This is a genomic window from Cryptosporangium minutisporangium (genome assembly GCF_039536245.1).
Lineage (GTDB): Bacteria > Actinomycetota > Actinomycetes > Mycobacteriales > Cryptosporangiaceae > Cryptosporangium > Cryptosporangium minutisporangium.
Genome location: NZ_BAAAYN010000003.1, coordinates 19,961 through 74,479, shown reverse-complemented (window position 1 = coordinate 74,479; position 54,519 = coordinate 19,961). Strand labels below are relative to the sequence as shown.

47 protein-coding genes and 1 pseudogene are annotated in these 54,519 nt (G+C 72.3%); 13 read left to right on the top strand and 35 right to left on the bottom strand.

Annotated features, from left to right (window positions below):
- Positions 1-1,313 precede the first annotated feature (1,313 nt).
- The 7 genes from ABEB28_RS02535 to ABEB28_RS02505 all read right to left on the bottom strand — a co-directional run bounded on the left by ABEB28_RS02535 (position 1,314) and on the right by ABEB28_RS02505 (position 8,104).
- Entirely contained in the window at positions 1,314-2,843 is a 1,530-nt protein-coding gene (locus ABEB28_RS02535) for a sensor histidine kinase (RefSeq protein WP_345726301.1), read from the bottom strand.
- Complete coding sequence (locus ABEB28_RS02530; protein ID WP_345726300.1) at positions 2,840-3,529, bottom strand: ABC transporter ATP-binding protein; 690 nt, start codon at positions 3,527-3,529, stop codon at positions 2,840-2,842. Before ABEB28_RS02530 ends, ABEB28_RS02535 begins: the two co-directional genes overlap by 4 nt.
- A gap of 79 nt (positions 3,530-3,608) precedes the next feature.
- Positions 3,609-5,234 carry a GMC family oxidoreductase gene (locus ABEB28_RS02525; RefSeq protein ID WP_345726299.1) on the bottom strand — a complete coding sequence of 542 codons (1,626 nt, stop codon included), beginning with the start codon at positions 5,232-5,234 and terminating at the stop codon, positions 3,609-3,611.
- A 30-nt stretch (positions 5,235-5,264) separates the two neighbouring features.
- On the bottom strand, positions 5,265-5,708 hold the full coding sequence (locus tag ABEB28_RS02520) for a nuclear transport factor 2 family protein (RefSeq protein ID WP_345726298.1): 444 nt from the start codon (positions 5,706-5,708) through the stop codon (positions 5,265-5,267).
- A gap of 22 nt (positions 5,709-5,730) precedes the next feature.
- Positions 5,731-6,033, bottom strand: coding sequence for a hypothetical protein (locus tag ABEB28_RS02515; protein ID WP_345726297.1), 303 nt, complete (start codon positions 6,031-6,033; stop codon positions 5,731-5,733).
- A gap of 5 nt (positions 6,034-6,038) precedes the next feature.
- Complete coding sequence (locus ABEB28_RS02510; RefSeq protein WP_345726296.1) at positions 6,039-7,226, bottom strand: amidohydrolase family protein; 1,188 nt, start codon at positions 7,224-7,226, stop codon at positions 6,039-6,041.
- A 17-nt stretch (positions 7,227-7,243) separates the two neighbouring features.
- On the bottom strand, positions 7,244-8,104 hold the full coding sequence (locus ABEB28_RS02505; RefSeq protein WP_345726295.1) for an amidohydrolase family protein: 861 nt from the start codon (positions 8,102-8,104) through the stop codon (positions 7,244-7,246).
- Positions 8,105-8,289: 185 nt separating this feature from the next.
- Between ABEB28_RS02505 and ABEB28_RS02500 the strand changes: the two genes are divergently transcribed.
- The gene (locus tag ABEB28_RS02500) at positions 8,290-9,378 is read left to right on the top strand and encodes a TIGR03857 family LLM class F420-dependent oxidoreductase (protein WP_345726294.1); all 1,089 of its coding nucleotides are present in this window, start codon (positions 8,290-8,292) and stop codon (positions 9,376-9,378) included.
- Positions 9,375-10,475, top strand: a complete 1,101-nt coding sequence (locus ABEB28_RS02495) for a phosphotransferase family protein (protein WP_345726293.1) — start codon at positions 9,375-9,377, stop codon at positions 10,473-10,475. The genes ABEB28_RS02500 and ABEB28_RS02495 overlap by 4 nt, the downstream gene beginning before the upstream one ends.
- Here the strand turns inward: ABEB28_RS02495 and ABEB28_RS02490 are convergent.
- The gene (locus tag ABEB28_RS02490) at positions 10,472-11,503 is read right to left on the bottom strand and encodes an alcohol dehydrogenase catalytic domain-containing protein (protein ID WP_345726292.1); all 1,032 of its coding nucleotides are present in this window, start codon (positions 11,501-11,503) and stop codon (positions 10,472-10,474) included. The two genes, ABEB28_RS02495 and ABEB28_RS02490, sit on opposite strands and share 4 nt — an antisense overlap.
- A 158-nt stretch (positions 11,504-11,661) precedes the next feature.
- Here ABEB28_RS02490 and ABEB28_RS02485 point away from each other — a divergent pair, with 158 nt between their 5' ends.
- Entirely contained in the window at positions 11,662-12,645 is a 984-nt protein-coding gene (locus ABEB28_RS02485; protein WP_345726291.1) for a helix-turn-helix domain-containing protein, read from the top strand.
- Between the two features lie 72 nt (positions 12,646-12,717).
- Entirely contained in the window at positions 12,718-14,013 is a 1,296-nt protein-coding gene (locus ABEB28_RS02480) for an LLM class flavin-dependent oxidoreductase (protein WP_345726290.1), read from the top strand.
- 13 nt (positions 14,014-14,026) lie between these two features.
- On the opposite strand, the gene ABEB28_RS02475 is transcribed toward ABEB28_RS02480, so the two are convergent.
- Both ABEB28_RS02475 and ABEB28_RS02470 read right to left on the bottom strand, forming a co-directional pair.
- The gene (locus ABEB28_RS02475) at positions 14,027-15,982 is read right to left on the bottom strand and encodes an APC family permease (protein WP_345726289.1); all 1,956 of its coding nucleotides are present in this window, start codon (positions 15,980-15,982) and stop codon (positions 14,027-14,029) included.
- Positions 15,983-17,345: 1,363 nt separating this feature from the next.
- Positions 17,346-17,798, bottom strand: coding sequence for a hypothetical protein (locus tag ABEB28_RS02470; protein ID WP_345726288.1), 453 nt, complete (start codon positions 17,796-17,798; stop codon positions 17,346-17,348).
- A 52-nt stretch (positions 17,799-17,850) separates the two neighbouring features.
- Here ABEB28_RS02470 and ABEB28_RS02465 point away from each other — a divergent pair, with 52 nt between their 5' ends.
- On the top strand, positions 17,851-19,095 hold the full coding sequence (locus ABEB28_RS02465; protein WP_345726287.1) for a hypothetical protein: 1,245 nt from the start codon (positions 17,851-17,853) through the stop codon (positions 19,093-19,095).
- Positions 19,096-19,103: 8 nt separating this feature from the next.
- Here the strand turns inward: ABEB28_RS02465 and ABEB28_RS02460 are convergent, their stop codons facing one another.
- From ABEB28_RS02460 to ABEB28_RS02430, 7 genes are all read right to left on the bottom strand, one after another.
- Positions 19,104-19,715, bottom strand: a complete 612-nt coding sequence (locus ABEB28_RS02460; RefSeq protein WP_345726286.1) for a TetR/AcrR family transcriptional regulator — start codon at positions 19,713-19,715, stop codon at positions 19,104-19,106.
- Between the two features lie 67 nt (positions 19,716-19,782).
- Positions 19,783-20,475: a class I SAM-dependent methyltransferase gene (locus tag ABEB28_RS02455; protein WP_345726285.1), complete on the bottom strand. Its 693-nt coding sequence runs from the start codon at positions 20,473-20,475 to the stop codon at positions 19,783-19,785.
- Positions 20,457-21,578 (bottom strand): glucosidase family protein, encoded by a 1,122-nt coding sequence (locus tag ABEB28_RS02450; protein WP_345726284.1) that lies wholly within the window; start codon positions 21,576-21,578, stop codon positions 20,457-20,459. Before ABEB28_RS02450 ends, ABEB28_RS02455 begins: the two co-directional genes overlap by 19 nt.
- Positions 21,575-22,294, bottom strand: coding sequence for a class I SAM-dependent methyltransferase (locus ABEB28_RS02445; RefSeq protein WP_345726283.1), 720 nt, complete (start codon positions 22,292-22,294; stop codon positions 21,575-21,577). Before ABEB28_RS02445 ends, ABEB28_RS02450 begins: the two co-directional genes overlap by 4 nt.
- A gap of 1 nt (position 22,295) precedes the next feature.
- Positions 22,296-23,579 carry a glycosyltransferase family 4 protein gene (locus ABEB28_RS02440; protein WP_345726282.1) on the bottom strand — a complete coding sequence of 428 codons (1,284 nt, stop codon included), beginning with the start codon at positions 23,577-23,579 and terminating at the stop codon, positions 22,296-22,298.
- Between the two features lie 185 nt (positions 23,580-23,764).
- Complete coding sequence (locus ABEB28_RS02435; protein WP_345726281.1) at positions 23,765-24,994, bottom strand: acetyl-CoA C-acetyltransferase; 1,230 nt, start codon at positions 24,992-24,994, stop codon at positions 23,765-23,767.
- Positions 24,991-25,440: a MaoC family dehydratase gene (locus tag ABEB28_RS02430; RefSeq protein ID WP_345726280.1), complete on the bottom strand. Its 450-nt coding sequence runs from the start codon at positions 25,438-25,440 to the stop codon at positions 24,991-24,993. The genes ABEB28_RS02435 and ABEB28_RS02430 overlap by 4 nt, the downstream gene beginning before the upstream one ends.
- Before the next feature lie 96 nt (positions 25,441-25,536).
- On the opposite strand from ABEB28_RS02430, the gene ABEB28_RS02425 reads away from it, so the two are divergent.
- Positions 25,537-26,115, top strand: a complete 579-nt coding sequence (locus ABEB28_RS02425) for a TetR/AcrR family transcriptional regulator (protein WP_345726279.1) — start codon at positions 25,537-25,539, stop codon at positions 26,113-26,115.
- A gap of 28 nt (positions 26,116-26,143) precedes the next feature.
- Here ABEB28_RS02425 and pgfA read toward each other — a convergent pair whose 3' ends face one another.
- Positions 26,144-27,208 (bottom strand): cell envelope lipid trafficking protein PgfA, encoded by a 1,065-nt coding sequence (gene pgfA, locus ABEB28_RS02420; protein WP_345726278.1) that lies wholly within the window; start codon positions 27,206-27,208, stop codon positions 26,144-26,146.
- Between the two features lie 309 nt (positions 27,209-27,517).
- Between pgfA and ABEB28_RS02415 the strand changes: the two genes are divergently transcribed.
- Complete coding sequence (locus ABEB28_RS02415) at positions 27,518-28,735, top strand: CaiB/BaiF CoA transferase family protein (protein WP_345726277.1); 1,218 nt, start codon at positions 27,518-27,520, stop codon at positions 28,733-28,735.
- Here ABEB28_RS02415 and ABEB28_RS02410 read toward each other — a convergent pair.
- Positions 28,724-29,410 carry a GntR family transcriptional regulator gene (locus ABEB28_RS02410; protein WP_345726276.1) on the bottom strand — a complete coding sequence of 229 codons (687 nt, stop codon included), beginning with the start codon at positions 29,408-29,410 and terminating at the stop codon, positions 28,724-28,726. The genes ABEB28_RS02415 and ABEB28_RS02410 overlap by 12 nt on opposite strands.
- 169 nt (positions 29,411-29,579) lie before the next feature.
- Here ABEB28_RS02410 and ABEB28_RS02405 point away from each other — a divergent pair, with 169 nt between their 5' ends.
- Both ABEB28_RS02405 and ABEB28_RS02400 read left to right on the top strand, forming a co-directional pair.
- Positions 29,580-30,350 carry an enoyl-CoA hydratase-related protein gene (locus ABEB28_RS02405; protein WP_345726275.1) on the top strand — a complete coding sequence of 257 codons (771 nt, stop codon included), beginning with the start codon at positions 29,580-29,582 and terminating at the stop codon, positions 30,348-30,350.
- Between the two features lie 18 nt (positions 30,351-30,368).
- On the top strand, positions 30,369-31,598 hold the full coding sequence (locus tag ABEB28_RS02400; RefSeq protein ID WP_345726274.1) for a CaiB/BaiF CoA transferase family protein: 1,230 nt from the start codon (positions 30,369-30,371) through the stop codon (positions 31,596-31,598).
- A 65-nt stretch (positions 31,599-31,663) separates the two neighbouring features.
- Here ABEB28_RS02400 and ABEB28_RS02395 read toward each other — a convergent pair whose 3' ends face one another.
- The 9 genes and pseudogenes from ABEB28_RS02395 to ABEB28_RS02355 form a co-directional block, all read right to left on the bottom strand.
- The gene (locus ABEB28_RS02395; protein WP_345726273.1) at positions 31,664-32,881 is read right to left on the bottom strand and encodes an amidohydrolase family protein; all 1,218 of its coding nucleotides are present in this window, start codon (positions 32,879-32,881) and stop codon (positions 31,664-31,666) included.
- Between the two features lie 12 nt (positions 32,882-32,893).
- The gene (locus tag ABEB28_RS02390; protein ID WP_345726272.1) at positions 32,894-33,631 is read right to left on the bottom strand and encodes an NIPSNAP family containing protein; all 738 of its coding nucleotides are present in this window, start codon (positions 33,629-33,631) and stop codon (positions 32,894-32,896) included.
- Positions 33,628-35,202, bottom strand: a complete 1,575-nt coding sequence (locus tag ABEB28_RS02385; RefSeq protein ID WP_345726271.1) for a FadD3 family acyl-CoA ligase — start codon at positions 35,200-35,202, stop codon at positions 33,628-33,630. The genes ABEB28_RS02390 and ABEB28_RS02385 overlap by 4 nt, the downstream gene beginning before the upstream one ends.
- Before the next feature lie 549 nt (positions 35,203-35,751).
- Positions 35,752-36,588 carry an enoyl-CoA hydratase/isomerase family protein gene (locus ABEB28_RS02380; protein WP_345726347.1) on the bottom strand — a complete coding sequence of 279 codons (837 nt, stop codon included), beginning with the start codon at positions 36,586-36,588 and terminating at the stop codon, positions 35,752-35,754.
- A gap of 183 nt (positions 36,589-36,771) precedes the next feature.
- Positions 36,772-37,461, bottom strand: a pseudogene (locus ABEB28_RS02375) (enoyl-CoA hydratase/isomerase family protein); the annotation flags it as partial.
- The gene (locus ABEB28_RS02370; protein ID WP_345726270.1) at positions 37,458-38,258 is read right to left on the bottom strand and encodes an enoyl-CoA hydratase/isomerase family protein; all 801 of its coding nucleotides are present in this window, start codon (positions 38,256-38,258) and stop codon (positions 37,458-37,460) included. The pseudogene ABEB28_RS02375 and the gene ABEB28_RS02370, both read right to left, overlap by 4 nt.
- On the bottom strand, positions 38,255-39,517 hold the full coding sequence (locus ABEB28_RS02365; RefSeq protein ID WP_345726269.1) for a hotdog family protein: 1,263 nt from the start codon (positions 39,515-39,517) through the stop codon (positions 38,255-38,257). Before ABEB28_RS02365 ends, ABEB28_RS02370 begins: the two co-directional genes overlap by 4 nt.
- Complete coding sequence (locus ABEB28_RS02360; protein ID WP_345726268.1) at positions 39,514-41,109, bottom strand: hypothetical protein; 1,596 nt, start codon at positions 41,107-41,109, stop codon at positions 39,514-39,516. Before ABEB28_RS02360 ends, ABEB28_RS02365 begins: the two co-directional genes overlap by 4 nt.
- Positions 41,102-42,400, bottom strand: coding sequence for an acyl-CoA dehydrogenase family protein (locus tag ABEB28_RS02355; RefSeq protein WP_345726267.1), 1,299 nt, complete (start codon positions 42,398-42,400; stop codon positions 41,102-41,104). Before ABEB28_RS02355 ends, ABEB28_RS02360 begins: the two co-directional genes overlap by 8 nt.
- Before the next feature lie 87 nt (positions 42,401-42,487).
- Between ABEB28_RS02355 and ABEB28_RS02350 the strand changes: the two genes are divergently transcribed.
- The 3 genes from ABEB28_RS02350 to ABEB28_RS02340 are packed head-to-tail and all read left to right on the top strand — an operon-like array spanning position 42,488 to position 46,007.
- Positions 42,488-43,576 carry an acyl-CoA dehydrogenase family protein gene (locus ABEB28_RS02350; RefSeq protein ID WP_345726266.1) on the top strand — a complete coding sequence of 363 codons (1,089 nt, stop codon included), beginning with the start codon at positions 42,488-42,490 and terminating at the stop codon, positions 43,574-43,576.
- On the top strand, positions 43,566-44,846 hold the full coding sequence (locus tag ABEB28_RS02345; RefSeq protein ID WP_345726265.1) for a CaiB/BaiF CoA transferase family protein: 1,281 nt from the start codon (positions 43,566-43,568) through the stop codon (positions 44,844-44,846). Before ABEB28_RS02350 ends, ABEB28_RS02345 begins: the two co-directional genes overlap by 11 nt.
- A gap of 3 nt (positions 44,847-44,849) precedes the next feature.
- On the top strand, positions 44,850-46,007 hold the full coding sequence (locus tag ABEB28_RS02340; RefSeq protein ID WP_345726264.1) for an acyl-CoA dehydrogenase family protein: 1,158 nt from the start codon (positions 44,850-44,852) through the stop codon (positions 46,005-46,007).
- Positions 46,008-46,020: 13 nt separating this feature from the next.
- On the opposite strand, the gene ABEB28_RS02335 is transcribed toward ABEB28_RS02340, so the two are convergent.
- From ABEB28_RS02335 to ABEB28_RS02325, 3 genes are all read right to left on the bottom strand, one after another.
- Positions 46,021-46,557 (bottom strand): early set domain-containing protein, encoded by a 537-nt coding sequence (locus ABEB28_RS02335; RefSeq protein ID WP_345726263.1) that lies wholly within the window; start codon positions 46,555-46,557, stop codon positions 46,021-46,023.
- A 221-nt stretch (positions 46,558-46,778) separates the two neighbouring features.
- Positions 46,779-49,178, bottom strand: coding sequence for an ATP-binding cassette domain-containing protein (locus ABEB28_RS02330; protein WP_345726262.1), 2,400 nt, complete (start codon positions 49,176-49,178; stop codon positions 46,779-46,781).
- A 140-nt stretch (positions 49,179-49,318) separates the two neighbouring features.
- The gene (locus ABEB28_RS02325) at positions 49,319-50,914 is read right to left on the bottom strand and encodes a class I adenylate-forming enzyme family protein (protein WP_345726261.1); all 1,596 of its coding nucleotides are present in this window, start codon (positions 50,912-50,914) and stop codon (positions 49,319-49,321) included.
- 67 nt (positions 50,915-50,981) lie between these two features.
- On the opposite strand from ABEB28_RS02325, the gene fabG reads away from it, so the two are divergent.
- Positions 50,982-51,743, top strand: a complete 762-nt coding sequence (gene fabG, locus ABEB28_RS02320) for a 3-oxoacyl-ACP reductase FabG (RefSeq protein WP_345726260.1) — start codon at positions 50,982-50,984, stop codon at positions 51,741-51,743.
- Between the two features lie 38 nt (positions 51,744-51,781).
- Here the strand turns inward: fabG and ABEB28_RS02315 are convergent, their stop codons facing one another.
- The 4 genes from ABEB28_RS02315 to ABEB28_RS02300 form a co-directional block, all read right to left on the bottom strand.
- A complete protein-coding gene (locus ABEB28_RS02315; protein WP_345726259.1) occupies positions 51,782-52,582 on the bottom strand; it encodes a TauD/TfdA dioxygenase family protein in 801 nt (266 codons plus the stop codon).
- Between the two features lie 102 nt (positions 52,583-52,684).
- On the bottom strand, positions 52,685-53,896 hold the full coding sequence (locus ABEB28_RS02310; RefSeq protein ID WP_345726258.1) for a thiolase family protein: 1,212 nt from the start codon (positions 53,894-53,896) through the stop codon (positions 52,685-52,687).
- A gap of 5 nt (positions 53,897-53,901) precedes the next feature.
- Positions 53,902-54,306, bottom strand: a complete 405-nt coding sequence (locus ABEB28_RS02305; protein ID WP_345726257.1) for a Zn-ribbon domain-containing OB-fold protein — start codon at positions 54,304-54,306, stop codon at positions 53,902-53,904.
- Positions 54,303-54,519, bottom strand: a 217-nt coding sequence (locus tag ABEB28_RS02300) for an acyl-CoA dehydrogenase family protein (protein WP_345726256.1), incomplete at its 5' end; no start/stop codon positions are given. The genes ABEB28_RS02305 and ABEB28_RS02300, both read right to left, overlap by 4 nt.

The following is a 54,519-nucleotide window of genomic DNA, read 5'->3' as shown; positions in this document are numbered from 1 at the left end:
CTCCGCCGTGAGCCCGGCCATCGCCCGACCCCGCCCCGCCGCGCCGAGTCGCAGGCCGGCCAGCACCGTGGCACCGCNGGGCTCGACGAACTCGAACCGCAGCCGGGCTTCCGCGCCGACTGGGTGACCGCCGGTCTGAGCGCCGCCGCTCCGGCAGCCAGAACGATCGTGGCCAGGCCGGTGACGGCGGCGCCCAGACCGGCGGTCACCCAGTCGGCGCGGAAGCCCGGCTGCGGTTCGAGTTCGTCGAGCCCTCCCACCGGCTCGACGAGGCCCGCCGCGACACCGCAGGCCAGCGCCGCTCCGGTGGCGACCACCACGGTCGCGCCGACCGGAGCGAGCCTCGCCAGAACGCGCTCCGGAAAGGTCAGGCCGAGCATCGCCTCGACGCGCTGCGCCCGGGCCGAGCCGGCGTGGTGCCGCGTCAACGCCTGGGCGACGACGAGCAGCACGTCGGCGGCGGCCGCGGCGTCGGCGAGTAGCAACCCCGCCCTGGTCGCCCGGCGCGCCGGCCGGACCACGGCGTCCTCGGACTCGGCCGGGTACACCGCCTCGGCGGCGGCCTGGCCGGGGCGCTCCGGCTGGCTGCGGAGGAGCCGATCGACCGCGGCCGCGAACGCCTGCCGGTCGGTGGTCGACGGACCGAGCCGGACGTAGGAGATCCGGCTCAGCTCCGCCTCGCCGTAGCGCGCCGCGAACGCCGGGGTGGTGAGGACGTGCGAGGTGTACGTCCCCCAGGTCGGCATCCGGGCGATGCCGACGACGCGCAGCGGCACCGCCGGGCCGGCCGGTTCGCCGAACCCGGTGGCGAACCGGTTGAACTGGTCGAGCGTCAGCATCCGGAGCGTGAACCCGGTCCCCACCGAGGCGTGCAGGAACTCGGCGTACCGCTCGGAGAGCAGCACCTCGCCGATCGCCGCCGGGTCCGGCGCGCGGCCGCGCACGACCACCGGCGTCACCAGGCCCGGCGACGGGGTCCCCATCGGGCCGGTGACCGTCGAGTAGGTGAGGTTCTGCCCGGCCATCACGATCTCGCCGACCCACATCCGCGCCGTCCACGACGTGCGGACGCCGGGCAGTGCGCCGACGGCCGTGCTCAGCTCTTTCCGGTCGGCGGGGACGAACACCCGGGCGTCGTCGCGGTGAACGGCCTCGACCAGCCGGGGGTACGCGGAGGTGGTCCGCTCGGTCACCACCGCGCCGGCCACGACCAGCCCGCCGGCGAGCCCGATCAGCAGTCCCAGCGCGAGCAGGGCCGCCCGGCGGCGACGCCACTCCGCGCGCGCCACCAGCGCGATCGCCGCCCAGGACACTCAGCCCGCCTCGCCGACCGGGACCCGGGCCGCCACGGTGGTACCGGCGCCGGGGCCCGACCGGACCTCCACCTCGCCCCCGACCGCGCCGACCCGGTCGGTCATGTTCTGCAGTCCGGACCCCGGGGGAACCGCGGCCGGGTCGAATCCCGGGCCGTCGTCGGACACCTCCAGGACCAGTACTCCCCCCGGCTCACGCCGCAGCCGGATCGTGACCGCCGCACCGGACGCGTGCTTGGTGACGTTCTGCAGCGCCTCCAGGCAGCAGAAGTAGAGCGCCGCCTCGATCTCCAGCGGGAACCGGTCCGGAACACAGTCCAGGTCGGCGCGGAGCCCGCTGCGCTCGACGGCGCCCGGCAGGGCCTGCGCGAGGCCGGCGTCCCGGAGCAGCGCCGGGTAGACGCCGTGGGCGAGGTCGCGCAGGTCCTCCAAGGCCCGTACCGCCAGCTGGTCGAGCTGGTCGAGCAGCGAATCCGGGCCGTCTGTCGTCCCGACCTCGCGGAGCAGTCCGAGCCCGACGGCGAGCGACACCAGGTGCTGCTGGGCGCCGTCGTGCAGGTCGCGTTCGATCCGCCGCCGTTCGGCGTCGGCGGTCGAGACCAGGCGCGACCGGGACGCGCGCAGTTCGGCGTTGGAGCGGCGCAGGTCGCGCAGCGTCTGCTGGAGCCGGCTGTCGACCTGATGGTTGTGGAGCGCGGCGCCGAGCCGCCGGGCCGTCTCGGCCAGCGCGCGGTCGTCGGCGGGCGAGAACCGCTCCTGGTCGCGGGCGCGCCGCAGCACCACCAGCGCGAGCAGGTGCTCACCGTGCCGAGCGGGCGCCACCCGCACCTGCGCGGCGGGCGCCCGGGCGAGCAGGTCCGGAACCCAGGTCCGCAGCCATCCGGGGCCGACCACGCCGACTCGCCGGAGGCGCTCGACCGCCTCGACCGCCAGCGTGTCCGGCGGCGCCGCTCCCGCGCCCGGAACGCGGACGAGGAGGTCCAGCGCACCACCGTCGCCGGTCCAGATCTCGACCTCGGACGCGCGCCACCGGCGGCGCACCGCGACGGCCAGCTCCCGCAGCAGGTGCTCCACCGCGACACCGGCCGAGGCCTGGGTCACGAATCGGTCGAGCACCGCGTCGGTGGTGTGCCTGCCGCCCCGGGCCAGACGCCCGGCGGCCCGCCGGGCCGAGCGGAGAAGAACCGGGGCGACCGCGGCGACGGCGAGCATCCCCACGCCGACCGCGGCACCGACCCGGCTCTCCCGTGCCTCCGGGAGTCGGCCCAGCACCAGCAGGGCGACCACGGGTCCGAGCGCCGCGGCCGCGCCGATCGCCGCGACCCACGCCGCGGCGGTGAGCGCCGCGTGCGCGTGCCGCCGCGCCAGCGGGACGAAGCCCGCCACCAGACCGGCGCCGACTCCGATCGCCAGGCAGAGCGGCGCCACCAGCGCGGGCAGCCACTCCGCCCAGCGGAGCACCACCGCACCGCCGCCCGCCACCGCACCCCACAGGGCTCCGGCCAGCAGGAGCGCGATCCGGGACCTCACGCGGGTGCACCGGCGGCGACCACGCAGCCGTCCCGCATCCGCACCACCCGGCCGGCGGCGGCCGCGACCGCCGGATCGTGGGTGACGACGAGAACCGTCTGTCCGGACTCGTTCAGCCGGGCGAGCAGCTCCAGCACCTCCGCGGCGCCTGCCGAGTCGAGCGCGCCGGTGGGCTCGTCCGCCAGGAGCACCGGCGGCTCGTTGGCGAGGGCACGGGCGATCGCCAGCCGCTGCCGCTGGCCGCCCGACAACTCCCCCGGTGCGGCGTCCGCCTTGTCCAGCAACCCCAGCAGGTCGAGCAGCTCCGCGGCCCGCTGCGCCGCACGTCTCCGGCCGACGCCGCCCAGCAACGCCGCCAGCCGCACGTTGTCGGCCGCGGACACACCGTCGAGCAGCTCGAAGAACTGGAACACCAGGCCGACGTGGCGCCGCCGGAACCGCGCCGCGGCGTCCGCGCCGAGCGTGTCGACCCGGACGCCGCCGACCTCGACGGCGCCGTCGTCCGGCCGGTCCAGGCCCGCGATGACGTTCACCAGCGTCGACTTGCCACAGCCGGACGGGCCGGTGACCGCGACGAACTCCCCCGGCTCGACGGTGAGGTCCACGCCGCGCAACGCCGGAACCGGTGCGGCGGAGTCCTGGTCGAACGTCTTCCGCACCCCTCGCACCACCAGGGCCGCACACACGTCGGTCACCGTAACCGGCGGTCCGGCCGTCCGGCACGGAGGTTGCCTGGCGAGCCGAGGGAGAGGTAGCACCCCCCGGTCAGAAGAGCGTCGCGCCGCGCTCGCCGAGCATCACCGCGGTGGCGTTGGTGCCGCGCCGGGGAACGACCGGGAGCACCGACGTGTCGACGACGCGCAGCCCTTCGACGCCGCGCACCGCGAGCGTCTGGTCGACGACCGCGCCGGGATCGGTGTCCGGCCCCATCCGGGCACTCCCGGAGAGGTGGAAGTTGGAGTTCAGCGACGTCCGCAGCCACCCGTCCAGCGCGGCGTCGTCGGCGAGCGTCCGCGCGTCCGGCGCGGTGATCGACGCGACCCGATCGGCGAGCGGCCGGGTCCGCAGCAGCTCCACCGCCGTCCGGACGCCGGTCCGCAGCCGGGCCCGGTCGGCCGCCGGCTCCAGGTAGTCGAAGTGCAGCTCCGGGCTGACCGCGGGGTCCGCGGAGACCAGCCGCAGGTGGCCGCGGCTCTCCGGACGCTGGAGCGCGACCATGAGGTTCACATCACCCTGCCGGATCAGCTGGGTGGCCAGGCGGCGCAGCGAGACGCCGCGCAGGGCGGAGAACGTCCGCCGCGGCCGGCGCAGCACGTCCGACGCTCCCTTGCGCAGCGACGTCCGGCCGCTGCCGGTGTCGGTCATCATCGCGCCGAGCGGGATGACGAACAGCAGCAGTTCCAGGTCACCGGCGGGATCGGTGCCCGAGTCGAGGTTCAGCGCGACCTGGGCGGTGAGCGTGTCCGGGTCGAACGGAACGTCGTCGGCCGGAGTGAAGCCGACGTACACGTCCGGGTGGTCCGACCAGTCCTGGCCGACCCCCGGTAGGTCCGCCACGACGTCGATCCCGGCCGCCCGGAGCGCGTCGGCCGGCCCGATTCCGGAGAGCATCAGCAGGTGCGGCGACTTCACCGCACCGGCCGAGAGCACGACCTCCCCCGCCCGGATCACTTCGGCCCCGACCTGGACGCCGACCGCCCGGCCGCCGGCGAGCACCACCCCGGTCACCTCGGTGCTTCCCCGCAGAACGAGGTTGGGCCGGTCGAGGTGCGGCAGGAGGTGCGAGATCGCGGTGTTCACCCGGACGCCGTCGAGGAAGTTGCCGGGCATCAGGCCGACGCCGGGCCTCTCGTCGCCGTTCTTGTCCTTCTCCTCCGCGAAGCCGGCCGCCAGACACGCGTCGAGGAACGCGGCCGACAGCGGGCTGAGCGCCTCGCCCTTCACCCGCTGCACCGGTAGCGGGCCGTCACTGCCGTGCAGGTCGCTGACGACGTCGAGGTCGTTCTCGGCGCGGCGGTAGAACGGCAGGCAGGCTTCGTACGACCAGGCAGTGTTGCCGAGCGCCACCCAGTCGTCGAAGTCCGCCCGGGTCGCGCGGACGAAGTTCGCGCCGTTCATCGCGCCGGAGCCGCCCAGCACCCGGCCCCGCGGGATCGTCCACGGCAGGTCCGGCGTCAGGTAGCCGGAGAGCGGCCAGTTGTACGGGTTGCCGGGCAGCACCGCCGAGAGCGACGAGACGCGCAGCAGCTCCTCCGGGAACGCACCCGGCGTGCCGAAGACCGGGCCCGCCTCGAGCAGCAGCACGCGGCGGTCCGGGTTCTCCGACAGCCGGGCAGCGAGGACGCACCCCGCCGTTCCGGCGCCCACCACGACGACGTCGAACTCGCTCATTCCCCCCATTGTGACGCGCCAGGGCGGACGTCAGGCCCAGGGAGCGCCTTCCGACTCCTTGATCACGTGCTCCATCCACCACTGCGGTGCGTTGTCGATGATGTTCTGGATGTTCGAGTAGTCGTGCCAGCGGCAGATCTTCCCGTCGCGCAGCTGCGTCACCGAGACGAACGGGTGGTCGAACTCCTCGCCGGTGCTGAAGACCCACCGCTCGACGTGCTCGGTCATGACCAGGTCGCCCTCGCCGATCATCCGGGCTCCGGGCTGGTGCCGGTACTCGGCCAGCGGCTCGAGCCCGGCGCGGAGCCGGCCGAGGACGGCGTCCGGGCCGGTACCGCCCGGGCCGGGGCCGCCCACGTCGGTGTAGTGCGCGTCGTCGGTGAGCAGAGCTTTCATGCCGTCCCAGTCGCGCACCGCCAGCGCGTCCCAGAACGCCTGCACGACCTGCTTGTTCGCCTCGACCTGGCTGCTCATCAACTCTCCTCGCGGTGTGGCGTCAGGATTCCGTGCGGGACGAACCGGTCCAGTCGGAGACGAGGTGCGCCCAGCGGTCGGAGATCGTCTGCTCCAGCTGTGCCATCTCGTCGGGCTCGATCTGCGGTCCGGCGTCGCCGGAACGTTCGAGCGTCGGGAGCAGGGCGTGGAGTTCGTCGCCGGTCAGACCGATCGCGGCGAGCGTGTCGGCGTCGCGCTCGACGTCGATCTCCTCCGGGAGAGAGGATCGGGCGACGAGGACCGCGAGGTCCTCGTCGCCCTCCTCGAGAAGGAGGTTGGCCAGGCTGGCTTTCGCGAGGCGCACGGTACTCAGGCCGGACGGCGGACGGACAGAAACCGGCCGTTGTCCCGCATGACGGCCTTGCAGTCCTCGTCGCTGTAGTCGTAGTTCTTGAGGTCCTTGATGTAGGACGCCGGCTCGGCCAGGCCCTCGACGTGCGGGTAGTCCGAGCCCATCAGGATGTGCTCGGCGCCCATCAGCCGCAGCAGGCTGGCCAGCTCGTCCTCGTAGAACGGCGAGACCCAGATGTGACGCTTGAACGTCTCCCGCGGGTCCTCCGGGTAGAGGTGCGGCACCTGGCCGAAGGACTTGGTGAGCTTCTCGAACAGGTGGAACACCCAGTCCGACCCGACCTCGATCGACGCCATCCGCAGGTTCGGGAACCGCGCGAACAGTCCGAGCGCCAGGTGCGAGGCGATCGTGTCCTGCAGCGCGTTGGCCGAGATCAGCCCGCGGAACGCGTTGGCGCGGAACGCCTCGGTGAAGTCGTTCTCACCCCAGTCCTTCAGGTACTTCGTGTAGGGCGACTCCCCACCGTGGTAGAGCACGGTGATGCCGGAGTCGTTGGCCAGCTGCCAGAACCCGTCGAACATCTTGTCGCCGGGCGCGCGGGAACCCAGCGCGGTCATCACCGGCCCGCCCACCATGACGACGAACCGCGCGTCGCGCTCGAGGGCCCACTCCAGCTCGCGCACCGCGTTGTCCGGGTCGGACAGCGTGATGTACGGAGCGGCGAAGATCCGGTTCTGGTAGGCGAAGCCCCAGTCGTCGTCCAGCCAGCGGTTGAACGCTCGGAACGCCGCGGTCATCGCCGGCAGGTCGTCGATGAGCGCCTGCTCCATGCCGACGCCGAGCGTCGGCAGCATGATGCAGCCCTCCATGCCCTGGCGGTCCATGCAGGCGATGCGCGCGTCCCGGTCCCGGTACTCCGCCCGGATCGGCTCCAGCTCACCGAAGAGCTGCTTCACGTCCGCGCTCTTCGGGTTCCGGCCGCGGAAGTACTCGTCCATCACGCCGGGCGCCGCGACCGGGTCGAACGTCGGGTTCGGGATGAACTTGTTGATCTTCCCGCCGACCAGCAGGCGGGTCTTCCCGTTGATCTGCGCCCACTGCATCGTGCGCTTCTTGTACTCCGGCTCGATGTGCCGGGTGAACGCGTCCAGCGCCTCGTAGTAGTGGTTGTCGCAGTCGAAGAACGTGAACGGCAGCTCGGTCATGATGTGTGTTCTCCTTCTCAAAGCCCGAGGAGGCGGGCGGCGTTGCCGTAGAGGAACTTCGGCCAGACCTCGTCCTTGAACGGCACGAGCGGCATGTCCCGGAAGATCCGCTCCAGCGACAGGCCCATCGGGAAGTAACCGGCGTAGAGGACCTTGTCCGCGCCCCGTGTGTTCGCGAAGTCGACGACGGCCTTCGGGTAGTACTTCGGAGCGAACGCCGACGTGGAGTAGTACAGGTTCGGCCACTTGAGCATCAGCTTCACCGCGAGCTGCTCCCACGGCTCGCACCCGTGCCGGGTGACGAACACCAGCTCCGGGAAGTCGAACATCACCGTGTCGATGCGGGAGACCTCCTGCGGCGCGAACTTCAGCCGCGGCCCCGGCACGCCCGCGCAGACGAAGATCGGGATACCCAGCTCCACACACGTGGCGTAGATCGGGTACATCTTCGGATCGTCGATCGGCACCTGGGGGAACGTCCCGGACGGGAACACCGACGTCGCCCGGATCCCGAACTCCTCGTACTCCCGCTTGATCGCCCGCACGCTCCCGACGACGTCGTTCGGGTCGTCGATCGAGCCGGACGGAACGAACCGGTCGGGGTGTTTCTTCAGCGCGAGCCTCGACGTGTCGTCGCCGACCCCCACCAGGCCCTTCTCGATGTTGAACCGGTCCATCTCGTGCAGCGTCACCGCCACCGGATCGGACGTCGGCAAGTCCTTCGGGACGTTCTTGAACATGTACTCCGCCGGGAACTCCATGCGCTCTTTGGAGTCGGCGTCCTTCGTCTGCTTCCGGATGAAGTCGTACTGCGCGAAACCCTCGTGCGGGAAACCGATCATCGTGTCGATGACCGGAGCGCCGGCCGGAAACGCCATGCGGGCCCTCGCTTTCGCGTGCGATATCGGCTCGGATGCGCCGCGCCGACGAACCGGCCCTACTCTGAAACAGAATTCTAGTTCTGTCAAGACGCTCGACGCCGCTCCCTCTTGACCGGTGCGCGCGGCGCGCACTAGCGTCGGTTGTATATTTCATACATTCTTAGACGCGGGAGCGCTCAACGGTGAGTAGCGATCCACACCTGACCGAGCTGGGCTTCTACACGCTCGCCGGGCACACGCGCAGCCCGCGGGATGTCGTCAGCGAGATGCCTGCCGCCGAAGCGCTCGGCCTCGGCGCGGCGTTCATCTCCGAGCGCTACAACTTCAAGGAAGCGGGTGCGATCGCCGGCGCGATGGGCGCGGTGTCCGAGACGCTCGGCCTCGCCACCGCCGCGACCAACCACAACACCCGGCATCCCCTGCTCACCGCCTCGCTCGCGACCACCCTGCACACGATGACCGGCGGGCGGTTCGCGCTCGGCCTCGGCCGCGGTGTCGACCTGCGGTTCCAGGCCATCGGGCTGAACAAGGTCACCTCGGCGCAGATCGAGGACTTCGCCGGCCTGATGCGCCGGCTCTGGAAGGGCGAGGCGATCTTCGGCCACGAGGGCCCGGCCGGCTCCTATCCCTATCTGCACCAGGAGTCGTACTTCGACTTCGACATCCCGATCCTGCTGGTGGCGATCGGCCCGAAGACGTTGGAGCTGGCCGGACGCGTCGCCGACGGCGTCGTCCTGCACACCTACTTCTCCGACCGGGCGCTGGAGACCGCGCTCGCCGCGATCGCCCGCGGCGCCGAGTCGGTCGGCCGCGACCCGGCGACGATCCGCGTCTGGTCGGTGCTGGCCACCATCGGCGACCACATCCCCGCCGAGGTCCGGCTGAAGAAGAGCGTCGGACGCCTCGCCACCTACCTCCAGGGCTACGGCGACGCGCTGGTCACGATCAACGACTGGGACCCGGCCGTCCTGGCCCGGTTCAGCGCCGACGAGATGGTGCAAAGCTTCCTCGGCGCCATCGACGACCGCGCCACCACCGAGCAGCTCGAGCACCTCGCGACGCTGCTCCCGGACGAGTGGCTCGCGGCGGCCGCCACCGGCACGCCCGACCAGTGCGCGGCCGAGGTCGCGCGTCAATTCTCCCTCGGTGTCTCCGGGGTGGTCCTGCACGGCGCGACCCCCACCGAGCTGGCGCCGGTGGTGAAGGCCTACCGCGCGGTCCGGCCGGCGTCGCTGCCCACCTACCCCGCCAACCCCGGGAGGGTCGCGTGAGCACACCCCCGCTGCCGCTGCCGGTCGAGGACGACCCGACGCTCGTCGCCGACGACCCCGCCGACCTGACCCCCGAGTGGCTGAGCCGGGTGCTCCGGCTCGGCAGTGATCTGGACGTCCGGGTGCGCGACGCCAGGGCGCAGCGGATCGGCACCGGGCAGATCGGCGCCAGTTACCGGGTCGTGCTGGAGGGGTCCGGCGAGGCGCCGTCGAGCGTCGTCGTCAAGATGGCCACCGGTACCGACCGCAGCATGGTCAGCCAGGGCTTCGCCTGGGAGGTCGGCTTCTACCGGCAGCTCGCCGAGCGCGTCCAGGCCCGGGTCCCGCGCTGCTGGTACGGGGCGATCAGTCCGGACCACACTCGGTTCACGCTCGTGCTGGAGGACCTGACGCCGTCCGTGCCCGGCAGTCAGGCCGCCGGCTGCTCCCCGGAGCGCGCGCGGCACGCGGTGGTCAACCTGGCCGGCCTGCACGCCCCGTTCTGGAACAGCACGTTCCTGGCCGGCGGGCTGCAGTGGCTGCAGCCGACCGACGCCGAGGGCGCCGCGTTCCTCGGCGCACTGCACCGGGACGCGACCGACACGTTCGTGAAGCGCTTCGGGGCCGACCTGCCCGCCGCCGACGCCGAGACGCTGCGCGCCGCCGCCGAGCTCACCGAGGGCTGGCTGCGCCGGCACCAGACGCCGTTCTCGCTCGTCCACGGCGACTACCGGCTCGACAACCTGATGTTCCACCCGGACCGGCCGGAGGTGGCCGCGCTGGACTGGCAGACGATCTCGGTCGGGCACCCCGGCCGCGACGTCGCGTACTTCCTCGCCAACTCGCTGAGCGCCGACGACCGGCGGGCCACCGAGAACGAGCTCGTCGCCGCGTACCACGCGGAGCTGGTCCGCCTCGGCGTCCGGGGCTACTCGCTCGAGGACTGCCTGGCCGGGTACCGGACCGGAGTACTGCACGCTCCGCTGATCACGGTGCTCGGCTGCGTCTACGCGACGGCGGAGCGGAGCCCGGCGGCCGACGCGATGTTCCTGTCGATGACCGCGCGGGCGTGCCAGGCCATCCGCGACCTCGGAACGCTGGACGCCGCGGCGGCTTAGAGCTGCACCAGCACCTTGAGCGCCGTGCCTGCCTCCAGCTCCGCGAACGCGTCCCCGACCGCCTCCAGCGGCACGGTCCGGACCAGGTCGGTGAGCGGGAACCGTCCGTCGCGCACCAGGTCGAGCACGGCCGGGAAGTCGTCGCGGTAGCCACAGGAGGCGACCAGGTCGACCTCCCCGAGGAAGGTGGTGAGTGGATGGAACGACACCGGCTCGAGGTAGACGGCGACCGTGACCACCCGGCCGCCCGGGCGCACCGCCGCGAGCGCCAGCGTGAACGCGGCCTGGACCCCGGCCGCGTCGAGGACGGCGTCCGTGCCCTCGCCGGCGGTCAGGGCCCGGACCGCGTCCGGCACGTCGTCGGCGCCCGGGTCGAGCACCAGGACGTCCGGCGCGCCGACCGCCGCGAACGCCCGTGCCGCCGCTACCCGCCGCACCGGCGACGGCTCCGAGACCACGATCCGCCGGACGCCCCGGGCCAGCAGATCCAGAGCGCACGCCACGCCGATCGGCCCGGCGCCGATCACCAGCGCGGAGCCACCGGGGGTCAGGTTCGCCCGCGCGACGGCGTGATGAGCCACCGCGATCGGCTCCACCAGCGCTCCCTGCCGAGCGTCGACGCCCTCGGGCAGCACGTGCACCATGCTCGCGCGGACCACCGTGCGATCGGCCAGCGCCCCGGTCCGCGCGGAGAGCCCGTGCCACTGCATGGCTCGGCACAGGTGGTAGTCGCCGCGGCGGCACGGCGCGCACCCGCCGCACGTCCACATCGGCTCGACGGTGACCAGGGTGCCGGGCCGGACGTCTCCGGCCGCCGGGCCGACCGAGACCACCTCGGCGGAGAACTCGTGTCCGAGCACCATCGGCGCACCGTCGGCAGCGCCCGCGCCGCCGTGCCACACGTGCAGGTCCGAGCCGCACAGGCCGGTGTAGAGCGGCCGCAGCAGCACCTCGTCGGGGCCCGGCACCGGGTCCGGCACGGTCTCCACCCGCAGGTCACGGGGGCCGTGCAGGCGGGCGGCGCGCATCAGCCGCGCCGGGCGTCGACGACGGCACCGCTCGCGGGGCCGGGAACCGTAGACGCCTGGTCCGCGAGCCGTCCGCCCGCCGCTCCTGTCATGCCGGGCAGCGTGGCATCGGGGCTGGGGCGAATCAAGAGTCGCAGTATGCGAACGGCCGGACGGCCGTGAGCAGGCCGTCGCCGCAGACCGAGCGGCTGATCGATCTGGTCGACCTGCTGGCGTCGGCGCCGACCGAGGAGTTCACGCTCGCCGACATCGCCCGGGCGGCCGGTCTCGGCAAACCCACCGTGCATCCGATGGTCGTCGCACTGGCCCGGCGCGGGTGGCTGCTGCGCGATCCCGGGACGCGCACGTACCGGCTCGGCCCAGCGCTGGTCGCGGCCGGCCGAGCCGCTGCCGAAGGCAACCCGGTGCTCACCGCGGCCCGTCCGGTGGTGCGCGATCTCGCCGCGGCGACCGGCCTGGTCTGCGTCGCGCTGGTCGCCGGTGGTGTGCCCGGCGAGGAGGACGACCTGGTGGTCGGCGAGATCGCCGACCCGGCCGACGACCGGCGACCGTCCGCTCCGACCGGCCAGCGGTGGCGGGGCCACCCGCGTGGACTGCGGCCCGGCGACCGGATCCCCCCGCGTCCGCCGCTGGGGGCGGTGCAGGTGGCGTGGTCGGATCCGGAGACGATCGACCGCTGGCTGGACCGGCTCGACGCCGAGCAGCGGGCCGACGCCGCCGGCGAGCTGGCCCCCGCGCTGGCGGCGATCCGGGAGCGGGGCTGGGCGCTGGAGGTCGGTGACCAGCTGCGCGAGCGGCTGGGGCGGCTGGTGGCCGACTTCGACGCCGACCAGCGCAACGCCGAGCACGCGGCGGCCCTCCGGCGGGTGCTGACCGAGATCGGCCGGGCATTCGGCGTCACGGAGACGCTGCCGACCGCGATCTCGCCGGACGGGCAGTACCGGGCCTCGGTCGTCAACGCGCCGGTGTTCGACGCCGCCGGCGGCGTCGCCGTGGTGCTGTGCCTGCTCTGCGTCCGGGAAGGGCACCGGGTGCCGCTGCGGACCGGCGCGGAGATCGTCGCGCTCGGCACCCGGCTACGCGCCTCGGCGGAGTCCCTGACGCACGGCCTCGGCGGCCGTTGGCCCCCACCGTTCGCATAGTGCGACTCTTGCTTCGCACTAGAACACGATGCAATTCTGCGGGCCCGTCGCCGCTCGCTGAGGAGCAACTCGATGACGCTTCCCCGCACGATCGCCACCGAGGTCGCGGCCGGCCGGCGCACGCCGCTGCGGTTCGGGATCTTCCTGGCCCCGTTCCACCGCGCCGGGCGTAATCCGACGCTGCTGCTGGAGCAGGACCTGGAGCTGGTCGAGCACCTGGACCGGCTCGGCTTCGACGAAGCGTGGATCGGCGAGCACCACTCCGGAGGCTGGGAGATCATCGGTTCGCCGGAGGTGTTCATCGCGGCGGCGGCGGCCCGCACCCGGCAGATCCGGCTCGGGACCGGCGTCGTCTCGCTGCCCTACCACCACCCGCTGAACGTCGCGGACCGGCTGGTACTGCTCGACCACCTGACGCGCGGCCGGGTGATGCTCGGCGTCGGCCCCGGCCAGCTGGCCTCGGACGCGCACATGCTCGGCATCGACACCAACCGGCAGCGAGCCATGATGGAGGAGGCCCTGGACGCGATCGTCGCGCTGCTCGACGGTCGCGAGCCGGTCACCAGGGAGACCGACTGGTTCACGCTCCGGGACGCGGTGCTGCAGCTGCGTCCGTACCGTCCCACCGGGCTGCCGGTCGCGGTGGCCGCCACGTTCTCGCCCGCCGGTCCGCGCACGGCCGGACGGTTCGGCGCCGGGCTGCTCTCGATCGCCGCCAGCCAGCCGGGCGGCACGGATCTGCTCAGCACGCACTGGCAGACCGCCAACGAGGTGGCCGCCGAGCACGGTCAGGTGATGCGGCGCGACGAGTGGCGGCTGATGGGGATGATGCACCTCGCCGACACCGAGGCCCAGGCCCGCGAGGACGTGCGGTACGGGCTGGTGGATGTGCAGAACTACCAGGCCAAGGTACTGCCGATCCCGCTCGACCCCGACTCCCCGCTGGAGGCCCGGATCGAGCAGGGCATCGCCACCGGCTCGTTCGTCTGCGGAACGCCGGACATGGCGATCGCGCAGATCGAGCGGCTCTGGGAGCGGTCCGGCGGGTTCGGCGCGTACCTCCTGATGGCCGCCGACTTCGCCGGCCGGGAGGCCACCCGGCGCAGCTACGAGCTGTTCGCCCGGGAGGTGATGCCGCACTTCACCGGCGCGTCGGCCGGCCCGCTCGGGTCGCAGGACTGGCAGGTCGGCTTGTCCGAGCAGTGGCGCGACCAGACCGCGCAGGCCATCGGTAAGGCGATCCAGGATCACGCGGCGAGCCGACCCGCCAGCAGCCCCGAGGCGAGCCAGGACCAGACACCCGACGGGGCGGCGGGCCGGCCCGCCAGCAACGCTGAGGCGAGCCGGCCCGACCGCGCGACCCGATAGCTGCCCGGCGGAGTCAGCCGGGCGGCGGCCGGTACGGCTCCGGCGGACGGTAGTGGTCCGGCTGCCAGTGCTGCTGCTGCGGCGTCGCGCCCGGGGCGCCGTCTTGCCCGGGCTCGGGTGGCTGCTCCCACCAGCCCTGCTCTTCGGCGCGGGAGGAGCCCGACGGCTGGGCCGACGGGACGCCGGACCGCCGACCGTCCGACCAGGACGCGTCCAGCGGAGTCCGCTGCCGGGGAATCTCTCGCCACGGCCGCTCGGCCGCAGCGTCCGGGAGACTCGGCGGTCCGACGGCCCACCGCTCCGACGGCACGCCCCGGTGCGGCCCCCCGCGTTCCGGATCACCCGGGTACGGCCCCACCGCGGCCGGCCACCTCGCCGGCGCCTCTGCCTCGTACGGTCCGGCCGGGAGAGGCGGCGCCGGAGCCGGCACCGGTGGCGCCGGGACGCGCCGGGCCGAAAGCCGCGGATCCGGAGCCGGCGGGGCGCCCTCGGCTTCGAACTCGGACGGATCGCTCCGGCCGATCCTCGCGTAGACCTCGGGCCGGGTCTCCCGGATGATCAGCGCCGCGATCACCGCCAGCACGAACGGCACGAGGATCATCGCGAGCACCAACCAGGTCGCGCCGCTCGTATCGCTGGTGTCCAGCTCGGGCACGTGCGTCAGCCCGTAGACGACGACGAGGAACAACGTCACCGCGGAGAACGCGGCGGCGACGACCTGGCCTTCCCAGCCGAAGAACCCCGCTTCGTCCGCCTCACCGCGGAGGAACCAGACGGTGGCGGACAACGAGGCGAGCATCAGCATTCCGAACAGGCCCAGCGTGGCGCCGATCGTCACCCACGTCTTGAGGGCGCCCGTCTCGTCCGCGAAGACCAGCGCCACCAACCCGCTGATGAGCGGGTGCGCGATGTTCAGCAGGATCGGGCGCCTGCCCCGGGCGTTGGGGCGGATCAGCGCGGGGGGCAGCACCCCGTCCCTGGCGAGTCCGGCCAGCTGCCGGACCAGCGCGCCCTGCAGGCCTACGGTCGCGCCGAAGATCCCGGTCAGCAGCACCGCCATCAGGATGTTGGTCACCATCACCGCGTGCTCCACCCCGACCACCTGGGCGACCAGCACGGGGAACAGCGCCGGACCGGCCTGCTGAGCGATAGCGGTGGCGTTCGTCGGCCCGACGAGCGCGCTCACCGCGAGCGCCCCGGCCACCCCGACGGCCGTGGTGACGGCGTACGACAGATACGTGGCCCGGGGTAGCGATCGGACCGGGTTCGCCAGTTCCGCGGTGTAGTTGGCGGCGGTCTCGGTGCCGGCGGACGCCATCAACGCCAGGACCAGCGTGACCCCGAACGAGCCGGTCAGCAGCCCGCCCGGTTCGAGGCTCTGGTAGGACACGGTGCCACCGGCGGGCGAGGAGAACGCGGCGACCATCGTGACGATCACCGTGACCAGCTGGATCGCGAGGATGACCGAGAAGATCGGGACCAGCTGACGGGCACGGAGCCGGCTCAGCAACGCTCCGGCCAGGGCGCAGAGCGCGATCCCGATTCCGATCGGGACCTCGACGTCGAACAGGCTCTGCGCCAGGCCGTTGAGCACGCCGGCGAAGAAGCTGTACAGAGCGGCCATGAGTCCGATGTAGGCGACCAGGATCACGGCCCCGGCGCCGATGCCGATCGGCCGGCCGAGGCCGTGGGCCACCTGGACGTAGACGCCGCCCGGGTGTCGCAGCCGTTTGGCCAGGCCGCTGTAGCCGAACACGAATCCGAGGAGGATGACGCCGGCGAAGGCGAAGACCAGCGGCGTCGCCTCGACCTGCCCGGACCGGTAGGCCTCGGGTACCGCGCCCCAGAGCACCGTCAACGGCGTGTGGGTCACGAGCAGGAAGATGAGGAGGTGACCGGTGCGCAGCTGGCCACCGACGAACGGTCTCGAACGGGTGGGCGACGGCGGCGCTGCCGAGGTCGGTGCCATGACGAGCCTTCCGACAGGTCGACGGGCCCCGGGTCATCGGCAGACGTCGTCCCCGAGCGCGATTCGGTCACCCCGGCCGATCGCGACGGCCCGGGAGAAAGCATGGACCGGGTGAGGGGTGGACCGGGTAGAGGTGGCCCGGGTGCTGCTGGCCCGGGTGCTGGGTGGCCCGGGCACTGGTGGAGCAGTGGAGCGGGTCGGCGGTCCTCGGCACGACGAGCGTCTGCGAACCCGGACACGCGTCGATCGCGTGAGGATGGGATCGGAACTGGGACCGGACTCTAGTTATCGCACGTCACACGAGTCAACAGCAGATGGCGGAAAGGTGGAACAGGTTCCACCGAACGGTTGGAGCGGGTCGGAGTTGCTCTTGGACGTCCGCGGTCGCTTAGCCTGCCGGGATGAAGCCGACGTGGCTCGACAACGGCGACAGCGTCGCCTCGATAGTCGGGGCCACTTTCGGCGTTTTGTCGTTCATCGCCATGATCACGCTGGCGGCACGTGATCGGCACACTGCTCCGTCCCCGGCCCGGCCGCCCGGCGCACGGGATTGTTCCGGGTGATGCTCGGGTTGTCCCTCACCGCGACGGCCTGCGCGGTACTCGGCGTGCGATGGTGGACACCGCTGCGCTGGGCCGCGCTCGCACTGGGCCTCGGCGCTCTGCTCGCGCTGGCCGGGGGCGTGGTCCGCCGCGCCCGCGCTCCGAAGCTCCTGCCGCCGGCGGTCCGCGAGCTACTCGAGGCCCAGCGGGCCAGGGCCGAACAGCCGCGGTACGTCTTCGGGTCGCTCGCTCCCCCCGGCCTCGCCTCGATCTACGTCGAGCAGCTGACCGATACTCCCGAGCGGACGGGTACCCGGATCTCGACGGTGCCCCAGATGCTTCGCGAAGCGCGCCACGTGGTCGTGGCCGGCGGACCTGGGTCCGGCAAGTCCTCGATGGTGGATCACATCCTGCGGGAATCCGCCGGATGGTGGCTCGTCGCCCGGCGGACCACGCGGGTGAAACGCGCACCGTACGGCGCCGTCGTCCAGGGCGTCGAGCAGTACCAGATCCGCCGGTTCACCACACAGGACGTCCGGCAGTTCGCGGTCAACTGGTTCACGGTTCGCTCCGGGAACGGCCTGGCGGACCCGCGGCAGGACGTCGAGCGGTTTCTCGCCCGTGTCCGCGAGTCGCGACTGGACGCGCTCGTGCGGGTGCCGCTGCTGGCCACCATGGCCGCACTCCTCCACGAGACCGACAGCGACCGCCGAATGCCGTCCGGGCGGGCGGAGCTCTGCACCGAGTTCGTCGATCTCCTCCGTCGCGGCCGCCCGGCCGAACCGCCGACGGACGAGTTCGCCCGATGGCTGGACGACCACCTAGATGCGCTGCTGGTCACGCTCGCCTGCGCCCAGGTCGACGGCGGCGACGTCCGGCTGATCGAGGTCGCCCGGGAGTGGGTCCGGACGCAGCGGGAGGCCCGGTTCGCCGACCTCGCCGAGTTCCGCTGGATCGGGATGCTGCGCAGCCAGTTGATCGCCAGCGGGCTGTGCGTCCTGCGCGGCACAGACGTCGGCTTCGTCCATCAGAGCCTGGCGGAGTACCTGGCGGCCGATCCGAGCACCCAGAGCTTCGACCCGGCGGAGTTCCCGCAGTGCCTTCGTGATCCCGCCGGCCGGAGCCTGGCGTTGTTCCGGCTCGCGCGATGCGGAAAGCCGGCGGATCCGCTCGTCGAACGGCTGCTGGAGGGTCCGGACGCCGATCCGGTCGCGGCCGGTCTGATCGTCGCCGACGGTCATCGTCGGGCCCCAAGGCAGCGGCAAGACCACCACGGCGATTCGTCTCCTCCTCGACCTCCTCGCCCGGCGCGAGCCCGACGACCCGGTGCCGCTCCTGGTCCCGGCGTCGTCCTGGAACCCGGACGACGAAGGGCTCGACGACTGGTTGGAGGGCTACCTCCGGCGGACCTACCCGTTCGTCGGCGACGAGGCGCCAGGGCTGCTGGCGGACCGCCGGATCCTCCCGGTCCTGGACGGACTGGACGAGGTGGCGGTCGCGCACCGGAGGCGCGCCTACCAGGCGTTCGAGGACGCGGCCGACCGGCCGATCCTGGCGACGCTGCGGAGCCACGAGTACTCGCGGCTCGTTCGGCGCGGTTCGCCGCTGACCGGCGTGGCGGTGATCCGGACCCAGCGCGTGCACGTCGACGACATCGTGGCGATCCTGCGCGGGTCGAACGACGGATCCGCGTGGGAGCCCGTCTTCGCGGCTCTGCGCAGCCGGCCGTCGGGTGCCCTTGCCCGAACCCTGTCAGTGCCGCAAACGCTCGCGCTGGCCCGGACCGCCTATGCGTCGCCCGGCTCGGACCCGAGCGAGCTGCTCGATCCCGCGTTGCGGCGTCCGGCGGACCTCGAGGCTCACCTGCTGCGCCGTTACCTGCCGGCCGCGTACACGCCGGATCCGCGCTCCCGGGCCGCGGGGCTAATCCAGTGGGCCCCCGGCCGACCGGTCCGATGGCTCCAGACGCTGGCTCGCCTGATGGACGACGTCGGTACCCCGGAGTTCGTCTGGTGGCGACTGGAGCGAGCCGTCCCGAGGTTGGCGCTCGTACTACTGGCCGCCGCCCTCGGCCTGCTGTCCGCCGCTCCATCCCTCCTGCTCGTGCCGGACGGCGACGGCTTCGCGGAGACGTTCAGTGGTTGCCTGGGTGCCGCGGCGGTCGTTTCGTTCTTCTGGGCGGCCGCGGATCTACCGAACGCCACCGGAGCGACCAGCCTCCTCGCCCGAAGCCCCGGGCGCGCACTCCGACGGTCGTTCCTGTTCCTCGCGTCGGGGCTGGCACTGTTGACGACGAGTTGGCTGGCGTTCGGCGCCGAGGTCGTCCCGACCTTCGGCGTGGCCGGCTTCTTGGCGACCCTGTTCTGGTCCGGCCCGTGGGGTCGGTGGATGCTGACGCGCGCCATTCTCGCGGTCCGCGGCGATCTGCCGTTCCGACTACCCGCGTTCCTTGCCGACGCGGTGCGCCTGGGCGTGCTGCGGACCTCGGGCTCGTCGTATCGCTTCAGCCACTACCGCCTGCAGGAACTACTCGTCTCCTCGCCGACCACGGACGTCCACGGCACGTCGTGAGCCGCGGCTCACGGCGTGAGCGCGGCCTCGGCGAGCTCGGGCGCCAGCAAGTCGATGAATCGATCGGCGATGCGGTAGACCTCGGTCATGCTGCCGTCGTGGTGGATCGCGCGGCTCAGCATCGAGTTGATGATCGACCAGAGCATCGTCGCGACGTCGTGCGCCCGGTCGGAGCCGAGCACCGCGAGGTCCTCGGCGAGCGTCGCCCTGGCCGACGCGGCGAACTCCGCCATCAGCGCCACGACGTTCGGATCCGAGCTGCTCTGCAGCAGCATGTGCACCTTGTAGAACTGCGGCTGGCGCTCGAACGCCGTGATCACGCCGTGCATCCGGGACCGGAGCCTGGCCTCGGCCGAGCGACGCCGGGAGCGGGTGGCGCCGGCCCGGCCGAGCGCCGCCCATTCCTGCAGCACGGCGGCGTAGAGGTGTTCCTTGGACGAGAAGTACCGGTACAGCGTGCCCAGCGCGACGTCGGCTGCCTGCGCGACGTCCCGGATCTGGATCTGCTCGTACTCGTGTCGCTCCAGCGCGGCGAGCGCGGCGTCGACGATGCGCTGCCGCCTGGCGCGCTGCCAGGCCGGCATCCCGTCCAGGGGGAGACCCCCCGCCTGTGTGGCCATCGACCGCCCTACCTCGTCACCGTGAGGAGAACGGTACTGGATCGTTCTCCTCGTGCCCGGTGACCGATCAGCGGACCGACGCGCCGCCGCTCTCCCCCACCGTGGCCAGCCGCGGCGTCGTCCGCGCGCGTTGCAGAACCCGCAGCGAGCCGGTGACCTCCACCTCGACGAACTCGCCGCCGTCGAGAGCCTCCCGGTAGATCCGGTACGGCGCCTGACCACCGTCCGCGGGATCCGGGAAGACGTCGTGGATCACCAGCGCTCCCCCGGCGCGGACCCACGGCGCCCACCCGTGCAGGTCGGCCCTGGCCGCCTCGTCGGTGTGCCCGCCGTCGATGAACAGCAGGTCGATCGGGTGACGCCACCACCGGGCCACCTCGGCGGAGCGCCCGATGATCGGCGTCACGACGTCCTCCAGCCGCGCGGCGGCCAGCGTCCGGCGCAGCGCCGGTAGCGTGTCGAGCCGTCCGTCGGCGTCGAGCAGCGACCGGTCGTGGTACTCCCAGCCCTCCTGGTGCTCCTCGGAGCCGCGGTGGTGGTCGACGGTGACCACGGTGCCGCCGGTGACCGTGGCGGCATGGCCCAGGTAGAGGGTGGACTTGCCGCAGTAGGTACCGATCTCGACCGCGACGCCGTCCCCGAGGTGACGCAGCGCGGCCGCGTGCAGGGCCAGCCCTTCGTCCGGTGGCATGAAGCCCTTCACGGACTCGGCCAGGTCGGCGAGGTAGCCGGGGAATGCGGTCACCGGGTCGCTGGGCATGAGCAGGTTCCTTCCAGAGCTCCGGCGAGGGCTCCGGGCGCGAGGCCCTCGCCGCGGAACAGTCCGCTGCCCGGCGTGGTGCGGGACAGCGCGTCGGTGGCCAGTATCACGGTCGCCGCGGTCCAGGCGGTCTGCTCGACCGGCCAGCGTTCGGCGTCCGGGTACACGTAACCGGTCCAGTAGGAGCCGTCCGGGTCGCGGAGGTGCTGCATCGCCGCCAGCTGCTCCAGCGCGTCGTCGCGGCGGCCGACCGCGTCGAGGGCCAGCACCAGTTCGCAGGTCTCCGCGCCGGTCACCCAGGGTTGGTCCGCGACGCACCGGATGCCGAGCCCGGGCACCACGAAGTCCTCCCACCGCGCCACCAGCCGGGCCTCGGCGGCCTCCGCGGAGAGCGCGCCGCCCAGCAGGGGGTAGTACCAGTCCATCGAGTAGCGGCTCTTGTCGGCGAAGCGCTCCGGGTGCTCGTCGAGCGCGTGGCGGAGCCGGGCGGCGGCCAGCTCCCACTCCGGCACCAGCTCGCCGACCAGTTCGGCCAGCGCGACCGCGCACCGCAGGCTCAGGTGCATGCTCGCGTTGCCGGTGAGCAGCACCTCGGTCCGCAGCTCGCCGGCGGCGTCGCGCTTCCAGTTGATCTCGCCGCCGGGCGCCTGGAGCGAGAGCACCACCCCGATCGCCCGCCGGACGACCGGCCACATCCGGTCCACGAAGTCCCGGTCGCCGGTCACGCACCAGTGGTGCCAGACGCCGGTGGCCACGTAGGCGCAGAAGTTTGCGTCGGTGCTGGCGTCGTCGACGTCGTCGCCGACGTACTTCGCTGCCCACGATCCGTCCGGACGCTGCGCCCGGCGGCACCACTCGTAGGCGTTCTCGGCCTGGGTGGTGAACCCGGCCGCGCTGAGCGCCATCGCACTCTGGATGTGGTCCCAGGGGTCGGTGTGGCCGCCGGGGAACCACGGGATTGCGCCGGATGGCTGCTGGGTCCTGGCGATCGCCGTCGCCGTCTGTAAGCAGTCGGCCTCGGACAACACTCCGTCGAGCGCCGGTATCCCGGCGCTCGCCCTGCCGCCGGTCCCCCTGCCCCCGGTGCCCGTGCCACCGGTCATGGCGCCACCGGCTTCGTGAAGTAGAGCGCGACGCTCTTGCCGATCAGCGGGTCGAGCACGCGCTCGGCGATCCGGGTGGCGGCGGGCTTGCTCATCAGGTCCCAGACGAGCAGGCGGTGGTACGTGTCCACGGCCGGGTGCTTCGCGCGGTTCGGGCCGACCGCGCACTTCAGCCACCAGTACGGCGAGTGCAGCGCGTGCGCGTGGTGCCGGTGGGTCGCGACCAAGCCGGCGCCGACCAGCTTCGCCTCCAACTCGTCGGCGCGGTAGATCCGGATGTGGCCACCCTCGTTGGCGTGGTACTCGTCCGACAGCGCCCAGCAGATGCGCTCCGGCAGCCAGCGCGGCACGGTCACCGCGAGCGTCCCGCCCGGCGCGAGGATCCGCACGAGCTCGGCGATCGCGGCGTCGTCCTCGGGGACGTGTTCGAGGATCTCCGACGCGAGCACGACGTCGAAGTGCCCGTCCGAGTACGGCATCTCCAGGATGTTGCCCGCCTGGACCTGCCCGGATCCGCCGGGCGGCACCTCGCCGGCCTCGACCATCGCGTCGAACATCTCGCCGACGCTCTTGAGCTCCACCTCGTCGAGGTCGTAGGCGATCACCTCGGCGCCCCGGCGGAGCGCCTCGAACGAGTGCCGCCCCCCACCTGCTCCGACGTCGATGAACCGGGTCCGGCGGCCCACCCGCAGCCGATCGAAGTCCACCGTCAGCACGTCAGCCCTCCTGCCCGAGCGAGCCGACCGCCGCCGGTGCGCCGGTCTTCCGGGGCACCGGACCGGCCGCAGCCGCCGTAATCGCGTCCTGGTACGCCTCGACCGTCGCGCGCGCGACCGAGATCCAGCTGAACCGTTCTTCCGCGCGAGCCCGTCCGGCCGCGCTCAACCGTGTCCGCTCGGCGGGCGAGCGCAGCAGTCCGTCGACCGCGGTGACCAGCGCACCGACGTCGCCCGGCTCGACCAGCACCCCGGCGTCGCCGACGACCTCGGGCAACGCACCGGCACGGCTGGCCACCACCGGGGTACCGCAGGCGAGCGCCTCGACGGTCGGTAGCGAGAACCCCTCGTAGAGCGATGGGACGCACATCACCTCGGCGGACGCCAGCAGGGCTGCGAGGTCGGCGTCGGAAAGCCCGGTACGGACCGTCACGCAGTCAGCGATCCCCAGCTCGGCGATCCGCCGTTCGGTGGCACCGCCCGGCTCCAGCGTGGAGACCAGCTGCAGCTCCACGTCGTGGTCGACCCGCAGCTTGGCGACGGCGTCGAGCAGGTGCGCGACGCCCTTCAGCGGGCGGTCGGCGCTGGCCACCGCGACGATGCGGCCCGGCACCCGGGGTCCGGCTGGGCGGAACACGTCGGTGTCGACGCCGAGCGGCACGACCCGGAAGGAGGACGGATCGATCCGGAAGTCCGCGATGGTGTCCGCGGTCGCCACGTCCGAGACCCCGACGAGCACCGGCAGGCGGCGGGCCACCCGGGCCTGCATCCGCACGAAGCCGTACCAGCGGAGCACGCCCCACTTCTTGTACAGCCGGGCGGCGTCCAGCTCGACCCGGCGGTCGCGGCTGATCGGGTGGTGGATCGTCGCCACCAGCGGAATTCCGCGGCGGCGCAGCGCCAGCAGGCCGTAGCCGAGGCTCTGGTTGTCGTGCAGGACGTCGAAGTCGGCCGCGCGCGTCCGCATCAGCTGCGCAACCCGATAGCTGAACGCCAGCGGCTCGGCGAACGTGCCGGTCTTGGTGGTCAGGTACTCCAGAACGTCGTACCGGTCACGGAAGTCACGTAACCGGACGCGACGCGGGAAGTCGGGCCCGCCGAAGAGGTCGAGGCTGGGGACCTCGGTAAGTCGCACCCGTGGGTCGAGCTCTTCCGGATAGGGTTGGCCGGAGAACACCTCCACCTCGTGCCCCAACTCCACCAGACCACGACTCAAGTACCGGACATACACCCCCTGGCCGCCGCAGTGCGCCTTGCTGCGGTACGAGAGCAAGCCGATCCGCACACCCACCTCCTCCCTCTGCTGTCCCACCAGTCACACGACAGGTCAGCGTTACCGAACTGGCTATTCAAGCATCGCCGGTAACAGACCGGGACCGGGCCAGTATAAGTAGAATTCAATTTCTTCATGCAGATTCGGCAAAATGTAGCCTGACCGAAACAGAGCGTCCGGATCGGACGCGCGAGCGCTCAGTCGACCCGCTCGAACAGCGCGGCCAGGCCCTGACCACCGCCGATGCACATCGTTTCGAGCCCGTAGCGGTCCCCGCGCCGGTCGAGTTCGGCGAGCATCGTGGCGAGGATGCGTCCCCCGGTGGCGCCGACCGGGTGCCCGAGCGAAATGCCGGACCCGTTGACGTTGAACCGCTCGAAGTCTCCCACCCCGAAGTTCCAGGCCCGCGTGCAGGCCAGCACTTGGCTGGCGAACGCCTCGTTGAGCTCGATCAGGTCGACGTCGGCCAGCCCCACCCCGGCCCGTCCGAGCGTCTTCGCGACCGCGGGGACCGGCCCGATCCCCATCGTCGCCGGCGGCACGCCGGCCACCGCCCAGGACACCAGCCGGGCCAGCGGCCGCAGACCGTACTCCTCGGCCTTCTGCCGCGTCATCACCGCGCAGACCGAGGCCCCGTCGTTCTGGCCGCTGGCGTTACCCGCCGTCACCGTCGCCTCCGGGTCGGTGCGGCCGAGCACCGGGCGTAGCTTTCCGAGGCCCTCCAGCGAGGTGTCCGCACGAGGGTGCTCGTCGGTGTCGACGACGGAGGTGTTCCCCCGCCGGTCGGTCACCGTCACCGGGACGATCTCGTCGGCGAACCGGCCGTCCTTCTGCGCCGCCACCGCCCGCTCGTGCGAGCGCAGCGCGTACTCGTCCTGCTCCCGGCGGGAGATCGCGTACTCCCGGCGCAGGTTCTCCGCCGTCTCGAGCATCCCGCCGGGCACCGGATAGTTCTCCCCGCCCGCGGTCACCCGGGCCCGGGCGAGCCGGTCGTGGAACACCAACCGGTCGGCGGTGGTGCCCCAGCGGGCGGTGGGTGAGTAGAACTCCACCTGGCTCATGCTCTCCGCGCCACCGGCCAGGACGACGTCGGCGGCACCGGTCTGCACCTGCATCGCGGCCCAGATCACCGCCTGCAGCCCGGAGCCGCACCGGCGGTCGACCTGCACGCCGCCCGCCTCGACCGGCAGCCCGGCGTCCAGCGCGGCGACCCGGCCGATCGCCGGGGCCTCCCCGCTCGGGTAGCACTGCCCGAAGATCACGTCGTCGACCGCGTCCCCCGGCAGGCCGGTCCGGTCCAGCAGCGCGCGGATGACCGTGGCCCCCAGTGCGGCGGCCGGCACGTCCTTCAGCACCCCGCCGTACCGCCCGACCGGCGTCCGTACGGGCGCGACGATCACTGCGTCGCGTAGGGCACCCGCGCTCACAGGTAGAACCGCCCGACGGTCTCGGCCACGACCGCGGGTTTCGGCTCGCCCTGGATCTCGACGGTCGCCGTGGAGACGACCTGGACCGCCTCGGCCACCTTCGTCACCTCGACGAGCCGGACCGCCGCGCGCACCGACGAGCCGACCCGCACCGGCGCGGGGAACCGGAGTTTGTTGAGCCCGTAGTTGACCGCCATTCGGGCCTCCACCCGGAAGATCTGGCGCATCAGCGCCGGGAGCAACGCGGCGGTCAGGTAGCCGTGGGCGATCGGCGCCCCGAACGGCCCGGCCTGCGCTCGCACCGGATCGACGTGGATCCACTGGTGATCGTCGGTAGCGTCAGCGAACCGGTCGATCCGCTCCTGCGTGATCAACAACCAGTCACTGGTGCCCAGATCGGCACCGACGGCTTGTTCGAGTTGGTCGGGGGACGTGAACACCCGCATCGGTCGGCTCCTTCGCCGTCGCCGGTCGGCCCGGTACCGACCGCCAGCGCAAACAGAATATACAATACGCACCTGCCCGGGACCGGAGGTACTTGCATGACGACGACGTGGCAGACGGAACGGCGGGACCGGATCCTCCTCGCCGCCCGTGAGGCGCTGGAGGAGCACGAGTACGAGTCGATCCAGATGCGCGACGTCGCCCAACGCGCCGGGGTGGCGCTCGGCACCCTCTACCGGTGCTTCAGCTCGAAGGAGCACCTCTACGCCGCGGTGCTGGCGGAGTGGGCGGCCGGAACCGTCGCGGTCGCCCCGGACGCCCACGGCACGCCGGAGGCCCGGTTCCGGGCCCGCATCCATCAGGTGATCGCCGCCTACGAACGCCGACCGCAGTTCTACCGGGCCCACGTGACGCTGCAGAGCAGCGCGGATCCGAACGCGCACGCGCTGCTGACCGAGTTCGGCCGGACGGCGCGGGCGTCGCTGGCCACGGAGGTGGCGGTGCTGGGCGCGGTCTCCGCCGACGACGCCGCGACGATGCTCTGGGCGCTGATCACTTCTCGCCTGAGTCACGCGATCTACCGCGGCGGCAGCGTCGACGAGATCCACCGGCTCGCCGACGAGTTCGTCGACCTGCTCCTCCCGCGGCTACGGGAGGAGCAGGTCGACGAGGCCTGAGGCCGTCGTCCCGGCCGCAGGAGTTTCGTCAGTGCGCGGACTTCCGACGCCGGATCGGACGCCCGACCAGGTAGGCGGCGACGAACAGCAGCAGGCCCAGCAGCACGAGCACCACCGTCGCGCGGCCGCGGAGCCACGGCAGGACCGCGGCGGCCTGCCCGGCCTGGTCGAGCCGGTCCTGGGACGAGCGCGGGCTCTCCAGGTCGGCCTCGAACGCGACCAGCGTCTGGCCGTTGTGCGTGTACTGCTGGGTGATCTCCTCGCGGATCCCGATCACGTCACCGGAGTTCGGCTCGATCCAGTAGGTCCGGGTGCTGCCGTACCAGGCCTCCGCGTCGACGTTCAGCTCCTTCGAGCCGAAGAGCCCGCCGGGCAGCTCTCGCGACCCGATCCGCTGCAGCGGAGCTTCCTTGCGGAACATGTAGACGTCGATGCCGTCACGGCTGGACTCCCCGATGTACTCGGCGGTCACCGCGCGCTCCAGGTTGATGTCCCAGATCTGGTACGACTCCTTCTGGACGTCGAACGGGAACGTGTAGTAGCCCTCGTGCCGCAGTTCCTTCCCGTCCGGCTTCTCCAGGTCCGTGACGATGCGGTCACCGCAGCAGTTGGTGGACTCGGTCGTGCTCTTGTTGATCGAGACGCGCTCGACCCGGGCCTGGAGCATGCCGCGGCCCTCGACCTCGATCTGGGTCGCGACGTCGTAGACGACGCTGTCGTCGTCGGAGCCGTCGGTGTCCCGGGCCTTCGAGACGAAATTCGTGACGGTCACGTCGACGCCGGTGAGGACCGTCGCTCCGGCCGGCGCTTTCGCGTCCGGCATGAGCACGGTCGCGCCCGTCGCCTGCAGAACCTGTTCGGTCTGCGGATCGTCCGGGAGGACGGCGAGCCGTGGATAGACGTAGAGCGGCAACAGGATGCCGACCACGAGGAGGAAGATTCCGAGACCCAGAAGCGCGGAGCGGAGCAGGCGGCGGCTTCGGGGTGGCTCGCCGGTGCCGATGCCGGGCGCGGGCGCCGGACGGACCGGCGGGGGCGCCGCCGGTGCCGATTCGCGCTCAGACGTCAGGCTCGGATCAGGAGCAGCAGTCATTGGGACACCATCCGATCGCCGTTGATCCAGATTCGTAGCTGCGGAGCTGGCGGGAGGAGCACGTGCGGGGAGCCGGCCAAATCGGCGCGACACGGGCGCCGGGCGCTACGGGCTCCGGCACTCGGAACGGATGTCCGGTGTGATCACGGTCGTAATCAGAAACTGACAACGGCTGTGACCACAGAACAACGTGGCGGAAATACTAGAACCGGTTCTACCCCTGGTCAACAGGTAGCGGCCTTCCGGTAATCGATACTGTATAAGGTACTCAGATTGCGACCCGCCACGTGCGGAATCCGAGGAGAACGCATGACGCAAACCCCTCCCCCGCTGCGTGGCCTGCGGATCCTGGAGTGCTCGATCCTTGGTCCGGCCGCGGTCACCACGCACCTGGCCGACCTCGGCGCCGAGGTGATCAAGGTCGAGCCGCCGAGCGGGGACTACGTCCGGGGCATGGCGTGGCCGATCGTCGACGGTGTCTCGCTGATGCATTTGCACCTGAACCGCGGCAAACGCAGCGTCGTGCTGGACCTGCGCACCCCGGCCGGCGCAGCCGCGTTCACGACGCTCGCCGCGCGCTCGGACGTCGTGGTCGAGGCGATGCGGCCGGGCGGCCTGGAGCGGCGCGGGCTCGGCTACGAGACGCTGCGCGCGGCGAACCCCCGGCTGGTCTTCGCGACGATCAGCGGCTTCGGGACCTCCGGGCCGCTGCGCGATCTGGCCAGCCACGGCATCGCGTTCGACACCTGGGCCGGGCTGATCACGCCCGAGCCGGACGCCGACGGCTTCCCGACGATCCCCGACCACACCTCGGTCGGGATCACCGCCGGGCCGCTCTACGGCGCGCTCGGCATCCTCGCCGCGGTGCTCCGGGCCCGGGAGACCGGGGTGGGCAGCCGGGTGGAGGTCGCCCAGTCCGACGCCGCCGCCGCGTTCGACTGGCTGCGAATCGAGGGCTGGCGGGCGTACCGGCGACCCGAGGACGAGGTCACCGGAAACCCCGCCGACGGGCTACGACGGCGGGCGCCGGGCACCGGCGGGATGCGGGAGAGCGTCCGGTACCAGGTGTACGCGACCCGGGACGCGCACGTGCTGCTGATGGCGTCCGAGAACGCGTTCTGGCGGAACTTCTGCGCCGCGGTCGAGCGGCCCGACCTGATCGACGAAAACGACCGGCAGGAGATCGCGAACCACGCGACCGGCGACGTCGAGCTGCGGCGCGAGCTGACGAAGCTGTTCACCCAGCGGGACACGTGGGAGTGGGTGGAGCTGGGCGTCCAGGCGAACGTGCCGCTCGCGCCGGTCAACACGCCCCGGACCGTCGGCGACGACCCGCAGTTCGCCGCGCGGATGCCGTGGACGGACGCGGCCCGGACCGGCACCGAGATGATGCCGAGCCCGATCCGGTTCCCGGACGAGCCGGCGACGGAGCCGACGAAGGCGCCGACCCTCGGTGCCGACACCGAAGCCGTCCTCCGCGAAGTAGCCGGCTACACCGACGCGGAAATCGCCGCCCTACGAGAGTAGGCCGCGGTCGGCGAGTAGGGAGACGACGCCGTCGGCCTCGGCGCGGAGGGTGTCGACGAACGCCACCTCTGCCCCGGGACCGTCGCCGGCCCGCAGCGCTTTGACGACCGCGCGCAAACCGCGCTTGTGGATCCGGATCGCGCCCGGGACCTCGGCGAAGAAGTTCCCCGGCACGATGTTCGTCGTGATCACCCGGGCGACCGCGGTGATCCGGCGCGACGAGGCCATCAGCAGCAGCTGCCGCAGGAACGCGGTGTTGAGCGCCGAGAACGCGTCCGCGTCGTTGGTGGCCTGCAGCTCCTTCGCGATGTTCGCGAGCGTCGTGACGCCGTCCTCCGACCCGCGCTCGACCGCGCGCCGCGCGGCCAGGCCGTACGCCAGCCCCAGCAGCTCGTAGTGGTCGCGAACGGAGTTCTCGTCCAGCCCGTTGACGAACGCGCCGAGGTGCGGCCGCGAGGTGACCCACCCCTCCCGGTCGAGGGCGATCACCGCTTCCCGCACCGGTACCCGGCTCACCCGCAGCTCGGCGGCGATCTCGTCCTGCGGGACCCGCTCGCCCGCGCGCAGCCGCTGCTCGAAGATCATCCGGCGAATGTGGGCGGCCACCTGCTGTGCGCTGGTCGGGCGGGACAGACCGCCGGCTTCGTCGGCGACGAAGTCGACCTCTTGACTCACCCCTGCTCGCGTGACGATCGCGGACCTCCTCTGAGCCTGCCGGTAGCGCCCCTACCCTGCAGAAAGTATACGGACAGCCAGGCAGAAACCGGCGCGCGCCCCGGCGGAGTCGACTCGGCGAGTGTTATATACATTATCTCATTCGCCGCCGACCGCCCGGAGGCTCACCATGACGTCCGCCGCACCGTCCACTCGCCGCGTCCAGGCCCGTCTGGACGGGGCGATCGGCCGGATCACGCTCGCCGACCCGGACCACCGCAACGCGCTGAGCCGCGAACTCAGCGACGACCTCGCAGCGGCCGTGCACTCGCTCCTCGCCGACGACGCCCGAGTACTCGTCCTCGACGCCGAGCCGCCGGTGTTCTGCGCGGGCGGCTCGCTGGACGGGCTGATCGAACGGACACATCCGCTGGCGGCCTCCTACGCCGGCTTCACGGCGCTCGCCGACGCCCCGGTGCCGACGATCGCGGCGGTGTGCGGGCCGGCCATCGGCGCCGGAGTCAACCTGCCGCTCGCCTGCGACGTCGTGCTCGCCGGCGAGAGCGCCCGGTTCGACCCGCGCTTCCTCGACGTCGGCATCCACCCGGGCGGCGGCCACCTGTGGCGGCTCGCGGAACGCGTCGGCGAGCAGGGCGCCGCCGCGCTGGTGCTCTGCGGCGACAGCCTCACCGGCGCCGAGGCGGCCGCCAAGGGCCTGGCCTGGCGCTGCGTCCCGGACGACGACCTCCCCGCGCTCGCCACGGCGTTCGCGGAGCGGGTGGCCGGCCGGTCACCGGAGCTGGTGCGCCTGGCGAAGGCGACGCTCCGGGCGTCCCGCGCGCTGAGCGACCCGGCGGACGCCGCCGCGGTGGAACTCGCCGCCCAGGAGTGGTCGGTGGCGCAGCCGTACTTCCGGGAGACCGTGACCCGCCTGCGCGACCGGGTCCGCTCGCGTCGGTAAATCTTGTATATTTTATTCATGACGGAGCCGTTACCCCTCGCGGGTGTCCGCGTCCTCGCGCTCGAACAGATGCAGGCCGTGCCGTTCGCGACCCAGCTGCTGGCCCGGCTCGGCGCGGACGTGGTGAAGGTGGAGCCGCTCTCCGGCGAGTCCGGACGGGCCGCCCAGCCGGCCATGATCGACGGATCCGGGCGTCGCGCCGGTGCGACGTTCCTCCGCTACGGCTCGGGCAAGCGCAGCATCGCCGTCGACCTCAAGGACCCCCGCGGGCGAGACCTCGTCGTGGGCCTCGCCGAGCGGTTCGACGTGCTGGCGGAGAACCTCGGCCCTGGCCGCGCCGACCGGCTCGGTTTCGGCTTCGAGGCGCTCGCCGCCCGGAACCCGCGGCTGGTGTACCTGAGCATCAGCGGGTTCGGCCGAGGCGCCTCCCCTTATGCGCACTGGCCCGCGTACGCGAGCGTCGCCGAGGCGATGTGCGGCGCCTACGAGTACGCGCGGCGCCCGAACCAGCCGCCGATCCTCAACCCGATGGGCGGCCTGGGCGACACCGGCACCGGGCTGTTCGGCGTCATCGGAGTGCTCGCCGCCCTCGCGCACCGCACGCGGACCGGCAAAGGACAGCTGGTCGACATCGCGATGCTGGACTCGATGCTCTCGATCTCCGACGTCGTGACGAACTTCTGGTCGATGGGGCTGCGCGCCGAGCCGGACGTCGAGCGGCGGGTGCCCTACCTGCTGACGTCGTTCCGCTGCGAGGACGGCTGGTGCGTGCTCCAGGTGAGCCGCCCGCACCAATTCGAACGGCTGGCCCGTCTGCTCGGCCACGACGAGTGGCTGGGTGACGAGCGGTTCGCCGACGGCTGGGGCTGGCACGACCACTGGCCCGACACGATCCGCCCGGCGGTCGAGGAGTGGGCGGCCCGCTTCGGTATGCGGGACGCGGCCGGCCACCTCGCCGACGCCGGGCTGGTCGCGGCTCCGTGTTACCGGGCCGAGGACGTGGTGGCCGACCCGCACGTCGCGAAGCGCCGCATGCTGGTGGAGATCCCTCGCTCGGACGGTGTCGAGCAGCCCGTGCTGGTGGCGGGCAATCCGGTCAAGCTCTCCGCGGTCCCCGAGCTACCCGACCAGCGCCCGCCGTACCTCGGCGAGCACACCGCCCAGCTGCTCACCGACGAGCTGGGCCTCGACGGGTCCACCGTCACCGGCCTCGCCGCAGAAGGCGTCGTCGGGCTGCCCCCGGAGTAACGCGCGTCGCCGGGCCGGGCCGGGCGGCAGCCAGCGGAGTCGCCGGCCACCGCCCGTGCGCCCTCTTACGGAGTGAGCGGCAGTTCGAACAGCCGGATCGCGTTCCCCCGGGCGATCTTCCGGATCTGCTCGGCCGGCAAGTGACCGAACTGCTCCTCGGCGGCCTTGATCGACGCCGGCCAGGTGCCGTCCTGGTGCGGGTAGTCGGTCTCGAACAGGATGTTGTCGACGCCGACCTTGTCGATCAGGTCGATGCCCACGCGGTCCTTGAAGAAGCACGCGTAGATCTGCCGGTAGTAGTACGTGGACGGCGGCTCGGGGCAGTTGAGCTGCGAGTTGCTCCAGCCCTTGTGCGTCTCCCAGACGTCGTCGACGCGCTCGAGCAGGTACGGGATCCAGCCGATCTGGCACTCCGCGTACATCAGCTTGAGGTTCGGGTACCGGTGCGGGATCCCGGAGAACAGGAAGTCGGTCAGGCTCGCGACCGAGTTGCCGAAGATGATCGTCGACGCCACCGCGTCCGGAGCGTCACCGGAGGTGTTCGGCGTCTTGGTGCCCGACCCGATGTGCATGCAGACGACGGTCCCGGTCTCCTCGCACGCGGCGAAGAACGGGTCCCAGTACCCGCTGTGGATGCTCGGCAGCCCCAGGTACGCCGGGATCTCGCTGAACGCCACGGCACGGACGCCCCGGGCGGCGTTGCGCCGCACCTCCTCGGCGGCCAGCTGGGCGTCCCAGAGCGGCACCAGGCACAGCGGGATGAGCCGACCGGACGACCCGCCGCACCACTCGTCGACCATCCAGTCGTTGTAGGCCCGTACGCAGAGCAGCGACAGGTCCTTGTCCTTGCCGCGCATGAAGATCTGACCGGCGAACCGCGGATAATTCGGGAAGCACATCTGCGCCTCGACGCCGTTCGCGGCGTTGTCGGCGATCCGCTCCGCCGGGTCCCAGCAGCCCTTCCGCATCTGCTCGTAGGTGACGCCGTCCATCGTGATCTCGTCCGCCGGGAACCCGGCGGCGGCGATCAACCGCTTGATCGAGTACTTGTGGTCCTCGTAGAACCACCAGGCGACGTCCGGGCCCTCGATGCCGGGCTCCTCGATGTACATGCCGCCGTCGAGCTTCGGTTTTCCGCCCGGTAGGTACCGGATGTGCGGACCGATCTCCCGGTACTTCGCGGGCAGCCGGGACGTCCAGAGGTTCTCCGGCTCCACCACGTGGGCGTCGACGTCGACGATGCCGGGAATGTGCGAGTTACCAGTGTCCACTGCGGGGTACATGGTGCGTTCCTTTCACTCGGTCCAGTCGCTGCGGCGGTCGGCCCTGGTCGGCTGCCGCCCGGTGCGGAACGGGCTGAGCTCGGCGTCGACCAGCAGGAACCGATGGGCGGACGTCGTGCGCGGGTAGAACGACCGGCGCCACCGCCCGAGCTTCGTATCGGCCCGCTCGGCCTTCTCGGCCGAAGCCCAGTGCTCCCAGGTCGGGATCGCCCAGAGCAGGAAGATCTCGGAGTCGCCGGTCATCGCGGTCTCCCAGGCGCCGGCGAGTTGCCAACCGAACTCGTTCAGCAGCGGCTCACCCTCGCCGGCGGCTCGCTCGAGCAGGTCACGGGCGCCGCCCGGCGTCGTCGTGAACTGCTCGTGGGCGTACGTCTCACCCCGGACGCCGTCCGCGCACAGCTGCTCGATCGTGCGGGTCCACGGCGCCGGGACGAGCAGCCGGTCGACGCCGCGCGACCGGAACTTCGCCGCCTCGGCCCACCACTTCGCGAGCTTCGGATCCTGCAGCGTCGTACTGCCCAACTCGTGCCGGAACGACGAAGCCATCCCGTCGAAGCCGTCCTCTTCCCAGAGGTTGAGCACGGACGGCCAGTCCCGGGTCGTCCCGACGATGCCCCAGACGCCGTAGCAGAGCTGGTCACGCTCTTCCTGGGCGATCGGGCTCCAGTTCGCCGTCATGTGGTGCATGTAGTTGGCGCGGTTGTGCCCGATGATGTCGATGAACTCGTGGATGTAGATCTTCTCGTTCACGGTTTCTCCACGGCCGCCGCGGCCCGGGCGCGCAGCCGGATCTTCTCGACCTTGCCGGTGCGGTTGAGCGGCAGCGCGTCGACGACCTCGGCGTACCGCGGCACCTTGTAGTTGGCCATCCGCCCGCGGCACCAGCCGAGCACCTCGTCCGGCGAGACCGCGACACCGACGCGCGGAACGACGAACGCGTACCCGACCTCACCGAGTCGTTCGTCCGGTGCCCCGACCACCGCGACCGCCGCGATGCCGGGGTGGCCGAGCATCGTGTTCTCGATCTCGGCGGGGTAGGCGTTGAAACCGCCGACGATGAACATGTCCTTGATCCGGTCGGTGATCCGCAGGTTGCCGGCCGCGTCCAGCACGCCGATGTCGCCGGTGCGCAACCACCCGTCGGCGTCGATCGCCGCCGCGGTCGCCTCCGGATCGCCGTAGTAACCGCGCATCACCGCGAACCCGCGTGCGAGCACCTCCCCCGGCTCACCGGGCCCGATGTCCGTTCCGTCGCGGTCGACGATCCGGACCTCCATCCCGGGGATCGGGCGCCCGCTGGTGTTCGCGATGACCTCGATAGGGTCGTCGTAGCGGCAGGCGGTCACGGTCCCGTGCGTCTCGGTCAGCCCGTAGGCCGTCACGACCGATCCGAAGCCCAGCTCGTCCCGCATCCGGCGGACCAGCTCGACCGGGACGGCGGCCGCCCCGGTGACGGCGAGCCGCAGCGATGACCGGTCGTAACCGCTCAGATCCGCGTTGAGCAACGATTGGTAGAGCGCCGGCGGCCCGGGCAGCATCGTGACGCACTCTTCCTGGACCAGCCGCATCACGGTGTCCACCGCGAACACCGGGCAGGGCACGAGCGTGGCACCGCGCAGGACGCACGCCAGCACCGCCGACTTGAGACCCGCGCAATGGAAGAACGGATAGACGACCAGGTACCGGTCGCCGTGCCGCAGACCCACCGCGTCCGACCAGGCCGTGTAGGTGCGGGTGCTCGCCCCGTGCGTGAGCAACGCACCCTTCGGACGCCCGGTGGTGCCGGACGTGAAAATGACGTCGGACGGGTCGTCTGCGGTGAGGTTCCGCTCCGCGTCGGTGTGGTCCACGCCCGCTCCGCGGGCCAGGAACTCGCCCCATCCGATGTGCTTTCCGGGCTCTCCCGACATGATGACGACGTCGAGCGAACCGAGAAGTTCGGGGTCGACAGCCAGCGCCTGGACGTAGTCGGTGTCCAGAAAATCCGTGACGGTGATCAGCGTGCGGGCGCCGGCGGTGCGTAACGCCTGCGCACCCTCGGCACCGGTGAAGCGGGTGTTGACCGGGGCCAGGATCGCGCCCGCCGCGTAGACGCCCATCGAGGCCACGATCCACTCGGTGGAGTTCGGCGCCCACAGCCCGACCCGGTCGCCGGGGCTCACCCCGCTGCCGATCAGCGCGCGGGCGACCGCGGTGGCGCGGTCGGCCAGCTCGGTCCAGGTGACGCGGCGGCCGGCCTCGACCACCGCGACTTCGTTCGGCCACCGCGCCACCGCACGCCGAAGCGCGGCCGGAATCGTCGACGGGATCTCCGCGTCCATGAGCACCTCCCTCTGTACTTTATACATTATCAATCCGCCAGCCGCGCAGAGACGAACCGAGCAGCCGAGGACGCGGCGCCGAGGCGCAAGGACGCAAACTCGAGGCGCGGGGTGCACGGCACGGGGCACGGCACGGGGCACGGCACGGGGCACGGGGCACGCGGCACGAGGCGCGCGGCGTGGCCCGAGGCACGCGCGTGGAGCGCCGGGCCTCGGGCGACTTTTCGGGAACCCAACCGCTCCCCCGGCTCGCGGGAGCGAGTTTTCGGGAAACCAACCTCTGCCGCGGCCCGCAGAGATGCATTTTCGGGAACCCAACCTCTGCCGCGGCCCGCAGAGATGCATTTTCGGGAACCCAACCGCTCCCCCGGCTCGCGGGAGCGAGTTTTCGGGAAACCAACCTCTGCCGCGGCCCGCAGAGGTGGATTTTCGGGAACCCAACCTCTCCGGACACGCGCAGAGGTTGATGTTCGCGAAATCGGCCCGCTGGGCGAGCACCCCCGCCGGACGCCCGCCCGGAGCGCACATCGCGGGTACGCGCGTTGCGGGTTAGTCGCTCAGTGGCGCCCACTTCGCCTCGCGCTTCTCGGCCCAGGCCGCCGGGCCCTCGGTCTGGTCCGGGTGGCCCCACACGCTGACCAGGTCTTTGGCCCCCGCGCGGCACGCCTCCGTCAGGCCGGTCTCCAACGCCCCCCACAGCGCGCGCTTCGTGGCACGCATCGCCACCGGAGAGTTCCGCGCGATCAGCTCGCCGAGTTCCTGTGCGGCGTCCCGCAGTTGGTCGGGCTCCACCAGCTGGCTGACCATGCCGAGCTGGTAGGCGCGTTCGGCCGACATCCGTTCGTGGCGACCGGTGAGCGCCATCCGCATCACCGGCTCGAACGGCATCTTGCGCAGCAGCCCGATCGCCTCGATCGCGACCACCTGGCCGATCGAGACGTGCGGGTCGGTGAACTGCGCGTCGGTGGCCGCGATGACCACGTCGGCGTCGGCGACGAAGTGGAAGCCGCCGCCGGCGCAGACGCCGTTGACGGCCGCGATGACCGGCTTGGCGACCTGCTGGTGCCAGGCGGTGAAGTGCACGTCGAAGTTCTCCATCGACGCCCGGTACCGCTCCATGCCGACGCCGTCGGACGCGATCTCCGCGACGTCGACGCCGGTCTGGAACGCCCGTCCTTCGCCGGTGTTGACGATCACCCGGACTGCCGGATCGCGGTCGAGCTCGACCCAGGCGATGGCGAGCTCGTCGCGCATCTGGTTCGTCATCGCGTTGAGTCGCTCGGGCCGGTTGAACAGCAGCCAGCCGACCGGCCCGCGGCGCTCGATCCGCAGCGTCTCGAAGTCGGTGTAGCGGTAGGTCTCCGACGGTTCTGACAACGCGGTCATCGCGGTCCTCTCGATGGCGAATCGGTCACGGGGCACAGCCGCCGCGGTCGCTAGCGCAGCCGCAGGCGGTAGGCCGCCCGCGCTGGTTGGCCCCGCGGCGTCGGCGAAAGCGGTCTCGGTGCCGGCCTCGGCGGGAGAAGTCGCCGCGCGGGCCGACGCCGCGCGGCCCGCGGCGGCGCGGAGGGCGGTGGTGCGGCCGGTTTCGAGCGCTGCCCAGAGCGTCCGCTTGGTGGCGCGCAGCACGTCCGGGGGGCGGTCCGCGATCGTCTCGGCGAGGGCCTGGGCGGTCTCGGCCAGGGCGTCGTCCGGAACGACCTGGCCGACGATGCCCAGCGCGTACGCGCGGGCGGCGTCCATCCGCTCGTGCCGGCCGGTCAGTCCGAGCCGCAGCACCGGCTCCACAGCGCCGCGGTGGGCCAGGCCGATCAGCTCGTACACGCTCGCCTGGCCGACCGAGACGTGCGGGTCGAGGAACGTGGCCGACTCCGCGGCGAGCACTAAGTCGGCGTCGGCCACGAAGTGCAGGCCGCCCCCGGCGCAGACGCCGTTGACCGCGGCGATCACCGGCTTGCCGACGCCGTTGTGCCACCCGGTCAACCGCAGTTCAGCGCGTTTGGTCCGCCGGGACTGCTCGCGCAGCGCGGCGGGGTCCCGCGCGAGCTGCCGGACGTCGAGACCGGTCTGGAACGCCGGTCCGCGCCCGGTGTTCACGATGACCCGGACGCTCGGGTCGGCGTCGAGTTCGGCCCAGGCCCGAGGCAGGTCGTCGAGCATTCCGGCGTCCATCGCGTTGCCGACGTCCGGCCGGTCGAACACCAGCCAGCCGACCGGGCCGCGCCGTTCGATCCGCAGCCCGCGGTACGGGCTGCTCATCGGCCGGTGAACTTCGGCGAGCGCTTCTCCCGGAACGCGGCGAGCCCTTCCCGGAAGTCCTCGCTGCGGGAGGAGAGCTCCATACCGAACGCCTCGTCCCGCAGGTGCGCTTCGAGCGACGCCGCCCGGCCGGTGTGCAGCAGCGACTTCGCCAGTCCGAGCGCCACCGTGGGTCCGTCGGCCAGCGTCGCAGAGAGACCGGCTGCCTCGGCGTCGACGTCGGCGGCCGGGACCGCCCGGTCGACCAGGCCCCACTCGGCGGCGGTCGCCCCGTCCACCCGCTCCCCGAGCAGCAGCATCCGGCGCGCCCGCACCTCGCCGATGCGCCGCGGAAGCATCCAGGTGATCCCGCCGTCCGGGGTGAAGCCGCGGGCACCGTACGGCGCCCAGAGCCGCGCGTCGTCGGCGACGACCGTGACGTCGGCGGCGAGCGCCAGCGACAGGCCGATGCCCGCCGCCCAGCCCCGCACCGCGCAGACCACCGGGACCTGCGTCTCCAGCAGCACCGGCACCAGCCGATGGGCCTGCCAGGGCAGGCGGCGCTGGATGCTGCCGACCCGCGGCCGGCCGTCGACGCCTGCGTTCCGGGCGATGATGTCGGCACCGGAGCAGAAGTGCTCGCCGGCCCCGGCGAGCAGGACCGCCCGCACCGACTCGTCGCTGCCCGCGCCGATGATCAGGTCGATCAGGCCGGCGACCATCGTGTCGTCGATCGCGTTGCGCTTCTCCGGACGGTTCAGCGTGATCCGCAGGATCGTTCCGTCCCGGTCGACGGCCAGACCCGGGGTTTCACTCATGACGCGAACCGATCCACTATCGCCGCCATCGCGCCCTCCAGATCGGTGCCGGGCGGGTCGGGGAGGCGAACCGGTCCGTGCTCACGGCTCGGCAGCAGGATCGTCGCCGAGCCGGTGGTGGTCTCGACGTCCCGCTGGCTCACGGTTCGCAGGGTGACGTCCACCGCGGGCCGGCCGCCCTCGGCCAGGTAGTGCCGGACAACCTCGCCGCGGACCCACTGGGTGTCGCCGACGTAGTTGAACGCCTCGAACCGGCAGTCGAGCTTCCACAGCCAGGAGTCGTCGCCCATCCAGTTCGTGCAGGCGTGGATCAGCCAGGTCTCGCGCATCCGGCCGTAGTCGAACGTCGTCGGATTACCCGAGCGGCGCGCGAACTCGGGGTCCCAGTGGACGCGCTGCATCACGTCCGGGACGTTGAGCTCGTCGCGGTGGTAGAAGCGCGGGATCCGGCGCCGGTTGACGACCGCGAGCTCCAGCGGGCGGATCGCGTAGAGCCCCATGCCCATGCCGACGTGCCAGCAGACCATGTCGGTGACGGTCAGCGGCCCCTTCACCAGCGGGTCGAGCACGTCGCCGACGGCGACGTCCTCCCAGTAGCGCGGCTCGGCGCCACGCCGCCGCTCGGCCAGGACCTGGGCTTCGATGTCGTCGATCTCCGCGTCGGTGTAGACGTAGGGCTGGATCTGCGCGTACTTCTTCCGCTCGCGGGCCTTCTCGCGCTCGGTGCGGATCATCAGCTTGTACTGCGCGGCGAGCAGCGGACCGTCCGCGGCGCCGAACATCTGACCGGTCCACTCGTGCACCGCTCGCCCGGCGAAGCCGCTCGGCTTGTCGTGCACGCCGACCAGCGCGTCCCGGCGTCGGACCCGCGTGTACGGCTCGAGCGGCGCCCACCACTCCCGGGCGCTGCTCGCGTAGAACGCGTGCACGCCGCGCAGCGGATCGCCCTTCATCAGGTCCCGGTGCTCCTCCGGGATGCCGGTGACCGAGTCCTCGCCGACCAGCGTGTCGCCGCCGACCAGCGGCGGCGGTGCGATCGGCCCGCCCCAGCGCGTCGTCGCCCCGTGGTCCCGGTCGCTCCAGAGCGGATTGTCGTCGCCGTAGGCCTGCGCGACGATGCGGAACGCGTCCACGCCTGGCTCGCGGTAGTGCGGTGGCGCAGGGTTCGGTACCGGGATCCCGATCCGGCGGCGTAACCGCTCGATCGCCTCGTCGGTGATCCGCGGCGCCGTTCGTTCGCCGGTGCTGGTACCGCTCACGAATGAGTACTCCCCTCGTTCGCCGGAAGAATCTGGCTCCACGCGACGACCGGTCCGGCGACGTCGGTCATCCGGGCCAGCCAGTGCGGATCGGTCCGCAGGGGTGCGACGACCGGCGACTCGCCGTGGACGGCGTCCCGCAGGCGTGCGGCGTGCGCGACGGCGTCCGGCGCCGGTCCGTCGTCCGACCAGGCTTCGACGGGCACCGGCAGCCCCAGCGAGGCGGCGAGCTCGACCAGTTCCCCGATACGCTCGGCCGCCCCGGTGGCCGCGGCCGAACCCGCGGCCACCGCGGCCGAACCGGCGGACCCGGGCGAACCCGCGGACCCGGCGACCGACGCGGGGTCGTCGAGCACCGCGAGGACCGGGCGCGCCGGGGACGCGATCCGGGCCACCAGCGCCGCGGCGATCGCGAAACCCGCCGGGACGCGGCCGCCCGGGACGATCACGCTGTCGAGCACCGTGGTGCCGACAGTCCGGGCGACCCAGTAGCCGGCGACTCCCGGGTCGGCGGCGATCAACCCACCGCGGGCGGCGAGCTCGCCGTAGGTCCGGGTCACCCGAGACGGCGGCAACGGCCCCGCCTCGACCGTCCACCCACGCTGGGTGGCCTCGGCCAGCCGGTGCCGCAGCGGGGGCATCTCCGGGAGCCCGGGCGGGCGCCGCCACGCGAGCGCGAGCGTCCCCAGCGACGCCGGGTCGATCGTGACCTGCGGCGCCAGCTGCCAGCACGCGGCCGGCGACTCGTGCGGGTCGAGGCCCACGGCGACGATCAGGTCGGCGTCGGCGAGCCCGGCCAGCCGGAAGTCGTCGCGCTGCAGGCCGATCGTGGCCCAGTGGTGCGGGCTCTGCCAGGTGAAGACTCCCTTGGCGCCCCAGGTGTTCAGCACGCCCACTTGCCCGGCGGTGGCGAACGCGTGCAGGCCGGGCACTGCGCCGGCGGCGATCACACCGGGTCCGACGAGGACGACCGGCCGCTCCGCGGCCGTCAGGAGTGCGAGCGCCGCCTCCGTCTCCCCGGCCGGGTCCGGCCCCCCGGAGCCCGCGCCAGCGGGCATCGGGCCAACCGACGCAGCGGCGCCCGATGCAGCGGCGCCCGGCGTGACGGCCCGGCGGTCCGGTGCGGGCCGGTCGAGATCGAGGTCGACGCGGAGCGCGACACCGCGCCCGGTGGCCGCCGCGTGCGCCGCCATCGCGACGAGATCCGACACGCGGTCCGGCTCGTCGAGCAAGACCTGCCAGCCGCCCGGCGCGCCGCCGAGCACGGGGCCCGCCGCGCCGGACGGCCCGGCAGCCCCGGAGGTCCCGGTTACCCCGGCGGACCCGGGAACCCCGGACGCCGCCGCGGCTCCGCCGATCGTCAGTACCCCGTCCACCCACGACGCCGCACGGTCCCGGTGCACCCGCTCGTGCGCGGCGACCAGCGTCGGAGCCAGCCGCGCCGGTACCCGCGCGGTCACCGGCAGGCCGCGGTCGGCGTCGCCGTAGACGGCACGCACCCCGGCCTCCCGCAACGCCCGCCACAACCGCGCACCCCCGGTCTCCGCGGAGGCCGAGGTCAGAGCAGAGCGCGGCGACACGGTCTCAGCCACGAGGCACCTCACGCCACGGCTTCCCCTCCCACGGGTCGGGCTCCCGCGGCAGCCCGAGGACCCGCTCGGCGATGATGTTCTTGTTCACCTCGGTCGTTCCGCCCTCGATCGTGTTGGCCCGGCTGCGCAGCGCGCCCCGCACCTCGGCCGGCATCCCGTCCGGATAGGCCTCGACGGCGTCGGACCAGGCGTCCGCGGCGGCCCGCCACGTCGTCCGGCCCGGCCCGAGCAGCGCCGCCGCACTGGCCTGGATCCGCTGGTTGAGATCGGAGCCGTGCACCTTGCCGATCGAGCTCTCCGGCCCCGGTGCCCGCCCGGCCTTGACCGTCGCCCGCACCCGCTGGTTGGTCCAGGCGCGCAGCTGTTCCTCGGCCCAGAGCCGGGTGACGTCGGCGCGGACCAGCGGGTCGTCCCAGCCAGTGCCGGGCACCGCGGCCGCGCGCTCCTTGGCCAAACGCACCAGCCGCCCGGCGCCGGCGCCACCGATCCGGTCGACCCCGCCGGACCCGGAGCCGGACACCATCTGCCGCTCGCCGGAGAGCGTCGCCCGTGCGACCCGCCAGCCGTCGTTCACCGCGCCGACCCGCTGGGCGTCCGGCACCACCGCGTCGGCGAGGAACACCTCGTTGAAGTCGATCTCCCCGCCGAGGTGCCGCAGCGGCCGGATCTCGACGCCCGGCTGGTCGAGCGCGATCAGGAAGTACGTGATGCCCGCCCGTTTCGGCGCGTCCGGGTCGGTGCGGGCGAGCAGGACCGCGTAGTCGGCGAGGTGCGCCCACGTCGTCCACACCTTCTGCCCGGTGATCCGCCAGTGGTCCCCGTCGCGCACCGCCCGGGTGGAGAGCGACGCCAGGTCGCTGCCCGCCCCGGGTTCGCTGAACAGCTGGCACCAGACCTCGGTGTTGCGCACGATCGGCGGCAGGTACCGCAGCCGCTGGTCTTCGGTGCCGTGCGCGAACAGCGCGGGGGCGGCGAGGTTGAGGCCGAGGGGGTTGAGCCGGGGCAGGTGGTACGGGCGCAGCGCTCGATCGGCGGCGGCCGCCATCGCCGGTGCCCAGTCCAGCCCGCCGTACGCAACCGGCCAGGCCGGCACCACCAGACCGGACTCGGCGAGCGTGGGGTACCAGGTGCGGTACTCGTCGGGGGTGCGGACCTGCCGGACCGCGGAGGCACCGCCCGTCTCGGCCGCCCGCACCCAGGACGACGGGGCGCTCCGGCGGACCCAGTCCAGCGCGGCCGCGACGGCCTCGTCCGGGGTGGCGCAGGCCACGAGTTCCGGTGGCGGAGTCATGAGCCGGAGGGTAGTCGCATGTTAGATTTTATACAAAGTACTTGATGCATCAGCTGGCCCTCAAAGCAACAGACGTGGAGCCTGTGCATGGACGAGCCCTTCGGTGCGGACGTCGGCGAACTCGCCGCCACCGTGTTCGCCGACTCCTGCCCGCCGTCCCGCATCCGGGAGCTGATGGCGACCCCGGCCGGGTACGACCCGGAGGCCTGGCGGCGCTGGGCACGGGAGACCGGTCTTCCCGGTCTCGGCGTCCCCGCGGAGTACGGCGGCCTCGGGCTGCCGCTCCCGGCGCTCGCCGACGTCTTCGAGGCGGCCGGGCGGACGCTGGTCTGCGCACCGTTGTTCTCCACCGTCGGGCTCGCGGTACCGCTGCTGCTCGCCACCGGTGACGCCGAGGCAGCCAAGCGCTGGCTGCCGCCGATCGCCGCCGGGACGCTCACCGCGACGGTCGCGCTCCCCGACGCGGCGGCCGGCGAACCCGCCGTCACCGCCGAGCCGCACCTGTGGAACGAGTGGCGGCTCAGCGGCCGGGTGGAGCGGGTCGTCGACGGCGCGACCGCCGGTCTGCTCCTGGTGGTGGCGGAAGGCCCGGACGGATCGGGCGTCTTCGCGGTGGACGCCGACGAGAGCCTCACCCGGACGCCGCTGATGAGCCTCGACCTGACCCGCCGCCAGGCCGTCGTCGAGCTCCTCCGCACTCCCGCGACCCGGGTCGGCACCGACACGACCGGTCTCGAGCCGGCCCTCGACGCCGCCCGCGTCCTGCTCGCCGCCGAGCTGGTCGGCGTCGCACAGCAGTGCCTCGACGTCACGGTCGCCTACGCGAAGCAGCGGGTCCAGTTCGGGCGGCCGATCGGCTCGTTCCAGGCGATCAAGCAGCGCGCCGCGGACATGCTGATCAAGGTCGAGCTGGCGCGCTCGGCGGCCCGGCACGCGGCCGCGGCCCACGAAGCGGACGAGGACCCGGCTGTCGCCGCGGCGCTCGCGAAGGCCTACTGCGCCGAAGCCGCGGCCGCGGTCGCCGCGGACGCGATCCAGCTGCACGGCGGCATCGGGTTCACCTGGGAGCACGAGGCGCACCTCTACTACAAGCGCGCGATCACCGACGACGAGATTCTCGGCTCAGCGGCCACGCACTGGACCCGCGTCAGCGATCATCTCGACCATGCCTTCTGACGATCGGCACGCGGATTCTCACCCCGATGTGCTCCACGACCCGCGTGGACCGCGTCACGGCGTCAATCCGGGCCAGCCGCTGGCCGGCGTCACGGTGGTCGCGCTGGAGCAGGCGGTGTCCGCTCCGCTCTGCACCCGGACGCTCGGCGACCTCGGCGCCCGCGTCCTGAAGGTGGAGAACCCGCGGGGTGGCGACTTCACCCGCGGCTTCGACGACGTCGTGGGAGGCCTCGCCGCGCACTTCGTCTGGCTCAACCGGGGCAAGGAGTCGGTCGCGCTCGACGTCCGGCACCCGGACGGGCGGACCGTGCTGCATCGCCTGCTCGACTCCGCGGACGTGCTGGTCTCGAACCTCGCGCCGGGTGCGGTGTCCCGGCTGGGGCTGGGCGCCGACGACCTGGACCGGGACCATCCGCGGCTGGTGAGCGTCGAGATCTCCGGGTACGGCACCGGAGGCCCGCTCTCCGGCAAACGCGCGTACGACCTGCTGGTGCAGGCCGAGACCGGTGTCTGCGCGATCACCGGGACGCCGGGCGCGCCGGCGAAGCCGGGGCCGCCGTTCGCGGACGGGGTGACCGGCCTCTACGCGGCGATCGCGGTGCTGGGCGCGCTCACCGAGCGGGCCACCACCGGGGTCGGCGCCCGGCTCGCGGTGAGCATGTTCGACGCGATGACCGAGCTGATGGGGTACCCCCTGACCTGGACCGCGGCGACCGGTGTCGACCAGCAGCCGGTCGGCATGGGCTCGCCCGCGGTCGCGCCGTACGGGGCCTACCACACCGCGGACGGCCGCACGGTGGTGCTCGGGACGACCAACGACGCGGAGTGGGCACGGCTCGCCACCGACCTGCTCGGGCGCCCCGACCTGGTCACGGACGAGCGGTACCGGCACAACCCCGACCGGGTGGCGCACCGCGCCGAACTCGACGCGCTGCTCGGCGAGTGGTGCGGAAAACGGTCGCTGGTCGACGTCCAGGCGGCGGCGGACGCGGCCGGGATCGGCAACTCGGTCTACCGGACGCCGAGCGAGGTCGTCGAGCACCCGCACTTGGCCGCCCGGGATCGGTGGCGCGACGTCGACACCCCCGCCGGACCGGTGCGCGCGCTGCTGCCACCCGCGATCGTCGCCGGCCACACCGCACCGATGGGCCCGGTCCCGGCACTGGGCGCGCACACCGACGCCGTCCTCACCGAGCTCGGCCTGACCCCGCACGAACTCGCCGACCTGCGCGCCGCCGGCGTGCTCGGCGCCCGCACCCCGGAGGACTGATTCGTGGATTCTGCTGACCTGACCGCGATCGTCGATGCGGTGCGCACGTTCGTGCGGAACGAGGTCGTCCCCCGCGAAGAGCAGATCGACACGACCGACGCCGTCCCGGAGGCGATCGTCGCCGCCTGCAAGGACATGGGCCTCTACGGCTTCACGATCCCCGTGCAGTACGGCGGGCTCGGCCTGACCGTCGCCCAGGAGTGCGAGCTGGTGTTCGAGCTCGGCTGGACGACGCCCGCGCTGCGGTCGCTGTTCGGCACGAACAACGGGATCGCCGGGCACGTGCTGCTGGAGGGCGGCACCGAGGAGCAGAAGAAGTCCTGGCTCCCCCGGCTGGCGTCCGGTGAGGTGACCGCGTCGTTCGCGCTCACCGAGGCCGACGCCGGTTCGGATCCGTCGGCGCTCACCACCAGCGCCCGCCTCGAGGGCAACCGCTGGGTGCTGAACGGGTCCAAGCGGTACATCACGAACGCGCCGGTCGCGGACGTGTTCATGGTGTTCGCCCGCACCGACCCGGACGCCCCGGGCAACCGCGGCATCACTGCGTTCCTGGTCCCGGCGGACACACCCGGCCTCACCGTCGGCGCGCCGGACCGGAAGATGGGCCAGTTCGGCGCGCACACCGCGGACGTCCACCTGGACGAGGTCATCCTCCCGTCGGACGCCGTCGTCGGCGGCGCCGCGGGCCTCAACAACGGCTTCCGCATCGCGGCGCAGTGTCTGGCGCACGGCCGGATCCACATCGCGGCGCTCTGCGTCGGGATGGCCGCGCGGCTGGTTGACGAGGCGTGCGAGTTCGCCCGCTCCCGGAACGCGGGGGGCAAGCCGATCGCCCGGTTCCAGCTCGTCCAGGGGTTGATCGCCGACTCGGTGACCGACCAGTACGCCGGGCGCGCGCTCGTGCTCGACGTCGCCCGCGCCTACGACGCCGGCACCGACCGGATCACCGGGCCGGCCGCCGCGAAGTACTTCTGCTCGGAGATGGTCGGCCGGGTCGCCGACCGCGCGGTCCAGGTGCACGGCGGCGCCGGGTACATGCGAGGGGTCGCGGTCGAGCGGTTCTACCGCGACGCCCGGCTGTTCCGGATCTACGAGGGAACCAGCCAGATCCAGCAGGTGATCATCGCCAGGCAGGTCCTCGGCCCGGCCGCCCGGGCCTAGGACCTGTCCGGGATCAGCTCACCTGAATGGATGCGGCGACGCCGGGCGGCGACGCCGGTGTACAGGGGATCGTGAACGTGCCGAAGATGGTGCTCGCGACCGCCGAGGCCGTGCCAGGCGTCAGATCGACCTGCCCGGCCGTGGTGAGCGTCAGCTGTCCGATCATCGGGGGCAGCTGCACCGGCGATCCGGCCGGGATCGCCTCCGCGTTCGGTGGTCCGGTGACGATCACCGTGCCGGTCTGGGCTCCGGAGACGATGCCTTCGGCGCTCGGGGTCACGCTCCCGGCCGCCAACTCGATCGGCGCGACGACCGGAGTCGGCCCGGTCGTCACCGTGATCTCGACGGTCTCGCCGACCGTCGCGGTGGCCGGTGCGGTGACCGTGACCTCGACGTCGCCGGTCTGCGTGCCGGACAGCGGGGTCTCACACGCGTAGTTGACGGTCACGGTGTCGGCGTGGGCGGGGTCGCCGACCAGCAGGACGGCGCCGGCCGCGGCGCCTAACGTCACGGCCGTCGCGAGACGCTTGCGGAGAGTTGAAGACAACACGCGTACTCCTTCGGGGGAAAGGGCCCCGAGACGCTTCTGTCTCGAGGTACGCGTGTCCGTTATAGACCTTTACCGACAAAAGTCAATCCTGCACCGATATAACAACTGCGCCCGCATTTGTCATCATGATGTGAACGGCGCTCCACGCCACAAAGGGCGCCCGAACGCGCCACGAAGCCGCTCCGCAGCGGGCGACTCCGTGGCGCATCGGCGAATCCAGGTCAGGCCCCCACGTACGCGGCGAGGTGCTCGCCGGTGAGCGTGGACCGGGCGGCGACGAGGTCGGCGGGCACGCCCTCGAACACGATCCGGCCGCCGTCGTGGCCGGCACCGGGCCCCAGGTCGATGATCCAGTCGGCGTGTGCCATCACGGCCTGGTGGTGCTCGATGACGATCACCGACTTGCCGGCGTCGACGAGCCGATCGAGCAGACCGAGCAGCTGCTCGACGTCGGCCAGGTGCAGGCCGGTGGTCGGCTCGTCGAGGATGTAGACGCCGCCCTTGTCCCCCATCCGGGTCGCGAGCTTGAGCCGCTGCCGCTCACCGCCGGAGAGCGTGGTGAGCGGCTGGCCGAGCGTGAGGTAGCCGAGCCCCACGTCCGCGAGGCGCTCCAGGATCTTGTGCGCGGCCGGCGTGCGCGCCTCACCGTCCGCGAAGAACTCGACGGCGTCGGCGACCGACATCCCGAGCACCTCGCTGATGTCGCGACCGCCCAGGTGGTAGTCGAGCACCGAGGCCTCGAACCGCTTGCCCTCGCACACCTCGCACGGGGTCGCGACGCTGGCCATGATCCCCAGGTCGGTGTAGATGACACCGGCCCCGTTGCAGTTCGGGCAGGCACCCTCGGAGTTCGCGCTGAACAGCGCCGGCTTCACACCGTTCCGCTTGGCGAACGCCTTGCGGATCGGGTCGAGCAGGCCGGTGTAGGTCGCCGGGTTGCTCCGGCGCGAGCCGCGGATCGCGGTCTGGTCGATCGCCACGACCCCCTCCCGACCGGCCACCGAGCCATGGATCAGCGAGCTCTTACCGGACCCGGCCACCCCGGTCACCACGACCAGGACGCCGAGGGGGATGTCGACGTCGACACCCTGCAGGTTGTGGGTCGAGGCGCCGCGGATCTCGAGGGCCCCGGTGGACGTACGCACCGACGGCTTGAGCGTGGCGCGGTCGTCGAGGTGGCGGCCGGTGAGCGTGTCGCTGGCGCGCAGCCCCTCGAGCGTGCCCTCGAAACAGACGGTCCCACCCGCGCTACCGGCGCCGGGGCCCAGGTCGACAACGTGGTCGGCGATCGCGATCGCCTCCGGCTTGTGCTCGACGACGAGCACCGTGTTGCCCTTGTCGCGCAGCTGGCGCAGCAGGTCGTTCATCCGCTGGATGTCGTGCGGGTGCAGGCCGATCGTCGGCTCGTCGAAGACATAGGTGACGTCGGTCAGCGACGACCCGAGGTGGCGGATCATCTTGGTCCGCTGCGCCTCACCGCCGGAGAGCGTGCCCGACGGCCGGTCCAGCGACAGGTACCCGAGGCCGATCTCGGTGAACGAGTCGAGCGTGTGCTGCAGCTTGCCCAGGAGCGGCGCGACCGACGGCTCGTCCAGGCCGCGCACCCACTCGGCCAGGTCGCTGATCTGCATCGCGCACGCGTCGGCGATGTTCGTGCCGTTGATCTTCGACGACCGGGCCGCCTCGGACAGGCGGGAGCCACCGCACTCCGGGCAGACCGTGAACGTCGCCGCCCGCTCGACGAACGCGCGGATGTGCGGCTGCAGCGCGTCGATGTCCTTGGAGAGGAACGACTTCTGGATCGACGGGATCAGGCCCGAGTACGTCAGGTTGATGCCGTCGATCTTGATCTTGGTCGGCTCCCGGTGGAGCAGGTCGTGCAGCTCCTTCTTCGTGTACTTCTTGATCGGCTTGTCCGGGTCGAAGTAGCCGGCGCCCCGGAAGATCCGGCCGTACCAGCCCTCCATGGTGTAGCCGGGGATCGTGATCGCACCCTCGTTGAGCGACTTGCTGTCGTCGTAGAGCGCGGTCAGGTCGATGTCGTTGATCGAGCCCCGACCCTCGCAGCGCGGGCACATGCCCCCGGTGATGCTGAAGGTGCGCCGCTCCTTGGTCGTCTCGCCGCCCTTCGTGAGCGTGACCGCCCCGGCGCCGCTGATCGAGGCGACGTTGAACGAGAACGCCTGCGGCGAGCCGATGTGCGGCTGCCCGAGCCGGCTGAACAGGATGCGCAGCATTGCGTTCGCGTCGGTGGCGGTGCCGACCGTGGAGCGTGGGTCGGAGCCCATGCGCTCCTGGTCGACGATGATCGCCGTGGTCAGCCCGTCCAGGACGTCGACCTCGGGTCGCGCGAGCGTCGGCATGAAGCCCTGCACGAACGCGCTGTAGGTCTCGTTGATCAGCCGCTGCGACTCGGCGGCGATCGTGCCGAACACCAGAGAGCTCTTGCCCGACCCGGAGACGCCGGTGAAGACCGTCAGCCGCCGCTTCGGGATCTCGACGCTGACGTCCTTGAGGTTGTTCACCCGCGCACCGTGCACGCGGATCACGTCGTGGCTGTCGGCGCTGTGAACGCTCTGTGGTGCGGCCGAACGCGTGTCCGTCCCCGTGGCCATGCTCATCGTGTCTCCATCCGTGCGGCGGCGGTCACCTCGTCCGTGGCCACGCTAGTTGGGCCGCAAAGACCAGCGCTTCTCGAATTCTGACGTGATCCACGTGCACTGACGCGAGGTTGCTGCCGCTATGCGCCGTTTGCGGCATTTTACGCGAGCCGCCGGACGAGGTCACCCCGGCGCAGCTTGCCGACCTCGGTGCGGGGCAGGGCGTCCACGCGGTGGAACGCCACCGGCACCTTGTACGCCACCAGGTGCTCCCGGCACAGCTTGGCGAGCGCCTCGTCGGGAGCGGGCGGAGCGCCCGGCGCGTCGACGACGAACGCCACCGGCACCTTGTACGCCACCAGGTGCTCCCGGCACAGCTTGGCGAGCGCCTCGTCGGGAGCGGGCGGAGCGCCCGGCGCGTCGACGACGAACGCCACCGGCACCTTGTACGCCACCAGGTGCTCCCGGCACAGCTTGGCGAGCGCCTCGTCGGGAGCGGGCGGAGCGCCCGGCGCGTCGACGACGAACGCCACCGGCACCTCGCCCAGCCGGTCGTCGGGTGCGCCGACCACCGCGGCCTCGGCGACCGCCGGGCTCAGCCGCAGGACCTCCTCGACCTGCTCGGGGAACACCTTGTTGCCGCCGCGGTTGATCAGGTCGCCGGCCCGCCCTTCGATCCAGACGAACCCGTCGGCGTCGACGCGGGCGAGGTCACCGGTGTCGACGAAACCCTCGGCGTCGATCCGGTCGGCGAGCTGCTCGCCGGTCGCGTACCCGGACGCCATCCGCGGCGGCCGCACCCACAGCGGGCCGATCTCGCCCTCCGGGGCCGCGATCCGCACGGCCACCCCCGGGAGCGGACGCCCGGCGGCGCCGACCTTCTCCGGATGCGCCTTCGCGTCCGCGGCGGTCCAGCCGATCACCTCGCCGACCTCGGCCTGGCCGTAACTGTTCAGGACGAACGCGCCGAACCGGTCGGTAAACCGGCGCGCGTGGAGCGGGGAGAGCGGCGCGGTGATGCTCCGGACGTATCGCAGCGGCGAGAGCGCCTCCACGTCCGACGCGTTGAGCGTCACGATCGCGGCCGGGGGCAGCACGGTGGAGCGGATGCCGAACCGGGCGAGCAGGTCGGCGAACTCGCGCGGCCGGAACCGGTCCATGATCACCAGCGCGGCGCCGGCACGCAGACCGAACAGCGCGTTGTAGATACCGCTGTTGAGCGCGAGCGACACCGGAATGAGGTTCGGGGAGGGTGGCCGCCCCGACGGGCCCCGGCCGCGCAGCGGACCGAGCACCCGGTCGAGCAGCTCCAGGTACCCGTCGTGGGTGTGCAGGATGGCTTTCGGCGTGCCGGTCGTGCCGGACGTCCAGGTGAGGAACGCTGTGCCGTCCGGGTAGGTCCGGACCGCTCCGTCCAGGTGGCGCACGTGGAGACCGCCGTCCGGGGCGGGCTCCACCAGCGCGGCCGGCCGCGCCGCCTCCAGCGCCCGCTCGGCCTCGGCGGCGGGAGCGGCGGCGTTCACCGGCACGAAGACGGCACCGGCCGACCAGATCGCGGTCATCGCGATCACCGACTCGGGGCTGTTCGGCAGCCGGACCGCGACCGCGGTGCCCGGCCGGACGTCGCCGGCTCGGAGCCGCTGGGCGAGCTCGGTCACCCCGGCGCGGGCCTCGCCGGCGGTCAGCATCCGGTCGGCCGTGTGCAGCAGCGGCTCGTCGTCGGGGAACGGGTGATCGAGCAGCAGTGCGGCCAGCATCGATGTGCTCCTGTCGATGTCGTAGACAATATATAGTAGGCGCGATCGTTCGACCGGAGGAGACCGCATGAGCACGTCCGCTTCCCGGGTCGCCATCGTCACCGGGGCTGCCCGGGGCATCGGCGCCGCGACCGCCGTTCGTCTGGCCGCCGACGGCCTCGCCGTCGCCGGGCTCGACCTGGACGAGCCCGCCGCGAAGGAGACCGCAGACACGATCTCCGCGGCCGGTGGCCGGTCGATCGCGGTCGGCGCCGACGTCGCGGACGCCGAAGCGGTGGCGGCCGCCGTCGCCCGGGTGACCGAGACGCTGGGCGCACCCACGGTGCTGGTCAACAACGCCGGGATCACCCGCGACAACCTGCTGTTCAAGATGAGCGAGTCCGACTGGGACGCGGTGATCGCGGTGCACTTGCGGGGCACGTTCCTGATGACCAAGGCGGTCCAGGCGCACATGGTCGCGGCCCGCTGGGGCCGGATCGTCAACCTGTCGAGCACGTCCGCGCTGGGCAACCGCGGCCAGGCGAACTACGCCGCGGCGAAGGCCGGGATCCAGGGCCTCACCAAGACCCTCGCGATCGAGCTGGGGAAGTTCGGCATCACGGTGAACAGCATCGCGCCCGGGTTCATCCAGACCGAGATGACGAAGGCCACGGCCGAGCGGCTCGGCCAGGACTGGGACGCGTACGTCACCGCGCGGGCGGCGCAGATCCCGGTGGCCAGGGCCGGCGTTCCGGAGGACATCGCCCACGCGGTGTCGTTCTTCGTCGGCGAGGCCGCGGGCTTCGTCTCCGGCCAGGTGCTCTACGTCGCCGGCGGCCCCAAGGCGTGAGGGCCCGGGCGCGCCCTGCGCGCCCGGGGCCGGAACCGTCAGACCGGGCGGTCGCCGAGCAGGGTCACGCGGTGCAGGACGCGCTCGGCGCCACCGGTGTCGCCGACCACCGCGTGCTGCGTGCACCGGTTGTCCCAGATCACCAGGTCACCGACGCGCCACTTGTGCCGGTAGACGTACTCGGGGCGCCCGACCTGCGCGTACAGGTACGACAGCAGCGGCGCGCTCTCCTCGTGCGTCCACCCGTCGATGTGCGTGGTGTAGTCGGCGTTGACGAACAGCGCCTTCCGCCCGGTGATCGGGTGGGTCCGCGCCACCGGGTGCGTCTGGGTGACCGCGGTGCGGTCCAGCCCGGCCTGGTTGGCGAGCGTCGTCCCCTGGTGGACCGCGCGCAGCGTGTCCAGCGTCGCCCGCAGGCCCGGCGACAGGTCCTCGTAGACCAGCGCGGCGTTCGACCACATCGTGTCGCCGCCCACCTCCGGAATCACCCGGGCCAGCAGCATGCTCAGCGCCGGCGGCTTCTCCGCGTGCGTGGTGTCGGCGTGCCAGCGCTGGGTGAGCGGCGTCGGCTCGTGGATCTTCATCACGCCGGGGTGGCCCTCGATGCTGGGCACGTACGGGTGCACGGACACCTCTCCCCAGCGGGAGGCGAACGCCAGCTGGTCGTCGGGCGTCATCGCCTGCTGACCACGGATGCAGATGACCTGGTATTGCAGGAACGCGTCCTGGAGCGCCTTCAGCGTCGCGTCGTCGACGCCACCGGCCAGCTCGACGCCGGTGATGATCGCACCGAGCGCGGCGGATCGGCGCTCGATCTTCAGAGCAGTCGCAGTCGCCATGTCTCCTCCAGTGTTAGCGTGATTGATACTTTATACATGATGTAGGCGCTCGACGCGCGGGTCGCGTCGGGCCCGGCCGCGGTGCGGCCGGGCCCGCGTGCGTCACGCGGCGGCTTTCTCCAGGATGTGGACGCCGCACGCGGAGCCGAGCCCGATGACGTGGGCCAGTCCCACCCGCGCTCCGTCGATCTGCCGCTGCCCGGCCTCGCCGCGGAGGTGGGTCGCGACCTCCCAGACGTTCGCGATGCCGGTCGCCGCGATCGGATGCCCCTTGGACTGCAGCCCACCGGAGACGTTCACCGGCGTCGAGCCGTCCCGCCAGGGCGCGCCGGACTCGAAGAAGTCCACCGCCCCGCCTTCCTCGCAGAGCATCAGGTTGTCGTAGTGCACGAGCTCCGCGGTCGCGAAACAGTCGTGCAGCTCGACCAGGTCCAGGTCTCCCGGCCCGACGCCGGCCGCCTCGTACGCCTGCCGCGCGGCGGCGCGGGTCAGCGTGTTGACGTCCGGCAGCACCTGGCACGCCTCGGTCCACGGGTCACTGGTGAGCACCGAGGCCGCGATCTTCACCGCGCGACGCCGCTGTTCGAGCGACAACCGCCGCAGCGCCGCGTCGCCCACGATCACGGCCGCCGCGGCCCCGTCGGTGTTCGCCGAGCACATCGGCCGGGTGTTCGGGTAGGCGATCATGACGTCGCCCATGATCTGCTCCAGGCTCATCCGCTTCTGGTACGCGGCGAGCGGGTTCAACGTCGAGTGGGCGTGGTTCTTCTCGCTGATCCGCGCGAACAGCTCGAAGGCTGAAGACACAGTGCCGCCGTACCTATGCGTGTATTCCATGCCGACCTGCGCGAACACCCCGGCCATCGTCTCGGTGCCGATCCGGCCGTCGACCCCGCCGACCGCGCCGAGCCGCCCCGACCGCGTCCACTCGCCACTCTCGTCCTTGCGCGGACGCGCGCCGAGCAGCCCGGCGCCGGACAGTTTCTCGACGCCGACCGCGAGGCCCATCTCGGCCTCACCGGCCTTGATCGCCATGCACACGGTCCGCAGCGCGGTCGCGCCGGTCGCGCACGCGTTCTGCACGTTGTAGACCGGGATGCCGGTCTGACCGATCTGCTTCTGCAGCAACTGCCCGATGCTGCCGACGCCCCCGAGCAGGTTGCCTGCGGCGAGCACCCCCATGTCCTTCATCGTCACGCCGCCGTCGGACAGCGCGCCGAGCGCCGCCTCGGACGCCAGGTCGACCAGGTCCTCGTCCGGGTGCTTGCCGAACTTCGTCATGTGGATTCCGAGAATCCAGAGGTCCTCTGCCATGTCGTTCACCCCTCCACGGGACGGAAGGCGTAGTTGACTGCCTCGACACCGGCCTCGTCGGTGCCGGTCGCGTACGTCGTCAGCGCTACCTTCATGCCGAGGCGGACGTGATCCGCGTCGGGCTCGACGTCCACCAGGTTGGTGCGCACGCTGGTGCCGTCGCAGTCCACCACCGCCGCGACGAACGGCACCGGGACACCCGGCGCCGCAAACGTGACGATCGTGAAGGCGCGGACCTCGCCGGTCGTCGCGACCGGGACGCGGTGGAAGTCCCGGGCGCCGCAGCTCGCGCACGCGTTGCGGCGGCCGAAGTAGCGGGCCGCGCACTCCGTGCACTCCTCGGCGAGGAGATGGGGTTCGTCTCCGAGCTCGAGGAAATCCACGAACGGGATCTGTGTGGGTGTGGTCATCCGGAACCTTCCGATCGGGGGGAGTCGAGAAGCGTCGAGGCCACGACCGCGCGGTGCCACCGCGGGCCGCCCAGCACCGGCTCGGCGGCCTTGACCCGGCGGTACCAGAGGTGCAGCGGCCGGTCGGCGTGGAAACCGTCGCCGCCACCGAGCTGGTGGGCGGACGCGGTGACCCGGCGGCACCGCTCCGCCGCCACCGCTGCGGCGACGGCC

Bases quoted from the DNA above. Each gene is read 5' to 3' on its own strand.
- ABEB28_RS02425 (WP_345726279.1), top strand. From the start codon at position 25,537: ATGACGACGACGTGGCAGACGGAACGGCGGGACCGGATCCTCCTCGCC.
- ABEB28_RS02430 (WP_345726280.1), bottom strand. From the start codon at position 25,440: ATGCGGGTGTTCACGTCCCCCGACCAACTCGAACAAGCCGTCGGTGCC.
- ABEB28_RS02315 (WP_345726259.1), bottom strand. From the start codon at position 52,582: ATGGCGACTGCGACTGCTCTGAAGATCGAGCGCCGATCCGCCGCGCTC.
- ABEB28_RS02480 (WP_345726290.1), top strand. From the start codon at position 12,718: ATGACGCTTCCCCGCACGATCGCCACCGAGGTCGCGGCCGGCCGGCGC.
- ABEB28_RS02345 (WP_345726265.1), top strand. From the start codon at position 43,566: ATGCCTTCTGACGATCGGCACGCGGATTCTCACCCCGATGTGCTCCAC.
- pgfA (WP_345726278.1), bottom strand. From the start codon at position 27,208: ATGACTGCTGCTCCTGATCCGAGCCTGACGTCTGAGCGCGAATCGGCA.
- ABEB28_RS02330 (WP_345726262.1), bottom strand. From the start codon at position 49,178: ATGAGCATGGCCACGGGGACGGACACGCGTTCGGCCGCACCACAGAGC.
- ABEB28_RS02355 (WP_345726267.1), bottom strand. From the start codon at position 42,400: ATGACTCCGCCACCGGAACTCGTGGCCTGCGCCACCCCGGACGAGGCC.
- fabG (WP_345726260.1), top strand. From the start codon at position 50,982: ATGAGCACGTCCGCTTCCCGGGTCGCCATCGTCACCGGGGCTGCCCGG.
- ABEB28_RS02415 (WP_345726277.1), top strand. From the start codon at position 27,518: ATGACGCAAACCCCTCCCCCGCTGCGTGGCCTGCGGATCCTGGAGTGC.
- ABEB28_RS02475 (WP_345726289.1), bottom strand. From the start codon at position 15,982: ATGGCACCGACCTCGGCAGCGCCGCCGTCGCCCACCCGTTCGAGACCG.
- ABEB28_RS02395 (WP_345726273.1), bottom strand. From the start codon at position 32,881: ATGTACCCCGCAGTGGACACTGGTAACTCGCACATTCCCGGCATCGTC.
- ABEB28_RS02400 (WP_345726274.1), top strand. From the start codon at position 30,369: ATGACGGAGCCGTTACCCCTCGCGGGTGTCCGCGTCCTCGCGCTCGAA.
- ABEB28_RS02525 (WP_345726299.1), bottom strand. From the start codon at position 5,234: ATGAGCGAGTTCGACGTCGTCGTGGTGGGCGCCGGAACGGCGGGGTGC.
- ABEB28_RS02305 (WP_345726257.1), bottom strand. From the start codon at position 54,306: ATGACCACACCCACACAGATCCCGTTCGTGGATTTCCTCGAGCTCGGA.
- ABEB28_RS02510 (WP_345726296.1), bottom strand. From the start codon at position 7,226: ATGACCGAGCTGCCGTTCACGTTCTTCGACTGCGACAACCACTACTAC.
- ABEB28_RS02325 (WP_345726261.1), bottom strand. From the start codon at position 50,914: ATGCTGGCCGCACTGCTGCTCGATCACCCGTTCCCCGACGACGAGCCG.
- ABEB28_RS02460 (WP_345726286.1), bottom strand. From the start codon at position 19,715: ATGGCCACACAGGCGGGGGGTCTCCCCCTGGACGGGATGCCGGCCTGG.
- ABEB28_RS02380 (WP_345726347.1), bottom strand. From the start codon at position 36,588: ATGACCGCGTTGTCAGAACCGTCGGAGACCTACCGCTACACCGACTTC.
- ABEB28_RS02405 (WP_345726275.1), top strand. From the start codon at position 29,580: ATGACGTCCGCCGCACCGTCCACTCGCCGCGTCCAGGCCCGTCTGGAC.
- ABEB28_RS02450 (WP_345726284.1), bottom strand. From the start codon at position 21,578: ATGACCGGTGGCACGGGCACCGGGGGCAGGGGGACCGGCGGCAGGGCG.
- ABEB28_RS02310 (WP_345726258.1), bottom strand. From the start codon at position 53,896: ATGGCAGAGGACCTCTGGATTCTCGGAATCCACATGACGAAGTTCGGC.
- ABEB28_RS02350 (WP_345726266.1), top strand. From the start codon at position 42,488: ATGGACGAGCCCTTCGGTGCGGACGTCGGCGAACTCGCCGCCACCGTG.
- ABEB28_RS02490 (WP_345726292.1), bottom strand. From the start codon at position 11,503: ATGCGCGCCGCCCGCCTGCACGGCCCCCGTGACCTGCGGGTGGAGACC.
- ABEB28_RS02385 (WP_345726271.1), bottom strand. From the start codon at position 35,202: ATGGACGCGGAGATCCCGTCGACGATTCCGGCCGCGCTTCGGCGTGCG.
- ABEB28_RS02455 (WP_345726285.1), bottom strand. From the start codon at position 20,475: ATGCCCAGCGACCCGGTGACCGCATTCCCCGGCTACCTCGCCGACCTG.
- ABEB28_RS02505 (WP_345726295.1), bottom strand. From the start codon at position 8,104: ATGGCGTTTCCGGCCGGCGCTCCGGTCATCGACACGATGATCGGTTTC.
- ABEB28_RS02370 (WP_345726270.1), bottom strand. From the start codon at position 38,258: ATGAGTGAAACCCCGGGTCTGGCCGTCGACCGGGACGGAACGATCCTG.
- ABEB28_RS02520 (WP_345726298.1), bottom strand. From the start codon at position 5,708: ATGAGCAGCCAGGTCGAGGCGAACAAGCAGGTCGTGCAGGCGTTCTGG.